The organism is Candidatus Accumulibacter necessarius (assembly GCF_036625085.1).
On the sequence record NZ_JAZKUM010000002.1, the window covers coordinates 400,068 to 456,862 of the forward strand.

At 63.1% G+C, this 56,795-nt stretch carries 54 protein-coding genes, 1 other RNA gene and 2 pseudogenes (2 of these 57 cut by a window edge); 16 read left to right on the forward strand and 41 right to left on the reverse strand.

Annotated elements, in window-relative coordinates; all coding sequences use genetic code 11:
- On the forward strand, window positions 1-288 hold the 3' portion of the coding sequence (locus tag V5B44_RS06145) for a DciA family protein (RefSeq protein WP_332358210.1). 147 nt of this gene lie to the left of the window's left edge; only the last 288 of its 435 coding nucleotides appear in the window; its start codon lies off the left edge, out of view; its stop codon occupies window positions 286-288.
- On the opposite strand, the gene V5B44_RS06150 is transcribed toward V5B44_RS06145, so the two are convergent.
- From V5B44_RS06150 to rsmI, 22 genes are all read right to left on the reverse strand, one after another.
- Window positions 275-463 (reverse strand): hypothetical protein, encoded by a 189-nt coding sequence (locus V5B44_RS06150; RefSeq protein ID WP_332358211.1) that lies wholly within the window; start codon window positions 461-463, stop codon window positions 275-277. The two genes, V5B44_RS06145 and V5B44_RS06150, sit on opposite strands and share 14 nt — an antisense overlap.
- Before the next feature lie 4 nt (window positions 464-467).
- The gene (gene lpxC, locus V5B44_RS06155; RefSeq protein WP_332358212.1) at window positions 468-1,397 is read right to left on the reverse strand and encodes a UDP-3-O-acyl-N-acetylglucosamine deacetylase; all 930 of its coding nucleotides are present in this window, start codon (window positions 1,395-1,397) and stop codon (window positions 468-470) included.
- Window positions 1,398-1,492: 95 nt separating this feature from the next.
- Window positions 1,493-2,662, reverse strand: coding sequence for a cell division protein FtsZ (ftsZ, locus tag V5B44_RS06160; RefSeq protein ID WP_332358213.1), 1,170 nt, complete (start codon window positions 2,660-2,662; stop codon window positions 1,493-1,495).
- Window positions 2,663-2,728: 66 nt separating this feature from the next.
- Window positions 2,729-3,958 (reverse strand): cell division protein FtsA, encoded by a 1,230-nt coding sequence (ftsA, locus tag V5B44_RS06165; RefSeq protein ID WP_287631061.1) that lies wholly within the window; start codon window positions 3,956-3,958, stop codon window positions 2,729-2,731.
- Window positions 3,955-4,707 (reverse strand): cell division protein FtsQ/DivIB, encoded by a 753-nt coding sequence (locus tag V5B44_RS06170; protein WP_332358214.1) that lies wholly within the window; start codon window positions 4,705-4,707, stop codon window positions 3,955-3,957. Before V5B44_RS06170 ends, ftsA begins: the two co-directional genes overlap by 4 nt.
- A 3-nt stretch (window positions 4,708-4,710) precedes the next feature.
- Complete coding sequence (locus V5B44_RS06175; RefSeq protein ID WP_332358215.1) at window positions 4,711-5,637, reverse strand: D-alanine--D-alanine ligase; 927 nt, start codon at window positions 5,635-5,637, stop codon at window positions 4,711-4,713.
- Between the two features lie 10 nt (window positions 5,638-5,647).
- Window positions 5,648-7,036, reverse strand: a complete 1,389-nt coding sequence (gene murC / locus V5B44_RS06180; protein WP_332358216.1) for a UDP-N-acetylmuramate--L-alanine ligase — start codon at window positions 7,034-7,036, stop codon at window positions 5,648-5,650.
- Window positions 7,033-8,088, reverse strand: coding sequence for an undecaprenyldiphospho-muramoylpentapeptide beta-N-acetylglucosaminyltransferase (gene murG / locus V5B44_RS06185; protein ID WP_332358217.1), 1,056 nt, complete (start codon window positions 8,086-8,088; stop codon window positions 7,033-7,035). Before murG ends, murC begins: the two co-directional genes overlap by 4 nt.
- Window positions 8,085-9,245, reverse strand: coding sequence for a putative lipid II flippase FtsW (gene ftsW, locus V5B44_RS06190; RefSeq protein ID WP_332358218.1), 1,161 nt, complete (start codon window positions 9,243-9,245; stop codon window positions 8,085-8,087). The genes murG and ftsW overlap by 4 nt, the downstream gene beginning before the upstream one ends.
- On the reverse strand, window positions 9,245-10,612 hold the full coding sequence (murD, locus tag V5B44_RS06195; RefSeq protein ID WP_332358219.1) for a UDP-N-acetylmuramoyl-L-alanine--D-glutamate ligase: 1,368 nt from the start codon (window positions 10,610-10,612) through the stop codon (window positions 9,245-9,247). The genes ftsW and murD overlap by 1 nt, the downstream gene beginning before the upstream one ends.
- A gap of 1 nt (window position 10,613) precedes the next feature.
- On the reverse strand, window positions 10,614-11,702 hold the full coding sequence (mraY, locus tag V5B44_RS06200) for a phospho-N-acetylmuramoyl-pentapeptide-transferase (protein ID WP_332358220.1): 1,089 nt from the start codon (window positions 11,700-11,702) through the stop codon (window positions 10,614-10,616).
- On the reverse strand, window positions 11,702-13,072 hold the full coding sequence (locus V5B44_RS06205; protein ID WP_332358564.1) for a UDP-N-acetylmuramoyl-tripeptide--D-alanyl-D-alanine ligase: 1,371 nt from the start codon (window positions 13,070-13,072) through the stop codon (window positions 11,702-11,704). Before V5B44_RS06205 ends, mraY begins: the two co-directional genes overlap by 1 nt.
- Before the next feature lie 5 nt (window positions 13,073-13,077).
- Window positions 13,078-14,586, reverse strand: a complete 1,509-nt coding sequence (locus tag V5B44_RS06210) for a UDP-N-acetylmuramoyl-L-alanyl-D-glutamate--2,6-diaminopimelate ligase (protein WP_332358221.1) — start codon at window positions 14,584-14,586, stop codon at window positions 13,078-13,080.
- Entirely contained in the window at window positions 14,583-16,340 is a 1,758-nt protein-coding gene (locus V5B44_RS06215) for a peptidoglycan D,D-transpeptidase FtsI family protein (protein WP_332358222.1), read from the reverse strand. Before V5B44_RS06215 ends, V5B44_RS06210 begins: the two co-directional genes overlap by 4 nt.
- Window positions 16,337-16,615, reverse strand: a complete 279-nt coding sequence (gene ftsL / locus V5B44_RS06220) for a cell division protein FtsL (protein ID WP_332358223.1) — start codon at window positions 16,613-16,615, stop codon at window positions 16,337-16,339. Before ftsL ends, V5B44_RS06215 begins: the two co-directional genes overlap by 4 nt.
- A 1-nt stretch (window position 16,616) precedes the next feature.
- Window positions 16,617-17,567, reverse strand: a complete 951-nt coding sequence (rsmH, locus tag V5B44_RS06225; protein WP_332358224.1) for a 16S rRNA (cytosine(1402)-N(4))-methyltransferase RsmH — start codon at window positions 17,565-17,567, stop codon at window positions 16,617-16,619.
- Window positions 17,564-18,013 carry a division/cell wall cluster transcriptional repressor MraZ gene (mraZ, locus tag V5B44_RS06230; RefSeq protein WP_332358225.1) on the reverse strand — a complete coding sequence of 150 codons (450 nt, stop codon included), beginning with the start codon at window positions 18,011-18,013 and terminating at the stop codon, window positions 17,564-17,566. Before mraZ ends, rsmH begins: the two co-directional genes overlap by 4 nt.
- 367 nt (window positions 18,014-18,380) lie before the next feature.
- An RNA gene (gene rnpB / locus V5B44_RS06235) (RNase P RNA component class A) lies at window positions 18,381-18,745 on the reverse strand.
- 9 nt (window positions 18,746-18,754) lie between these two features.
- Complete coding sequence (locus V5B44_RS06240; RefSeq protein WP_332358226.1) at window positions 18,755-19,435, reverse strand: DUF3025 domain-containing protein; 681 nt, start codon at window positions 19,433-19,435, stop codon at window positions 18,755-18,757.
- A gap of 98 nt (window positions 19,436-19,533) precedes the next feature.
- A complete protein-coding gene (locus V5B44_RS06245; RefSeq protein ID WP_332358227.1) occupies window positions 19,534-19,983 on the reverse strand; it encodes a hypothetical protein in 450 nt (149 codons plus the stop codon).
- A gap of 40 nt (window positions 19,984-20,023) precedes the next feature.
- Window positions 20,024-21,058: a dihydroorotase gene (pyrC, locus tag V5B44_RS06250; protein WP_332358228.1), complete on the reverse strand. Its 1,035-nt coding sequence runs from the start codon at window positions 21,056-21,058 to the stop codon at window positions 20,024-20,026.
- An 85-nt stretch (window positions 21,059-21,143) separates the two neighbouring features.
- Complete coding sequence (gene rsmI / locus V5B44_RS06255) at window positions 21,144-21,983, reverse strand: 16S rRNA (cytidine(1402)-2'-O)-methyltransferase (protein ID WP_332358229.1); 840 nt, start codon at window positions 21,981-21,983, stop codon at window positions 21,144-21,146.
- 34 nt (window positions 21,984-22,017) lie between these two features.
- Here rsmI and V5B44_RS06260 point away from each other — a divergent pair, with 34 nt between their 5' ends.
- From V5B44_RS06260 to V5B44_RS06275, 4 genes are read left to right on the forward strand one after another with little or no spacing between them, the layout of a single operon-like run.
- Window positions 22,018-22,377 (forward strand): YraN family protein, encoded by a 360-nt coding sequence (locus V5B44_RS06260; protein WP_434735418.1) that lies wholly within the window; start codon window positions 22,018-22,020, stop codon window positions 22,375-22,377.
- Window positions 22,358-22,732 (forward strand): HIRAN domain-containing protein, encoded by a 375-nt coding sequence (locus V5B44_RS06265; protein ID WP_332358230.1) that lies wholly within the window; start codon window positions 22,358-22,360, stop codon window positions 22,730-22,732. Before V5B44_RS06260 ends, V5B44_RS06265 begins: the two co-directional genes overlap by 20 nt.
- A 41-nt stretch (window positions 22,733-22,773) precedes the next feature.
- A complete protein-coding gene (locus tag V5B44_RS06270) occupies window positions 22,774-23,367 on the forward strand; it encodes a phosphoheptose isomerase (RefSeq protein ID WP_332358231.1) in 594 nt (197 codons plus the stop codon).
- Window positions 23,364-24,017, forward strand: a complete 654-nt coding sequence (locus tag V5B44_RS06275; RefSeq protein WP_332358232.1) for a BON domain-containing protein — start codon at window positions 23,364-23,366, stop codon at window positions 24,015-24,017. Before V5B44_RS06270 ends, V5B44_RS06275 begins: the two co-directional genes overlap by 4 nt.
- A 143-nt stretch (window positions 24,018-24,160) precedes the next feature.
- On the opposite strand, the gene V5B44_RS06280 is transcribed toward V5B44_RS06275, so the two are convergent.
- The 6 genes and pseudogenes from V5B44_RS06280 to V5B44_RS06305 all read right to left on the reverse strand — a co-directional run bounded on the left by V5B44_RS06280 (window position 24,161) and on the right by V5B44_RS06305 (window position 28,885).
- Complete coding sequence (locus V5B44_RS06280) at window positions 24,161-24,403, reverse strand: hypothetical protein (RefSeq protein WP_332358233.1); 243 nt, start codon at window positions 24,401-24,403, stop codon at window positions 24,161-24,163.
- 28 nt (window positions 24,404-24,431) lie between these two features.
- Window positions 24,432-24,575: a hypothetical protein gene (locus V5B44_RS06285; RefSeq protein WP_332358234.1), complete on the reverse strand. Its 144-nt coding sequence runs from the start codon at window positions 24,573-24,575 to the stop codon at window positions 24,432-24,434.
- Window positions 24,576-24,738: 163 nt separating this feature from the next.
- Window positions 24,739-26,485 (reverse strand): annotated as a pseudogene (locus V5B44_RS06290) (sodium:solute symporter family protein).
- Window positions 26,486-26,558: 73 nt separating this feature from the next.
- Window positions 26,559-26,819: a DUF4212 domain-containing protein gene (locus V5B44_RS06295; protein WP_332358235.1), complete on the reverse strand. Its 261-nt coding sequence runs from the start codon at window positions 26,817-26,819 to the stop codon at window positions 26,559-26,561.
- 235 nt (window positions 26,820-27,054) lie between these two features.
- Complete coding sequence (locus V5B44_RS06300) at window positions 27,055-28,512, reverse strand: TrkH family potassium uptake protein (protein ID WP_434735419.1); 1,458 nt, start codon at window positions 28,510-28,512, stop codon at window positions 27,055-27,057.
- Between the two features lie 16 nt (window positions 28,513-28,528).
- Window positions 28,529-28,885 carry a dihydroneopterin aldolase gene (locus tag V5B44_RS06305; RefSeq protein WP_332358237.1) on the reverse strand — a complete coding sequence of 119 codons (357 nt, stop codon included), beginning with the start codon at window positions 28,883-28,885 and terminating at the stop codon, window positions 28,529-28,531.
- 104 nt (window positions 28,886-28,989) lie between these two features.
- Here V5B44_RS06305 and plsY point away from each other — a divergent pair, with 104 nt between their 5' ends.
- Window positions 28,990-29,604, forward strand: coding sequence for a glycerol-3-phosphate 1-O-acyltransferase PlsY (gene plsY / locus V5B44_RS06310; RefSeq protein WP_332358238.1), 615 nt, complete (start codon window positions 28,990-28,992; stop codon window positions 29,602-29,604).
- 32 nt (window positions 29,605-29,636) lie between these two features.
- Here plsY and tsaD read toward each other — a convergent pair whose 3' ends face one another.
- From tsaD to V5B44_RS06325, 3 genes are read right to left on the reverse strand one after another with little or no spacing between them, the layout of a single operon-like run.
- Window positions 29,637-30,656, reverse strand: coding sequence for a tRNA (adenosine(37)-N6)-threonylcarbamoyltransferase complex transferase subunit TsaD (tsaD, locus tag V5B44_RS06315; RefSeq protein WP_332358239.1), 1,020 nt, complete (start codon window positions 30,654-30,656; stop codon window positions 29,637-29,639).
- Between the two features lie 10 nt (window positions 30,657-30,666).
- A complete protein-coding gene (locus tag V5B44_RS06320; RefSeq protein WP_332358240.1) occupies window positions 30,667-32,754 on the reverse strand; it encodes a M1 family metallopeptidase in 2,088 nt (695 codons plus the stop codon).
- Entirely contained in the window at window positions 32,754-33,992 is a 1,239-nt protein-coding gene (locus V5B44_RS06325) for a ChaN family lipoprotein (RefSeq protein ID WP_332358241.1), read from the reverse strand. Before V5B44_RS06325 ends, V5B44_RS06320 begins: the two co-directional genes overlap by 1 nt.
- Window positions 33,993-34,243: 251 nt before the next feature.
- On the opposite strand from V5B44_RS06325, the gene V5B44_RS06330 reads away from it, so the two are divergent.
- Together V5B44_RS06330 and V5B44_RS06335 are read left to right on the forward strand one after the other, a co-directional pair.
- Window positions 34,244-36,322: a molybdopterin-containing oxidoreductase family protein gene (locus tag V5B44_RS06330; protein WP_332358242.1), complete on the forward strand. Its 2,079-nt coding sequence runs from the start codon at window positions 34,244-34,246 to the stop codon at window positions 36,320-36,322.
- 90 nt (window positions 36,323-36,412) lie between these two features.
- Window positions 36,413-37,648: a phospholipase D-like domain-containing protein gene (locus V5B44_RS06335; RefSeq protein ID WP_332358243.1), complete on the forward strand. Its 1,236-nt coding sequence runs from the start codon at window positions 36,413-36,415 to the stop codon at window positions 37,646-37,648.
- A 435-nt stretch (window positions 37,649-38,083) separates the two neighbouring features.
- On the opposite strand, the gene V5B44_RS06340 is transcribed toward V5B44_RS06335, so the two are convergent.
- A complete protein-coding gene (locus V5B44_RS06340) occupies window positions 38,084-38,866 on the reverse strand; it encodes a PEP-CTERM sorting domain-containing protein (protein WP_332358244.1) in 783 nt (260 codons plus the stop codon).
- Window positions 38,867-39,331: 465 nt separating this feature from the next.
- Between V5B44_RS06340 and V5B44_RS06345 the strand changes: the two genes are divergently transcribed.
- Complete coding sequence (locus V5B44_RS06345) at window positions 39,332-40,096, forward strand: class II aldolase/adducin family protein (RefSeq protein WP_332358133.1); 765 nt, start codon at window positions 39,332-39,334, stop codon at window positions 40,094-40,096.
- A 96-nt stretch (window positions 40,097-40,192) separates the two neighbouring features.
- Here V5B44_RS06345 and V5B44_RS06350 read toward each other — a convergent pair whose 3' ends face one another.
- Window positions 40,193-40,831: a 3'-5' exonuclease gene (locus V5B44_RS06350; RefSeq protein WP_332358245.1), complete on the reverse strand. Its 639-nt coding sequence runs from the start codon at window positions 40,829-40,831 to the stop codon at window positions 40,193-40,195.
- Window positions 40,832-40,922: 91 nt separating this feature from the next.
- Between V5B44_RS06350 and V5B44_RS06355 the strand changes: the two genes are divergently transcribed.
- On the forward strand, window positions 40,923-41,993 hold the full coding sequence (locus V5B44_RS06355; protein ID WP_332358246.1) for an alkene reductase: 1,071 nt from the start codon (window positions 40,923-40,925) through the stop codon (window positions 41,991-41,993).
- 11 nt (window positions 41,994-42,004) lie between these two features.
- On the forward strand, window positions 42,005-42,325 hold the full coding sequence (locus V5B44_RS06360; protein WP_332358247.1) for a cupin domain-containing protein: 321 nt from the start codon (window positions 42,005-42,007) through the stop codon (window positions 42,323-42,325).
- 147 nt (window positions 42,326-42,472) lie between these two features.
- On the opposite strand, the gene V5B44_RS06365 is transcribed toward V5B44_RS06360, so the two are convergent.
- Both V5B44_RS06365 and V5B44_RS06370 read right to left on the reverse strand, forming a co-directional pair.
- Window positions 42,473-44,128 carry an FAD-dependent oxidoreductase gene (locus V5B44_RS06365; protein ID WP_332358248.1) on the reverse strand — a complete coding sequence of 552 codons (1,656 nt, stop codon included), beginning with the start codon at window positions 44,126-44,128 and terminating at the stop codon, window positions 42,473-42,475.
- Window positions 44,129-44,132: 4 nt separating this feature from the next.
- The gene (locus tag V5B44_RS06370; RefSeq protein ID WP_332358249.1) at window positions 44,133-45,632 is read right to left on the reverse strand and encodes a polyamine aminopropyltransferase; all 1,500 of its coding nucleotides are present in this window, start codon (window positions 45,630-45,632) and stop codon (window positions 44,133-44,135) included.
- 370 nt (window positions 45,633-46,002) lie between these two features.
- Between V5B44_RS06370 and ydiK the strand changes: the two genes are divergently transcribed.
- From ydiK to V5B44_RS06395, 5 genes are all read left to right on the forward strand, one after another.
- A complete protein-coding gene (gene ydiK, locus V5B44_RS06375) occupies window positions 46,003-47,124 on the forward strand; it encodes an AI-2E family transporter YdiK (RefSeq protein WP_332358250.1) in 1,122 nt (373 codons plus the stop codon).
- A gap of 65 nt (window positions 47,125-47,189) precedes the next feature.
- The gene (locus V5B44_RS06380; RefSeq protein WP_332358251.1) at window positions 47,190-47,789 is read left to right on the forward strand and encodes a riboflavin synthase; all 600 of its coding nucleotides are present in this window, start codon (window positions 47,190-47,192) and stop codon (window positions 47,787-47,789) included.
- 187 nt (window positions 47,790-47,976) lie between these two features.
- Window positions 47,977-48,141 carry a hypothetical protein gene (locus tag V5B44_RS06385; protein ID WP_332358252.1) on the forward strand — a complete coding sequence of 55 codons (165 nt, stop codon included), beginning with the start codon at window positions 47,977-47,979 and terminating at the stop codon, window positions 48,139-48,141.
- Window positions 48,142-48,268: 127 nt separating this feature from the next.
- The gene (locus V5B44_RS06390) at window positions 48,269-48,616 is read left to right on the forward strand and encodes a hypothetical protein (RefSeq protein WP_332358253.1); all 348 of its coding nucleotides are present in this window, start codon (window positions 48,269-48,271) and stop codon (window positions 48,614-48,616) included.
- 11 nt (window positions 48,617-48,627) lie between these two features.
- Window positions 48,628-49,152 carry a hypothetical protein gene (locus tag V5B44_RS06395; protein ID WP_332358254.1) on the forward strand — a complete coding sequence of 175 codons (525 nt, stop codon included), beginning with the start codon at window positions 48,628-48,630 and terminating at the stop codon, window positions 49,150-49,152.
- Between the two features lie 262 nt (window positions 49,153-49,414).
- Here the strand turns inward: V5B44_RS06395 and V5B44_RS06400 are convergent, their stop codons facing one another.
- The 6 genes and pseudogenes from V5B44_RS06400 to V5B44_RS06425 all read right to left on the reverse strand — a co-directional run.
- Window positions 49,415-50,395, reverse strand: a complete 981-nt coding sequence (locus tag V5B44_RS06400; protein WP_332358255.1) for a nuclease-related domain-containing protein — start codon at window positions 50,393-50,395, stop codon at window positions 49,415-49,417.
- A gap of 18 nt (window positions 50,396-50,413) precedes the next feature.
- A complete protein-coding gene (locus tag V5B44_RS06405) occupies window positions 50,414-51,223 on the reverse strand; it encodes a hypothetical protein (protein WP_332358256.1) in 810 nt (269 codons plus the stop codon).
- A gap of 9 nt (window positions 51,224-51,232) precedes the next feature.
- Complete coding sequence (locus V5B44_RS06410) at window positions 51,233-52,186, reverse strand: IS1595 family transposase (RefSeq protein WP_332358257.1); 954 nt, start codon at window positions 52,184-52,186, stop codon at window positions 51,233-51,235.
- A gap of 89 nt (window positions 52,187-52,275) precedes the next feature.
- Window positions 52,276-54,213 (reverse strand): annotated as a pseudogene (locus V5B44_RS06415) (DEAD/DEAH box helicase); the annotation flags it as partial.
- Window positions 54,213-55,193, reverse strand: coding sequence for a virulence RhuM family protein (locus tag V5B44_RS06420; protein WP_332358258.1), 981 nt, complete (start codon window positions 55,191-55,193; stop codon window positions 54,213-54,215). The pseudogene V5B44_RS06415 and the gene V5B44_RS06420, both read right to left, overlap by 1 nt.
- Window positions 55,190-56,795, reverse strand: partial view of a site-specific DNA-methyltransferase gene (locus V5B44_RS06425; protein WP_332358259.1) — the 3' portion only. Its footprint extends 53 nt past the window's final position; only the last 1,606 of its 1,659 coding nucleotides appear in the window; its start codon lies beyond the right edge, outside the window — the gene reads right to left on this strand; its stop codon occupies window positions 55,190-55,192. The genes V5B44_RS06420 and V5B44_RS06425 overlap by 4 nt, the downstream gene beginning before the upstream one ends.

Sequence of the window (56,795 nt, forward strand, 5' to 3'; positions counted from 1 at the left end):
AAGTCGCGAGTTTTGGTGATTCATGCCGACAGTGGAGCGGTGGCGACCAAGTTACGTCAGATGGCCCCGACGCTGGCGACAGAGCTGACCAAGCGTGGACTGGAGTGCAGCGGCGTTCATGTCAAGGTACACGCCCGGCATAACCATGAGCCTACCCGGGCCCCCACCCAGAAGCCCCTCAGCGCGAGGACCAGCCAGGAACTGGCCGCATTGAGCGAGTCCTTGCCGGCATCGCCATTGCGCCACGCACTGGAAAACCTGCTGACGCGTTCGGCTAAACGGGAATGACGGCCACTCGCTCGATGATCATCAGCGCGAAAACCAGCAGTGCGACGACCAGCGAATAACGAAACAGGCGCCAGGAAAACTGCAGATAGCGCGTATCCCGCGTAAACAGGAAGAGCACCACGCCGCCCGCAACAGTCAGTACCGTCAGGACGGCCAGCAAGCGCAGCAGCCACATGCGATCAGGAAGCCGGCAACGCCAGCCACCTGGAGACGGTCTGTGGTGCCAGTTGGTGGTCTTCGAAACTGACGTATTCCCAGGCTTCCGGGTTGGCCAGCAGTTTGCGGGCCAACTGGTTGTTGATCGCATGTCCCGATTTGTGAGCGGTGAATGACGCCAGCAGCGGATGGCCCAGCAGGTAAAGGTCACCAATCGCATCGAGCACCTTGTGCTTGACGAACTCATCGCTGTAACGCAGACCGTCGGCATTCAATACGCGGTATTCGTCAAGCACGACGGCGTTTTCCAGCCCGCCGCCCTGCGCCAGACCATTTTCATGCAGCCACTCCACTTCCTGCATGAAACCGAAGGTACGCGCCCGTGCCACCTCGCGCACATAGGAGTGCTCGGCAAAATCGATACTCACCTGCTGACCCGTGCGATCGATTGCCGGATGATTGAAGCCAATCGAGAACGACAGGCGGAAACCATCGTAGGGCTCCAGGCGCGCCCACTTGTCACCGGCGGGGTCAGTTTCGCGCACTTCGATACGGCGTTTGACCCGGATGAAGCGTTTGGCGACTGCTTGTTCTTCAATGCCGACCGACTGAATCAGGAAGACGAACGGCGAGGCCGAACCATCCAGAATCGGCAACTCGGCGGCATCAAGGTCGACGAAGGCGTTGTCGATCCCCAAGCCAGCAAAAGCCGACATCAGGTGTTCAATGGTGCCCACTTTGGCCCCATTGCGCTCGAGGCACGAGCACATCCGAGTGTCGCCGACCAGCAGCGCTGACGCCGGCAGGTCAAGCACGGGGTCAAGATCAACCCGTCGAAAGACGATGCCCGTGCCGGGGGCGGCAGGGCGCAAGCTGATGGATACCTTGACGCCGGAATGGAGACCGATGCCAGCGGCACGGACCACCGCCTTGAGTGTTCGCTGCTTCAACATGTGTCTGAAAAAATGGGGGAATCGGCGGATTCTAGCACAGGCTGAGCGAGCCAGGAACCCGCCAGTCCCCGCAGAGGTCTGGCGACTTGCCCGGCTCAGTCAGCCTGCTTTCTCAGAAATGCCGGAATATCATAGCGATCGACACCGCTATTGGCCAGCGCTTCGACCGTTGCACTGCGCCCCTTGCGAACGATCGCGGGCACCTGATCGAGCGTCGAGTAGTCGATGTTCGGACCATGCGCGAAGCGGCCGTCTGTTCCGGTTCCCTGGCCATGCGTGTTGCTGATGACTTCGAACTTCTCGCGTTTGGCCTGCGCCTGACCCAGGCCGGTGGCCACCACCGTCACCCGGATGTCCTCGGCCATTTCTTCGTCATAGACAGCGCCGAAGATGATGTGCGCGTCGTCGGCCGCAAAGGCGCGGACGGTGTTCATCACCTCATTAACTTCCTTCATCTTCAGCGAACGCGTCGCGGTAATGTTGACCAGCACGCCCTTGGCGCCGGAAAGGTTGACCCCCTCGAGCAGAGGAGAAGAAACCGCGCGTTCGGCGGCAATGCGCGCCCGGTCGACGCCAGCGGCATTGGCCGAGCCCATCATGGCCATGCCCATCTCGCCCATGACGGTACGCACGTCCTCGAAGTCGACGTTGACCAGCCCTGGAAAGTTGATGATCTCGGCAATGCCGCCAACCGCATTGCGGAGAACGTTGTCGGCTGCCTTGAAGGCCTCGTCCATGGAGACGTCATCGCCGAGCACGTCCATCAGGCGGTCATTGAGGATGACGATCAGCGAGTCGACATGCTTCTGCAGTTCGGCAATGCCGACGTCTGCGATCTTCAGGCGCTTGCCCTCGAAACCAAAAGGCTTGGTCACCACGGCGACGGTGAGCACACCCAACTCGCGCGCCACCTCGGCGACGATCGGTGCGGCGCCGGTACCGGTACCGCCACCCATGCCCGCGGTGATGAAAACCATGTGCGCCCCCCTCAGCGACTCGGCGATTGCGTCACGCTCCTCAATCGCCGCGCTGCGTCCGGCTTCCGGCTTGGCACCGGCACCGAGGCCGGTCTTGCCGAGTTGCAGCTTCTGAATGGCGACGCTGCGACCAAGCGCCTGGGAATCGGTGTTGGCAGTGATGAAGTCCACGCCATTGACCCCCTCGCGGATCATGTGGTCGACGGCGTTGCCACCCGCTCCGCCGATGCCGATCACCTTGATCACCGTATCCCGATTGTCGTCTGCCCTGTCGATGATTTCAAACATTGTCGTCTCCTCCGCAAAAAAAATTGAAAAGTGGTTAAGAACTGGTAATCGTTGCCTGGAAGGTCTTCAGAAGTTCTTTTCAAACCAGGACTTCATACGACCGAACACCTGCTTGACGTCTCGGGTTTCCCGAACCTTCAAGCCACGCTTGCGCTGAGTCTGTGCTTCAAGGAGCAATCCGCAAGCGGTCGCGAAACGTGGGCTCTGCACGACGTCGGCCAGCGCACCCTGGTACTTTGGCACCCCGAGGCGAACCGGCATATGAAAGATCTCCTCGCCAAGCTCGATCATCCCCGGCATCACCGAAGCGCCTCCGGTCAGCACAATGCCGGACGAGAGCACATCCTCGAAACCTGAACGGCGCAGTTCGGCCTGAATCAGTTCATACAGTTCCTCGACCCGTGGCTGAATTACATCCGCCAGCGCCCGGCGTGACAGCTTGCGCGAAGGACGGTCGTCGACCCCCGCGACATCAAGCACGTCTTCCGGGTCCGCCAGATGGGCCAGTGCGCAGCCATACTTGCGCTTGATGTCTTCTGCCTCACGGGTCGGCGTACGCAGCGCCATAGCGATGTCATTGGTCACCTGGTCACCGGCGATCGGGATGACTGAGGTGTGACGGATCGCACCCTGCGTCCACACCGCCAGATCGGTGGTACCGCCACCGATGTCGATCAGGCAGATCCCAAGGTCCTTCTCATCTTCGGAGAGGACCGCACAGCTCGAAGCGAGCGGCTGCAGCACCAGATCATTCACTTCCAGACCACACCGTCGCACACACTTGACGATGTTCTGGGCCGCCGAGACTGCTCCGGTCACGATGTGCACCTTCACCTCGAGGCGAAAACCGCTCATGCCGATCGGCTCGCGGATGCCATCCTGGTCGTCGATGATGAACTCCTGGGTGAGGATGTGCAGGATTTCCTGGTCGGCAGGGATCGGCATCGCGCGTGCCGTCTCGATCACCCTTTCGACATCCATCGTGGTCACTTCCTTGTCCTTGATGGCGACCATTCCATTCGAGTTGAAGCTCCGGATGTGGCTGCCGGCGATCCCGGTGTACACGTCGCGAACCTTGCAATCGGCCATCAGCTCCACTTCCTGCAGCACGCGCGAAATGGTGGCGACGGTCTCCTCGATGTTGACCACAACGCCCTTCTTCAAGCCTTTCGATTCCTGCGAGCCCATGCCGATGACGTTCAACCGCCCTTCCGGGGTGACTTCGGCAACCAGAGCGACAATCTTCGACGTGCCGATGTCGAGCCCGACGATCAGATCCTTGCTATCCCTGCTCATTTCTTTCCTTTGACTTCCTGAACTGCACTGGCCGGAAAGCGCAATGCGAAACCATTTGGATACCGCATGTCGACCGCCGTTGGCCGTACACCGCGTGTGTCCGACAGGGTCGGGTAGTAGTCGACGAAGCGTTGCAGACGCATCCGAATTGGCGCCTTTGGCTGTTCTCGTCCAAGTTCAATCCACATTCCATCCTCCAGTTTCACGAGCCAGGCCAGGCGCGGCGACAGCGCCAGTTGCGCCGGCAGGAGGCCGACCGGTTTCATGAGCTGAGCGAACTCCTCGTAACGCCGCAGGATCTCGCCCGAAGAACCGGTCGGCCCACTCAGCCGCGGCAGCGACTGCTCCCGCACGAGCGAGGCCGGAAACACCTCGCCGTAGGTATTGACCAACTGTCCCTGCCCATCGCCCCAATGGGCAACCGCCTGATGCTCCTCGATGCGAACCTCGATACGTGATGGCCATTTCCGCCATATTTCTGCGCGCCGCACCCAGGGCAAACCCTCCAGCGACTGCCGAACGGTCTCGATGTCGACCGTGAAGAAATTGCCACGCAACAGTTCCGAAAGAGACTCCTCCAGTTCGCTGCGTTGAACCTCCCGCAACTCGTGCGTTACCTGCACCTCGCTCAGCGGAAACAGGCGCAGACGCGGGGCACCCCAAACGACGGCAGCCGCCAGCAACGCGGCAGCGCCCGCCAGAAAGAGCAGGTCGGAAACGGCCGTCAGCAGGTGCGGTTTTTGCCACATCGCTCATCCCAGTGTGGCAAGTGCAAGCACACGGACCACCAGTTCTTCATACTCAATGCCTGCCGCGCGTGCCGCCATCGGCACCAGCGAATGATCAGTCATGCCGGGCGAGGTGTTTACCTCGAGAAAGTAGGCCTGGCCGCCGCTGGCTGCGCTGACCGGGTCCATGAGGAAATCAACCCGTCCCCAGCCGCGGCCGCCAATGATCCGGAAGGCCTCGAGGGCTTGCGCGCGAAGCTGTTTCTCGCGGCCTTCGGGGAGGCCGCAAGGGCAGAGGTACGCGGTATCGTCGCGCAGGTACTTGGCCTCGTAGTCGTAGAACTCGCCGCTGGGCTCGATCTTGATGATGGGCAGCGCCTGGTCGCCAAGAATGGCAACGGTGTACTCGCCGCCAAGAATCGCCCGCTCGGCGATGACCAGTGAGTCATGTTTCGCCGCCGCCGCATAAGCAGCGCCAAGCTCTCCTGGCCGCAGGACTTTGGTGATACCGATCGACGAGCCTTCGCAGGCTGGCTTGACAAAAAGCGGCAGCCCCAGCTCGGCTTCCACCTGTGCCAGATCGCTACTGCCGTCGAGCAGCACGTACTCCGGGACGGGCAGGCCGGCCGCGCGCCAGAGCAACTTGCTGCGCCATTTGTCCATCCCCAGTGCGGAAGCCATGACGCCGCTGCCGGTGTACGGAATGCCCATCATTTCGAGGACGCCCTGAATGGTGCCATCCTCGCCATGGCGCCCATGCAGGGCGATGAAGGCCCGATCGAAAAGGGCCAGTTCATCGAGTCGGCGCGAGGCGGGGTCGAAGGCGTGGGCATCAACGCCCTGCCGCTGCATGGCCGCCAGTACCCGCGATCCGCTGTTCAGTGACACCTCACGTTCGGCCGACCGGCCGCCGAAGAGCACCGCCACCTTGCCGAAGTTCCTGACGTCCATCGTATTCACCCTAGCCCGCCGCCAGCTTGCCGGGAACCGCACCAATCGAGCCGGCACCCATGGTCACCACCACATCGCCATCGCGCGCGGCATCCAGAATCGCTTGCGGCAGGTCGCCAACAGCCTCGACGAAGACCGGTTCGACCTTGCCGGCAACCCGCAGCGCACGCGCCAGCGCACGACCATCGGCCGCGACGATCGCCGGTTCGCCGGCGGCATAAACTTCGGCAAGCACCAGGGCGTCGACGCCACTGAGGACTTTCACGAAATCGTCGAAACAGTCCCGTGTTCGGGTAAAGCGGTGCGGCTGGAAGGCGAGGAGCAGACGGCGACCAGGAAAGGCGCCGCGCGCTGCGGACAGCGTTGCCCGCATCTCGACGGGGTGATGACCGTAGTCGTCGACCAGCGTGAAGCGGCCGCCGCCCGGTAGTGGCAGGTCGCCGTAGCGCTGAAACCGTCGACCGACACCGCGGAACTCGGCCAGCGCCTTGACGATCGCTGTGTCGGCAACACCCAGTTCGCTGGCCACCGCAATCGCCGCCAGGGCATTGAGGACATTGTGCCGTCCGGGCAGATTGAGGGTGACGGCCAGTCGGCTGATGCTTCCGTTGACCCGCACGCAATCAAAGCGCATCTGGCCTTCGACCGCGGTCACGTTCTCGGCATAGACGTTGGCTGATGAATCGAGACCGTAGCTGACGATCTGCTTGCTTACCAGGGGCATGATCTCACGGACGTTGGCGTCGTCCGCACAGAGCACCGCTACCCCATAGAAAGGCAGGCGCTGGAGGAAATCGACGAAGGCCTGCTTGAGCCGGCTGAAGTCATGGCCATAGGTCTCCATGTGGTCGGCATCAATGTTGGTAACGATCGAGATCACCGGTGACAGGAGCAGGAAGGAAGCATCGGACTCATCGGCTTCGGCGACCAGAAAGTCGCCAGAACCGAGGCGGGCGTTGGCACCGGCAGCGTTGAGGCGGCCACCGATGACGAAAGTCGGATCCATGCCGCCCTCGGCGAGAATCGAAGCGACCAGGCTGGTGGTTGTCGTCTTGCCGTGCGTTCCGGCGACGGCGATTCCCTGTTTCAGCCGCATCAATTCGGCCAGCATCTGCGCCCGCGGCACCACGGGGACCTTACGCGCGCGGGCTGCGATGACTTCGGGATTGTCCGACCTGACCGCAGAGGACACCACCACCGCATCGGCGGCGCTCACGTTCTCGGCGGCGTGCCCGACCGTCGTGCGCACGCCCAGAGCAGCGAGATGCCGGGTGGTTGCGTTGTCGGCCAGATCCGAGCCGCTGACCATGAAACCGAGGTTGGCCAGGACTTCGGCAATGCCGCTCATGCCGGAACCGCCTATACCGACGAAGTGGATGTTCTTGACTTTATGTTTCACGGGGCAAGCTCCTCGCACATCCTGGCAAGCTCGGCCGTTGCCTCCGGCTTGGCCAGTTCACGCGCTCGTTCGGACATTTCCTGCAACCGACTGCGCGAGTAGTGGCACAACTCACTGATGGATTCAGGGGTCATTCGTTCCTGCGGCAACAGCGTCGCAGCGCCGGCCAGCGACAGGAAGTTGGCATTGAGCGTCTGGTGGTCGTCCACCGCATACGGAAATGGCACCAGTACGCTGGCCACGCCGGCGGCGGCCAGTTCTGCGATGGTCAGCGCTCCGGCGCGACAGATGACCAGGTCTGCCCATTCGTAGGCACCCGCCATATCCTCGATGAAAGCTGTGCAGTGTGCCGGTACGCCCGCGGCCTCGTAGTTCTGCCGCAGTTGCACCAGGTGCTTCTCGCCGGCCTGATGCACCACCAGTGGCCGCTCCTCGGCGCTGATCTGGGCCAGACCCCGGGGAACGATTTCGTTGAGAGCAGCCGCACCCTGACTCCCACCGAGAACCAGCAGGTGCATCGGCGCTTCGCGACCGGCCAGACGCTGCGCTGGCGCCGGCAGCCTGTTTATCTCCGGGCGCAGCGGATTGCCAACCCAAACGCCGCTTGGCAAGGCATTGGGAAAACCACAGGCAACCCGCCTGGCAAGCCTGGCAAGCACCCGGTTGGCCAGGCCAGCAATCGAGTTCTGTTCGTGAATGATCAGCGGAAAGCCAAGCAGCGCAGCCATCATGCCGCCAGGGAAGCTCACGTAGCCACCCATCCCCAGAACCACGTCCGGCCTCACCCGGCGAATTTCACGCCGCGCCTGCCAGCAGGCAGCGAGCAGGTGGAAAGGCAGCAGCAGCTTGCGCAGCAGGCCCTTGCCGCGCAGCGCAGCGAAGCGAACCCAGGCCATTTCGTAGCCACGCGAGGGAACCAGCTTCGCTTCCATGCCATCCGGCGCTCCCATCCAGACGACCCGCCAGTCGCGACTCTTCAGCAGGTCGGCCACCGCCAGACCGGGGAAAACATGGCCGCCGGTTCCGCCCGCCATGACGAGTAGCGTCTTCATACTTTGGCTCCGCGCATCAACTGGCGATTCTCCCAGTCGATTCGCAGCAGGACTGCCAACGCCACGCAGTTGGCCAGAATTCCGGAACCACCGAAGCTCATCAGCGGCAGGGTCAGGCCCTTGGTGGGCAGGAGACCCATGTTCACGCCCATATTGATGAAGCCCTGTACGCCCAGCCAGACGCCAATCCCCTGTGCCACCAGCGCCGAATACAGTCGCTCGAGGCTGACTGCCTGACGGCCGATGGCGAAGGCCCTCTGGATCAACAGACCGAACAATACGATGACCAGCAGCACGCCGAAAAAGCCAAGCTCTTCGGCAATCACCGCCAGCAGGAAGTCGGTATGCGCCTCGGGCAGATAGAACAGCTTTTCGACACTCGCACCCAGGCCAACGCCGAACAGCTCACCACGACCAAAGGCGATCAGCGCGTGCGAAAGCTGGTAGCCGCGACCAAAGGCATCCGCCCACGGATCCATGAAGCCGAAGATGCGATCACGTCGGTAGGGTGAGAAGATGATCAGTGCGGCGAAGGCGGCGGCCAGCACGAGGATCAGCACGACGAACAGGCGCGCCCGCATGCCGCCGAGAAAGAGAATCCCCATGGCAATCGAGATGATCACCACGAAAGCACCAAAGTCCGGTTCCTTGAGCAGCAGGATGCCGACAGCAACCATCGCGCTGGCCAGCGGCAGGAAGGCCTTCTTCAGATCATGCATGTGTGGCATCTTGCGTGCCGTGTAGTCCGCCGCGTAGAGGACGGCAAACAGTTTCATCAACTCGGAGGGCTGCAGATTGGCGATGCCAAGAGGAAGCCAGCGGCGTGCCCCGTTAACCTCGCGGCCGATACCGGGAATCAGTACCAACGCCAACAGCACGAAGCCGGCGACGAACAGCCATGGCGACCAGCGTTGCCAGGTCGACAAGGGCACCTGAAAGGCAATGCCGGCCGCCACCAGCGCGATGATCAGGAAGACGGCATGGCGCACCAGATAGTAGGTCGATTGATTGGCTGTCACGCGACCGGCCTCAGCAATGGCCATCGAGGCTGAATAGACCATGACCATGCCGATCACCAGCAGCATCAGGGTGCTCCAGAGGAGCGCCAGATCGATTTCCGAAGGCAGGCGGCGAGGCCCGTCGAGAGTTCGCAACATCAGGCGGCCTCTCTTTCGATACTGCGAACGGCCGCGACGAATGCCTCGGCACGATGCGCGTAGTCACGATACATGTCCATGCTCGCGCAGGCCGGAGAAAGCAGGACGGCTTCACCGGTCTGCGCCTGCGCGGCGCACCAGCGGACCGCTTCCGCCATGTCAACGCACAGGCGTGTGGGCACACAGCAGCCCTCGAGAACGGCGGCAATCGCCGCCGCATCGCGTCCGATCAGCGCCACAGCGCGTGCATGTTGCTCTATTGCACTACGCAGAGGCGCGAAGTCCTGCCCCTTGCCGTCGCCACCAAGGACGATTGCCAGCCGGCGACCCAGGCCCTGAACGGCTGCCAGAGTGGCACCGACGTTGGTGCCCTTCGAGTCATCGAAGTAACTGACACCATTGATTTCGGCGACCCACTCGACGCGGTGCGCGAGTCCGTGGAAGGCGGCGAGGGCCGGCAGCACCGAGTGTGGATCGACACCCACCGCCTGACAGAGGGCCAGTGCCGCCATCGCATTGCTGGCGTTATGACGTCCGACCAGCTTCAGCTCGGCCAGCGGAATCAACGGGTCAGCGCCGCGCACGATGCAACCGCCCTCGAGCCCATAATCAGACGGGCGCGGTGGCGGGTTGAGGCCAAAGGTCACGACCACCCGGCCGGGGCGAGCGGCGGCCAGACTGCGCGCATCGTCGCGATTGAGAACCTGCACGCCCTGCCCCTGGAAGACACGCGCCTTGCTGGCTGCGTAGTCATCCATGCCGGCATAGCGGTCAAGATGATCTTCGCTGATGTTGAGGACGGTCGCCGCATCGGCCTGCAGCGTGTGCGTCGCTTCAAGCTGGAAGCTCGACAGTTCCAGAACCCAGATTGCCGGCAGGTCATTGCCGTCAATCGCGCTCATCAAGGCGTCCAGCGCTGCCGGACTGATGTTCCCGGCGACCCCGGTCCTGCGGCCGGCAGCGCGACACAGGGCACCGGTGAGGGCGGTGGTGGTGGTCTTGCCATTGCTGCCGGTAATCGCAATCACCTGCGCCGGCCGTGCGTTCTGCCGCAGGCCCCAGACAAAAAGTTCGATCTCGGAAACAACCGGGATGCCCTGCGCAAGCGCTTGCTGAACCAGCGGCGCCTGCAGCGGCACGCCGGGAGAAATGGCGACCAGTTCGACCCCGACAAAAGCTTCCGGCGCAAAAGGACCGGCGAACAGAACCGCCTCCGGGATGGCGGAACGTAGCGCGTCGGCCTGGGGTGGCGCATGCCGACTATCGGCCACACGTATGCACGCGCCCTGGCGCGCCAGCCACCTGGCCATCGCCAGCCCGCTCTCGCCAAGACCCAGGACCAGTGTCAGCTTTCCCTGCAGGTCCATGTCAGCGCAGCTTCAATGTGGACAGGCCGACCAGCACCAGCATGATGGTGATGATCCAGAATCGGACGACGACCTGGGTCTCTTTCCAGCCGCCCAGTTCGAAATGGTGATGCAGCGGCGCCATTCGGAAGATCCGCCGGCCACCCGTCAGCTTGTAGTAGATCACCTGGGCGGCCACCGACAGCGTTTCGGCGACGAAAATGCCGCCCATGATCGCCAGCACGATCTCCTGACGAACGATGATGGCCACGGTGCCGAGGGCTGCACCGAGCGCCAGGGCGCCGACATCGCCCATGAACACTTCCGCCGGATAGGCGTTGAACCACAGAAAGCCCAAGCCCGCACCGGCCATTGCACCGAGCAGGATGGCGAGTTCGCCAGCCCCCGGAATGTACGGCAGGAAGAGGTATTTGGCATAGACCGCATTGCCCGCAACGTAGGCGAAGATGGCCAGCGCGGCGGCGATCATGACCGTCGGCATGATCGCCAAGCCATCGAGGCCGTCGGTCAGGTTGACGGCGTTGCTCGTGCCAACGACGACAAGATAGCTCAGGACGACAAAGCCGATGACCCCCAACGGATAGGAGACGGTCTTGAAAAATGGAACGATCAACTCGAGCTGTGCCGGCCCGCTTGCGCTCAGGCCGAGGTATAGCGCGACCAGCAGGCCGATCGCCGATTGCCAGAAGTACTTCCAGCGTGCCGGCAAGCCCCGCGGATCGCGATTGACAACTTTCTGCCAGTCGTCGTACCAGCCAATGCTGCCGAAGCCCACGGTGACGATCAGTACTACCCAGACGTAGCGATTGCCGAGGTCGCCCCACAGCAGCGTGGTGATGATGATCGCGATCAGGATCAGTGCGCCGCCCATGGTCGGCGTCCCCGACTTGATCAGGTGCGTCTCCGGACCATCGTGCCGCACCGCCTGGCCGATCTTCTTTGCCGCCAGCCAACGAATCACGCGCGGTCCGGCGACAAAGGAAATGATCAACGCGGTCATCGCCGCAAGTACCGTCCGCAAGGTGATATAGCCGAAGACGTTGAACGCCCGCACGTCCTGTGCCAACCATTGCGCCAGAAGCAGCAGCATTATTCGCTCCCCTCGGATGGCAGGCTGATGGCCTTGGCGACCCGTTCCATGCGCATGAACCGCGACCCCTTGACGAGGACCGTGGTCTCTGGAGTGAGTTCGGCGGTCAACGCTGCGATCAGCTTGTCGATATTCGTATAGTGCTCGCCGCCGGCACCAAAGTTATGAGCAGCGAGAGCGCTGGCGTCACCCAACGCCAGCAGGCGATCGATGCCCTGGCTTTTTGCATAGCCACCGATCTCGTCATGGAACTGACCGCTCATCTCGCCGATCTCCCCCATGTCCCCAAGCACCAGCACCTTCCTGCCGATCGTTGCCGCCAGCACATCGATGCCGGCGCGAACCGAGTCCGGATTGGCGTTATAAGTGTCGTCAAGCAGCACCGAACCATGCAGGGCCGCTCGCCGCTGCAGGCGGCCCTTGAGACCACGGAAACTCGCCAGGCCAGCCTGCACTGCCGCGAGTGAAACGCCGGCCGCCAGACAGGCGGCGGCAGCAGCCAGGGCGTTGCGCGCGTTGTGTTGACCGGGCAAGGAGAGGAAAACTTCAAACTGGCCGCCCGCCGCGACGACGCTGAGGCGGCTTTCGAGGCCATGCAGATAAGCCTTGCCGCTGACGTCGGCCGGCTGTTCAAAACCGAAAGTCATCACGCCCAGCCCGCGGCTCTGCGCCCGCCACAGGTAGGCCCAGGGATCATCGGCACTGAACACGGCAATACCATGCTCATCCAGACCGGAGTAAATGCTGCCCTTTTCTCGGGCTATCGCTTCCAGCGAACCCATCCCGGCCAGATGAGCACGCTGCGCGTTGGTCACCACGGCCACACCGGGGCGGGCGATGCCCGCCAGATAGGCGATTTCGCCGGGATGGTTCATGCCCATCTCGATGATCGCTGCACGATGGCCTGCATTCAGCCTGAGCAGGGTCAGTGGCAGGCCGATGTCGTTGTTGTAGTTGCCCGCGGTTGACAACACCGCTTCACCGAAAGTGGCTTTCAGGATGCTGGCGATCATTTCCTTGGTCGTCGTCTTGCCGTTGCTGCCGGTCACGGCGATCACCGGCAGCGTGAACCGGCTGCGCCAGTCGGCGGCAAGCGCCCCCAGTGCCAGCCGCGTCTCGTCGACCAGGATCAGGGGCAGGCCAAGCGAGGACAGTCCATCCGCGGCGTCTGCCGCCACCACCGCAGCGGCCGCGCCACGCGCCTGGGCCGCCGCGACGTAGTGGTGACCATCAAAGTTCTCGCCGCGCAGGGCAAGAAACAGCTCGCCGGCTGCTAGGGTTCGGCTGTCGGTCGACACGCCGCAGAAGCCCAGATTGTCGCCGGCAAGCCTGCCAGCCATGGCGCGCGCGGCACCGAGCAGGTCCATCATCGCGCTCACGGGGCCATCTCCCGACGGGCGGCCAAGGCAGCATGTGCCTGCCTGACATCCGAAAATGGTCGCCGCACACCGGCGATCTCCTGATACGACTCGTGTCCCTTGCCGGCAAGCAGAATCACCTCCGCCGGATGTGCCGAAAGCAGGGTGCGGCGAATGGCTTCGCTGCGATCGACAATCATCTCGGCGGCCGGCGCAGCGACGCGAATGTCGTCAAGGATCGCCTGCGGATCCTCACTACGTGGGTTGTCACTGGTCAACACGACGCGATCGGCATGACTTGTCGCGACCTCTCCCATCAACGGGCGCTTGCCGCGATCACGGTCACCGCCGCAACCAAAAATGGCGGTGAGGCCGGCACCCCGCGCGCAGGCCACCGGCCGCAGCGCACTAAGGGCACTCGCCAGGGCATCCGGTGTATGTGCATAATCGATCACCACCAGTGGTTCGTTGTCGCCACCGATTTTCTCCAGGCGGCCCGGCGGCGGAGTCAAGCCGGCAAAGCGCTCGGCGACCGCCTTTGGAGTCAGGCCGGCGTCAAGGAGAACCGCCGCCACGGCAAGCAGATTGGAGACGTTGTAGCGACCAAGCAAGCCGGTCTCGATCTGGGCACGACCGCTCGGAGCGCAGAGACGGAAACGCAGCCCGTCAATCGATTCCTCGACGTTTTCGGCACGGAGGGTCCCCTGTTGATCACTGGGGATGCCCTGCTGCGTATAGCCAACCACCTTGGCTGCCGAACTGAGCACGGCGAGTTCGCGTCCGAAGGGATCGTCAAGATTGACCACCGCCAGGCGCAGGCGCGGCCAGGTAAACAGCTTCGCCTTGGCCTGTGCGTATTCCGCCATATTCCGGTGATAGTCAAGATGGTCACGAGTCAGATTGGTGAACACCGCGATGTCAATCCGAGCCCCGTCGAGGCGTCCTTCGGCGATGCCGATCGAACTCGCCTCGAGCGCACACGCCTGGGCTTCCCTGCTGGCAAAAGCCGCGAGGTAACGCATCAGTGTCGTCGCCTCGGGCGTCGTGAAGCCGGTCTCGACCAACTGACCCGGCAAACCGGCGCCCAGCGTGCCAATGATCGCGCATGGCCGGGGGTGACTCATGCCGATCCACTGCGTGACGCTGGTCTTGCCGTTGGTGCCGGTGACGGCCACCAGCGACAGACGCTCACTCGGGCGCCCGCAGACGACGTGGGCCAGCGGGCCGCACAGCTGGCGAAGACCGCTGACCGGCAGATTGGCGATCTTCCACTCGTCGCGCCAGGCGAAGGCGGCCGATCCGGCGGCGGCCGACTCCCAGAGAACGGCAGCAGCGCCATTGACAATCGCCTCTGCTATGTAGTGGCGGCCATCGGCGAGGTCACCCGGATAGGCCAGAAAGAGGTCGCCGGGAACAACCTGGCGGCTATCGTCGCTGACACCGCTCGGCCGGACGCCCAGTGCGCCGAGTTGCGCCAGAACATCACTGGTCGTGTCGTGGCGCATAGGCGTGCTCTGGGCGCTCACAGCCTGGCCTTTACTGTCGGTGTCGTGCTTTTCGGCGTCTGCGCGACCACCAGTGGAGCGTCGGGTGCGATGCCGAGAGTGCGCAGCGAACTGGCCATCACGGCGGCAAACACCGGCGCCGCGACTTCACCGCCATAATGCTTCCCGCCACGTGGTTCGTCGATCATCACGGCAACGATCAGGCGGGGGTCCGAGACCGGGGCAAAACCGACGAAGGACGAGACATACTTGTTCGCGTAACGACCGCCTTCGAGCTTGTGCGCCGTACCCGTCTTGCCGGCTACGCGATAGCCAGGAATCTGCGCCTTGGGGGCCGTGCCGCCGGGCTGAACCGCCATTTCAAGCATCACCCGCACGGCGCGTGCCGTCTGTGGGCTGAACACCGTCGCGCCGTGCGGCATCGATGAGTCGACCCGGGTCAGCGACAGCGGCACCAGATCGCCATCGCGGGCAAAGACAGAATAGGCGCGCGCCAACTGGATCAGCGAGACCGAGATGCCATGGCCATAGGCCATGGTCGCCTGCTCGATCGGTCGCCAGCTCTTCCATGGGCGCACCCGGCCAGTCACTTCGCCGGGGAAGCCCAGGCGCGGCACCTGACCAAAGCCGACATCGTCGAACATCTCCCACATCTTCTGCGAGGGAAGCATGGCGGCGACCTTCGCAGCACCCACGTTCGACGATTTCTGGATCACCTCCGCCACGGTCAGCGCACCGTGCGGATGGGCATCGGCAATCGTGGCATTGCCGATGGTCAGGCGTCCGGGCGCGCAGTTGATGATCGTGTCGAAGCGGACCTTGCCACTCTCCAGCCCGAGGGCAATGGTGAAGGGCTTGAGCGTCGAACCCGGCTCAAAGGTGTCGGTCAGCGCCCGATTGCGCAGCTGGGCGCCGGACAGGCCCTCGCGATTGTTCGGGTTGTAGGTCGGCAAGTTGGCCAGAGCCAGGATTTCGCCGGTGCGGACGTCAAGCACCACGACGCCCCCCGCCTTCGCGTTGTGTTCGCTCATGGCCTGCTTGAGATGGCTGTAGGCCAGGTACTGAATCTTCGAATCAAGCGCCAGACGAACTTCCTTGCCATCCTGCGGTGGTTTGATCGAGCCAACGTCCTCGACGATCTGGCCGCGTCGATCCCTGATCACGCTGCGGCTGCCGGGCTGACCGAGCAGTTGCCCATGAAAGGCCAGTTCAACGCCTTCAAGACCCTTGTCGTCCACGCCGGTGAAGCCGACCATGTGCGCCGTCATCTCACCGGTCGGATAAAAGCGGCGGTACTCCTTGTCCTGGCCGATGCCGGGCAACTTCAACGCCGCCACCTGCTCGGCTACCGACGGTGGAATCTGCCGGCGAAGGAAGACGAAGGTCTTGTCGGTGCTCAGCTTCTGGCTCAACTGCTTGACGTCCATCTCCAGCAGGGACGCCAGCTGGCCGGTCTGTTCAGGCGTCAGCCGGGCGGCTTGTGGAACCGCCCAGATCGACTTCATCGGCGTTGAAATCGCCAGAACATCGCCGTGTCGATCGGCAATCCGCCCGCGCGAGGCGCTGATCTCGATGTCGCGCCGGTAACGTGACTCCCCTTTTTCCTGCAGGAAGTCGTTGTTGAGAACCTGCAGGTAGAATGCACGGCCGATCAGCACACCAAAGGAACCGAGGATCAGCAGGCCCATCAGGCGCGACCGCCAGGGTGGCAGACGCAGTTGCAGCAACGGGCTTTCGGCAAACTTGTGTGCCACTTTTCCCTTGAAGCGCATCATTGGGCAGTGCCTCCCGTCGGCGCGGAGGCGATCGCGCGGCCTGCTTGCGGTGTCGTCATCTTCAGTTTCTCGCGTGCAATCTTCTCTATCCGCGGTGCGGCGCCCCAGGTCGATAGCTCGATTTGCAGTTGGCCAAACTCGACTTCAAGTTGCCGTGCGCGCTCCTGCTCAGCCTCAAGTGCCTGGAAAATCTTGCGTGCCTTGTGCTGTGAAGTCACCACGCCGAGGCTGCAGATCACCAGCGCCAGCAACAGAAAAATGTTCAGGCGAACCATCTCAGGCGGCCTTTCCAGGCAGCTTTTCTGCCACCCGCATCACCGCGCTGCGCGCCCTCGGGTTGGCGGCCACTTCCACCGCGCTCGCCCTGGCCGGCTTGCCGATCAAACGAAGCCGCGGCTGCGGCAACTCGGCCGCGCGCAAGGGCAATCTTCTCGGCGAGCGATCCGGATCCGCCTCGTCACGCATGAAGCGCTTGACGAGGCGGTCTTCCAGCGAGTGGAAACTGATCACCACCAGGCGCCCCCCATTTTTCAGCACGGTCATGGCCTGTGGCAGCACTAGCGCGAGTTGTTCGAGCTCTTGATTGATATGAATCCGTAGAGCTTGAAAGGTACGCGTCGCCGCATCCTGCCCGGGCTCACGGGTGCGCACGGTCGCGCGTACAAGCGCGGCGAGTTCCCCGGTGGTTGCAAGCGGCCGTTCGCCCCGAGCAACCACAATCTTCTTTGCAATCTGGAAAGCAAACCGTTCTTCACCATAATTCCTAATGACCTCCGTGATCTCCTGCACGCTGGCCCGCAGAAGCCACTGTGCCGCTGTCTCGCCTTGTGTCGTATCCATCCGCATGTCGAGAGGCGCGTCGTGGCGGAAACTGAAGCCCCTGCCCCCCTCATCCAGTTGCGGCGACGAGACTCCGATATCGAGCAGCACGCCGTCGACCGCCTCCTGGACGGCAACCCCTGCTCGCCTGAGCGCGTCGGCGAGATCACCGAAGCGGTGGTGCATGACAAGCAATCTCTGGTCGACGATTGTGCAGGCCACGGCCACCGCTTGCGGGTCGCAGTCGAGCGCCAGCAGGCGACCCTCTGGCCCGAGTCGTTCGAGGATGGCCCGCGTGTGCCCGCCGCGCCCGAAAGTGCCGTCAACGTAAGTGCCTGCGGGCTTGATGTTCAGGGCGTCGACCGCCTCCCGCAGGAGGACGGCCGCATGCTGCGGCGGCCCGCTCACAGCGCCAGGTCTTCGAGACCGGGAGGGAGTATGAACTGGTCGCCCAGCGCAAACACCGCCTCCTGCTGCTTCTGCCAGCCGGCATCCGACCAGATTTCGAAATGGCTGCCCTGACCAACGAGCCAGACCAGCTTTTCTAGCCTGGCAAACTGGCGCAGTTCAGGCGCGATCAACAGGCGCCCAGCCGCGTCCATCTCCTCTTCACGCGCGTTACCGACCAACAGCCGCTTGATCGCCGCGGACTGCGGGTTGAAGCTCGAGGCAGCCAACACCTTGTCGCGAATCGGTTCCCAGGCCGGCTCGGGATACAACAGCAGACAGCAATGCGGGTGAGCCGTAAGAACCAGTTGGCCGCCGGCAGCAGACGCAAGCGCCTCCCGGTGGCGCGCCGGAATCGCGAACCTGCCCTTGGTATCAAGACTTAACGCCGCCGCACCCTGAAACATCAAACGAACTCTTCCCTTGCTCTCCAGCCCTGAAAACGGCAGATTCCCCACTTTCTACCACTTGTTCCCACTTTAAGGCAAAGATTCCGCTAAAGCAAGGGGTCAAGCAGCACTTTTCTCAATAGCTACAAGGACTTATGGATGACTTGCAGAAGATGCGGAAAGAAAGAATTACCTTCAATAAAACAACGCGAAAATCCTTGGATTTAAAGTGATTTCTAAAGAGTTGAGACCAAGCCACGGCAAGAAAAGCGCTAAGGACGCGAAAATCCGGCACAGTCGCGCCAGCGCAGTCACAGCCGGAAGAGAAAAAACGCTGAAATGCGGGGCAGCGATCGCTGCCCGCTAGGCGGAAGTACGCGGAAAAGGGGGAAGCCGGCCGATAAGCCGGGTTCTGTCGTGGACAGCCATTCCTCTAGGCGCACTGTTGCCAGCACGCTCAAGCAGCCTACCCGGAAGCAGCGCGAGCCACGCCCATGCTTCCCTATTTGGCCTTGCTCCGGATGGGGTTTGCCGTGCCGTCCGTGTTACCACGGCCGCGGTGAGCTCTTACCTCGCCGTTTCACCCTTGCCTGCCCCGAATTGCGCGGGGCATCGGCGGTTTGTTTTCTGTTGCACTTTCCGTCACCTCACGGTGCCCGGTCGTTAACCGGCATCCTGCTCTGCGGAGCCCGGACTTTCCTCTCGGCGCCAGGTTTGCACCTCTTGCCCAGCGGCTGCCTGACCGACTTCCCGCATTCATTATACGCCCGGGCTGCTGCGACCCGGCCGGAATTGCCAACGGTCGTCATAGTAGGCCGCGGTTTCGCTATCCGCAGTGACGCCTGGCCAGCCCATCAGGGGCAGCGGGTGAAACGCGCGTGGATTCATATGCTCGCCAGCGGCAAGTTCAACCGCCAGGCGCTGGTCGATGGCAGACACCTGCGCTGCCAGCGGTCGGCTCAGCCAGGCCGGCGTCACTTCGTACAACACGGCCTTGGCGGTCAGACCACGGAATGGCTGCAATAACTGCTCGTAGGTCGCGTGACCAAAAACGAAACAGCGCAGTCGCCGACCCAGATCGGATCGCCGCCCCCAGAACAGCGCGGACCATTGAAAATCACGCAGCAGGGCGAGTAGATCCGGGTCGGAGGAGACGACAACGACGCCGCATTCATCGAAATGGGTCATCGCGTCGCGCGCGCGGCCACGCGGGCTGGCCGGCGGCGCCAGCGCGCCGGCATGGCGCGCGTTGAGCGCCGCCTTGGCCAGCGGAAACGTCAACCAGACCAGCGCATTGAAGAAATCGTGCCAGTTGCCGGGGCGCGTGGCGACTTCGCCACGCGTCCAGATGCGCGCTTCGTAGGCGAGGCCATCGGCAGACGGCGGCACAAAGGAGATCCGTTGGCCGGAATGCGTGCGCAGATCACGCGTCGAGTTCAAGAAGGTCAGCGACCCAGGGTCCGGCGCGAAAGGGATTTGCTCTAGCAGCGAGGACAGCGGTGCAAACAGACCGCCTGGCGACGGAAAGTCCGCCCGACTCACTGCCTGACAGTCGCTTCGCCGGCCGTGGCGTCCTCGCTCTGCGGCGCCGGCACGAAGGTCAGCGTCCCGCTGCGCATCTGGAAAACGCCCTGCAGAGGCCCCATCCCACTCTCCGGCTCGGCCTCCAGCCGCGCAAAGCCCTCACAACTGCGCGTCTCGACGACAAACATGCGCTTGCCCTGTTTGAGAATCCAGGCGTCGTTGCCCGGCGCATAGACTTCGACCCGGCTCTCGGCGCCGCCGGGTCCGATTTCGTGCCGGCGCATGCAATCGGGCATGCGCGCGGCGACGATCGAGTAATCGGCGGTCTTGTCCCAGAAGAAATTCTGCACCCGGATCAGCGTCAAGGAATGCTGGCTCGTGCCAATCTCGAAAGCCGCGCGCTGATCCGAGCACGCGATCAGCAGTGGCAACAACCACAACGGTAGCAACTTGTCCCGTAACACCGGTCATCTCCTCAGGAAATCGCGCAGTCGGCCGGCGACATCAGTCGAGCATCCGCCAGGGCAGCCACTCGCCGGCGCGCAGGGGGACCAGCACATCGCCAGCGGCATAAGCGTAGGCTTCCGGCACCCGCCAGTCCTGCTGTTCGAGCGTTACCTGGCCGCGATTGCGCGGCAGGCCATAGAAATCGGGGCCGTTGAAACTGGCAAACGCCTCCAGCCGGTCCAACCGGCCCACCGACGCAAAGGCTTCGGCGTAGAATTCGAGCGCCGCATGCGCCGTGTAGCAACCCGCACAGCCGCAGGCCATCTCCTTGGTCGGCTGCGCATGCGGCGCCGAATCGGTACCGAGAAAGAACTTCCGGCTCCCCGAAGTTGCCGCGTGCAGCAACGCCAGACGGTGCCGCTCGCGCTTGAGCACGGGCAGGCAGTAATAATGCGGACGAAGGCCGCCGGCGAAAATTGCGTTGCGGTTGTAAAGCAGGTGATGGGCAGTGATCGTCGCCGCGATGTTGGGCCCGCAAGCGGCAACGAAATCGGCTGCATCGCTGGTCGTGATGTGCTCGAATACCACCTTGAGCGTCGGGTGACGCACCAGCAGGGGCTGCAGCACGCGGTCAATGAAGACCTTCTCCCGGTCGAACACGTCGATCGCCGGATCGGTCGCCTCGCCATGCACCAGCAGGGGGACCCCCAGCTCGGCCATCGCCGCCACGGTCGCATCGCAGCGTTCGAGATCGGTCACGCCGGAGTCGGAGTTGGTCGTTGCGCCCGCCGGATAGAGCTTCACGGCCTGTACCGAGTCGCTCTCCGCGGCGCGCCGGATCTCGTCAACCGGCGTGTGATCGGTCAGGTACAGGGTCATCAGCGGTTCGAACGACAGGCCCGCCGGCAGGGCGGCGAGGATGCGCGCGCGATACTCGCCGGCCGCGGCTACAGTCGTGACCGGCGGGCGCAGGTTGGGCATCACGATGGCACGGGCAAACTGGCGCGCGCTATGTGGCAGCACGGCCGCGAGAGCCGGACCATCGCGCAGATGCAAGTGCCAGTCATCGGGACGCGTCAGGGTGATCTGCATGCTTGCACCTGCTGGAGGACAAAGCAGAATTCTAGATGATTTATTCGCCTGCAGCCCGGATCTGCCCGCCGGATGCAGTTGCGCTCTATCCCCGAAGGCGCAAGGCGTGCTGATACAGGACCTTCTTGCCGACGCCGGTGATCAGGTGAGCCAGCCGGCTGGCCTGACTGACCGGCAGACCCTCGTCGAGCAGCAGCTTCAGCACCCTTTCGCCCTCGGCGCTTTCATCGACCGGCGGCGCACCGGAAACGAGCAGCACGAACTCGCCGCGTTGTCGATTGCCGTCGGCCAGCAGCCAGTCCCGCGCTTCACCCAGCGGACAGGAATGAATGCTCTCGAAGAGCTTGGTCAGCTCGCGCGCGATGACCAACGTCCGTTCAGGCCCGAAGGCTTCGGCAAGAGCTGCGACCGTTTCGACGATACGATGCGGCGCCTCATAGAAAACCAGCGCCCAGGGCAGATGAGCGAGTTGGCGCAAAACCTCGCCGCGCGCCCCGGCCTTGCTCGGCAAAAATCCATAGAACAGGAACTGGGCTTCGCCAAGTCCGCCAGCAGACAGCGCGACCACCGCCGCACAAGGGCCAGGTAGCGGGACGACACGATAGCCGGCGGCACGCACCCTCGCCACCAGCCGCGCCCCCGGATCGGAAACGCCGGGAGTACCGGCGTCCACCACCAGGGCCACCGACTCTCCGGCGGCAAGCCGCGCGACGACCTGTTGCGCGGCATCCTCCTCGTTATGCTGGTGCGCTGCCAGCAGACGCGCATTGCAGCCGTAGTGGCGCAGCAGTGGCCCGCTGTGGCGCGTATCCTCGGCGGCCACCCACGGTACCTGGCGCAGGACCTCGATCGCCCGCTGTGTGATGTCGCCGAGATGGCCGAGCGGAGTCGGAACTAAATATAATGCGAGGGCTTCTTCTGTCATCGGGATCAGCTTGCAGGTGAGCGTCAAAGATAACATGGGCGGACACTTGGCCAATGGCCGGATCGCCGAGGAACTCGCCGCGCGCTTCCTCGAGGGCCGGGGCCTCACCGTCTTGGCACGAAATTATCGCTGCCGCGGCGGCGAGGTGGACCTCATCTGCCGCGAAAAGCAGGCGCTGGTCTTCGTGGAAGTTCGCCTGCGCCGCAACGCGAACTATGGCGGTGCGGCAGCCAGCATCACCAACGCCAAGCAGCGCCGGATCATTCTCGCCGCCCAGCATTATCTGGCTGCCCAAGCGGGCCGCGAGTCTGACTGTCGCTTCGACTGCATCCTGCTCGACGGGCTATCGGAGGCCGCCATCGAATGGCTGTGTGATGCGTTTTCTGCGCCTTAGCGCCGCCCTTGGGCTGTTCCTGTGCCTGCAGGCGGGCGCTGGCGAGACGATCAGGGTTCTCGTACAGAGCTCGCCGCTGGCCGGCAGCCAGTACTACGCGGTGAGCGAACTGTGGTCACAGATCAAGCCCGGAGACCGCCTGACGCTGGTTCGCGAAGCCGACAACCGGCACGATCCGAAGGCGGTCCGTGTCGAATGGAACGGGCACCAGCTCGGTTACGTGCCGCGCGCCGAGAACCGTGCCGTAGCCAGCGCGCTCGACGCCGGCGAACAACTCGAAGCGCGCGTCTCCAGGCTGCGCAGGGACCCCGACCCCTGGCGTCGGGTCGAGTTCGAGGTCTTCCTGATCCTCTGATGTTAGAATCCCGGATTGCCTGGAACCGAAGTACACAGCCCATGGACCTGACCACCCGTATCAGCCAGCACTTCCACGAGAGCGCCCAGATCAAGCTCGACGCCGTCGAACTGCTGGCGGCGCCAATTGCGCAGGCGATCGAGGCGATGGTTGACTGTCTCCTGAACAACGGCAAGATCCTCGCCTGTGGCAACGGCGGTTCGGCGGCCGACGCTCAGCACCTGGCAGCCGAACTCGTAAACCGCTTTGAGATCGAGCGCCACGAGCTGGCGGCAATCGCGCTGACCACCGACACCTCGATCATCTCGGCAATCGCCAACGACTACGGCTACAAGGTCGTGTTTGCCAAGCAGGTGCGCGCCCTCGGCCAGGCCGGCGACATCCTGGTCGCCATCTCGACGTCGGGCAATTCACCCAATGTCATCGAGGCGATCAATGCCGCACACGAGAACGACCTGCGCGTTGTGGCGCTGACCGGCAGGGACGGCGGAATGATGGGTGAGATGCTGCGCGATGGCGATGTACACATCTGCGTACCCGCCAACCGCACGGCACGAATTCAGGAAACACATCTGCTCGCCATCCACTGTTTTTGCGATGGCATCGATTGCCTGCTCATGGGAGTTAACGAATGAAGAAGCTCTTGACCACCAGCCTGCTGCTCGGCGCCGCCCTGTTGCCAATGTTGCAGGGCTGTCTGCCGATGGTCGCTGCCGGTGCTGCCGGTGGCGCACTGGCGACGATGGACCGGCGCAGTCTGGGTATACAAACCGAAGACGAAACCATCGAATGGAAGGCCGTGGCGCGCGTCAACGAGAAGTCCGGTGACAACTCGCACACCAACTTCACCAGCTATAACCGCAAGGTGCTGGTGACCGGAGAAGTCCCCAGCGAGGAGCTGAAGGGCACCATCGAGCGCATCGTCGCCGGCATCCCGCAGGTCGAAGGGGTCTACAATGAACTCGTCGTCGGCCCGGTCACCTCATACTCGACGCGCAGCAACGACTCCTACATTACCACGCGGGTCAAGGGCCGCTTCGTCGACTCGGGCAACTTCAACGCAGTCCATGTCAAGGTGGTGACCGAGGCCGGGGTTGTCTACCTGCTGGGTCTGGTCACTCAGCGCGAGGCCGACTCGGCGATCCAGGTGGCGCGCACCACCAGCGACGTGAAAAAGGTGGTCAACCTGCTGGAGATCATCCCCGACGCCAAGGCCCGAGAACTGGAGATGACCATGCCCAAGGCCAGCCCACAGGAGCCGAAGCCGGCAGCGAACGGCGGCTGAGGGCCGGCGGATTTTCGGCAGCCAAGCCCTCGGCAGAAGGGGGCTTTTCGTGCGGAACGGCTTTGCCGTGTTGGCTTGCCGCCGAATCTTGCTCTTGACTCCGCCAGCCGTGATTTCCCCGCTCGAACCCTCGCCAGCCCCCGTCAATCCGGCTTGGATCTATTGTTTTCGCCAAGGGCCATGGCGATGAGCATGCCGCCGAAGGTGCCATAGGCCAATCCCGCAGCTGCGCATAGCAGCAGGATCATCAGCAGTTCCTTCTCGGCGCCGTAGGCCATGGCGGCAAAAATGGCTGCGCTGACTGAACCTACCAGGCCCAGAATGACCGCTCCCGCATGCGCGCTGGCTCTTCTCTGGGCCGCCCAGCCCCCGACCGCCCACAACATGAACGAATAGACGGCAAAACCGGCCAGATCAAGGCGCGCCGAGAAACTCGTCGGTGACCCCGAGGATCGAAATGACCGTGGGGAGAATGGTGGTCGTCAGGCTCAAGCCGGCGAAGCCACCGAGAAAGACGGCAGCCGGACGGGCGCAGCCGAATGCCCATATTTTGGACAATAGATATTTGTTGAGACGTCTTTGATCATGTTCATCCTGCCCGGCATCGGTTCTGCTTTCGCAGTCATGGTACAACTCCCCTCATCGCTTCGCCAGGGTACAAAAAGAGGGCGGCTGCCGTTTCCGGCAGCCGCCCTCAGCGCCATTCAGCTCAAGTCATCGATCAATGGCTGCTGGCCGCGGGCGCTTCGAGCTTGCCGGGGTAACGCAGGCTGCCCACCAGATCCTGGATCTCGGCCGACGGCTCCTTGGTAAACTTGCTGACCACATAGGAGACGATGAAGTTGAGCGCGGCGCCGACGGTGCCGATCCCTTCCGGGGAGATCCCCAGCCACCAGCCGGCCGGGTTGTTGGCCGCCGGGTCGCCATACTTGAACCACCAGATATAGCCGGCGGTAAAGATGATACCAACGACCATTCCGGCGATGGCGCCTTCCTTGTTCATCTTCTTGTTGAAGATGCCCATCAGTATGGCCGGGAAGAACGAGGCCGCAGCCAGGCCGAAGGCAAAGGCCACCACCTGGGCGACGAACCCCGGCGGATAGATGCCGAACAGGCCGGCGATGACCACGGCCACGCCGGCACCACCGCGTGCCCACCACAGCTTCCCTTTTCCGACATATCGGGTTTGACGATACCCTTCATCAGGTCATGCGAAATCGGCCGCCGAGATGACCAGCAACAGTCCCGCCGCCGTGGAAAGGGCTGCAGCCAGGCCACCAGCGCCGATCAGACCGACGGTCCAGTTGGGCAGCTTGGCGATTTCGGGACTGGCCAGAACCATGATGTCCTGGTCGATCTTGACTTCGTTGGCACTCTTCGGATCATCCCACTTGCCGGGGCGAATCTGCATGATGCCGTCGCCATTCTTGTCCTTCCAGCCGACCAGCCCGGTCTTTTCCCAGTTCTTGAACCAGGACGGGGCATTGACATACTCGACGTTGTTCACCGTCTTGATGAAGTTGGTGCGGGCAAAAACGGCCACTGCCGGAGCCGTGGTGTACAGCAGGGCGATGAAGATCAGCGCCCAGCCAGCGGAAGAGCGTGCGTCACGCATCTTGGGCACGGTGAAGAAGCGGATCAGGATGTGCGGCAGGCCAGCGGTGCCGATCATCAGCGAAAAGGTGATGAAGAAGACGTCGATCATCGGCCGCTGGCCACTGGTGTAGGCAGGGAAACCGAGATCCTTGTGCAGGCCGTTCAAGACGTCGAGCAGGTACTTGCCCTGGGTGCTGGGATCGTTCAGCAGCGCCGCGCCTTCGGCGGTGATCGCCGAGCCGTAGCCAATCTGCGGGATTGCGGAACCGGTGAACTGCATGGAGACGAAGATCGCCGGGATCAGATAGGCGGTGATCAGAACGACGTATTGCGCGACCTGGGTATAGGTAATCCCCTTCATTCCGCCAAGCGTGGCGTAGAAGAACACCAGCGCCATGCCGATGACCACGCCATAGTCGATGGGGACATCCATGAAGCGCGAGAAGACGACGCCGACGCCGCGCATCTGGCCCGCGACGTAGGTGAAGGAGACGAAAATGGCGCAGACCAGCGCGATGACGCGAGCGGTATTGGAGTAGTAACGATCGCCGATGAACTGGGGAATCGTAAACTTGCCGTACTTGCGCAGGTAGGGACCGAACAGCATGGCCAGCAGGACGTAGCCGCCGGTCCACCCCATCAGGTAGTACGAGCCGTCGCGTCCGAGGAAGGAAATCAGGCCGGCCATGGAAATGAACGACGCCGCCGACATCCAGTCGGCACCGGTGGCCATGCCGTTCATGAATGGCGGAACCGACTTCTCGGCGACATAGAAATCGCCGGTTGTCTTTGCTCTCGATGCGTAGGCGATGTAGATATACAGGCGCGAAACTGAGGCCTGTAATGATCCAGGTCCATTGAAGAATGCTCATGGTTTGGTTACCTCATCAATTTGGGAATGGCAGTGGTTGTGCACATCGGGTCTGATATCAGAATTGCTGTACGTCATTGTTGTACGTTGATGATATCCAGCCTGTCCATCAACCAGACATACACCCAGATCAGGGCAACAAAGGTCACCAGCGAGCCCTGGTTTGCGAACCAGAAGCCGAGCGGGAAACCACCGATCGTGTAGGCGTCGAGCTGATTGACCATCAGGATGCCGCAGACGTAAGAGACAACGAACCAGATCCCCAGGAGAACCGCGATGTAAGAAAGGTTCTCTTTCCAGTATGCCTGTAACTCTTTGGTTGCATGAATTGACATGATGACTCCTCCTTGTTGTAGTAGCGGCCCTGAAATCCCTATCGCTATAGCGGAATCCGCCACGCGATTATTATTGTTGATCCTTACTGGAAGCTGACAAGAGACGCGGCTGGCGACCAAATTTGGCGTTTCCGGTTGGTCAGCCTCGGGCCCGGCCATCAATCGCGCTTATGCCCTGGCAGATCACCGGCAAAAGACGCGGGTTAGCGATGGCGCCTGCCACCCGGGTTGCTTGTTAGCGCCGCCAGAATGCGGGCGTCAGAATGACCAGCAGAGTGAAGATCTCGAGCCGCCCGAGGAGCATGGCCCAGGTACACACCCAGGTCTGGAAGTCGGTCAGCACGGCGTAGGTCGTCGCCGGCCCGACCAGGTTGAGGCCGGGCCCGGTGTTGTTGATACAGGCGACGACCGCCGAGAAGGCGGTCATGACGTCCAGGCGGGTGGCGATCAGCAGCAAGGTCATCGAGACAATCGACACGACGTAGATGAACAGGAAACCGAGGATCGAATGCAGGACGTGGTCGGGGATGACCGTCTCGCCGAAGCGCACGTTCTGCAGACCACGCGGGTGCATGGCGCGCATCAGTTCGCGGAACACCTGCTTGTAGAGAACGACGGCACGGATCATCTTGATGCCGCCGCCGGCCGAACCCGAGCAGGCGACGAAACTGCCAAGAAAGAGGATCCACAACTGGCCGAACACCGGCCACTGGGTATAGTCGGTCGTCGCAAAACCGAGCGAAGTGGCGAGCGACACCGAATGGAAGGTGACATAGCGCAGGGTCGTCAGGAAATCGTCGTAGATGCCGTCCGGCCAAAGGTAAATCGCCAGCACCAGGCAACTCAGGGCGAGAAAACCGAGGAAGTAGTGAGCCTCGACGTCAAAGCGATAGGGACGCAATGAGCGCTTCGAGAGAACGAGGAAGTGTGTGCTGAAGTTGATGCCGGCGACCAGGGCAAAGAAGATCACCACCATTTCGATGTCGAGACTGTCGAAGTGGCCGAGGCTGGCATCCTTGGTCGAGAAGCCGCCGAGACCCAGGATCGAGAAGGCATGCATCAATGCGTCCCAGGGCTCCATGCCGACGAAGTGGAGGCTAAGCGCACAGGCCGCGGTGAGAATCACGTACACCACCCACAGCCCCTTGGCGGTCTCGGTGATCCGCGGTGTGATCTTGGAGTCCTTCATCGGACCCGGCGTCTCCGCCTTGAGCATGCTGCGGCCGCCGAAACCGAGCAGCGGCAGGATCGCCACCGCCAGAACCACGACGCCGAGGCCGCCGACCCAGTGCATGAAGGTCCGCCAGAAGTTGATCGACAGCGGCAGTTGATCGAGCCCCGAGAGCACCGTCGCGCCGGTGGCCGTCAGACCGGAGACCGCTTCGAAGTAGGCATCGGTCCACGACAAGTCGGCAATGTGCAGATAGAGCGGCAGTGCGCCGAATGCCGGTAGCAGCGACCAGATCAGCGCAACCAGCAGGATACTGTCGCGCACTTGCATTTCGCGTCGCCCCTTGCGGGCCGACAGCGAGAGGGCAATGCCGCTGGCGACGGTGATCAGCACAGCCTCGTCGTAGGCGCTGTGCGCGCCGTCGGCGCTCAGCCACGAGAGGGACAGCGGCAGCAGCATCAGGACCCCGAAACCAGCGATCAGGATGCCGAGAATGTACAGGACCGAGGCATAACGGTTGATCACCTGAGGTCCCCGCTCATGCCGCTGCGCCACGCTCGATGACCACGCCGACGCGCTGCACGCCGCGCATCATGCCGAGCTTGGCGATCGAAACGCGCACCCAGGTAGCGCCGAAGTCCTCGAGCAGCAGGGTGGCAACATACTCGGCCAACCTCTCGAGGAGATTGAAATGGCGAGTAGCCAGTTCGGCCCGCAGGCGGTCCACCACCCGCGCGTAGTCGATCGTATCGCCGATGTCGTCGCTGGCACCGGCACTGGCGGTCGAAGTGCCGATCTGCAGGGAAATCTCCACCGTCTGCGGCATCGCCTTTTCGCGCGGGTAGATGCCGATCAGCGTCGAGGCGCGAAGGTCGTTGATGAAGATGATGTCCATGCGGCAGGGCGCCAGGTCAGTGTAGTATCATTGGTCGGCCTTGCGGTCCGCAGCGCGACAACAGTGCGCGCGTACTGACATTCTAACCCAGAGCACCACCCACTATGCCGCCGTTCCTGATCACGCTGCTGGTCGTCCTCGCCGCTTATCTGCTCGGTTCCGTGCCCTTCGCGTTGGTCGCCAGCCGACTCTTCGGCCTGGCCGATCCGCGCAGCTATGGCTCCGGCAACCCCGGCGCGACCAACGTCCTGCGTAGTGGCCACAAGGGCGCCGCGGTTTTGACCCTGATCGGCGATGCCGCCAAGGGATGGCTGGCCGTTTTTCTCGCCGGCCGCTATGCCGCCGAGTACGGGCTGGGCGGCTACACGGTCGGACTGGTGGCGATGGCGGTCTTCTTCGGCCACCTGTACCCGGTCTTTCTCCGGTTCAAGGGCGGCAAGGGTGTCGCCACTGCCGCCGGCGTGCTACTGGCGATCAATCCCTGGCTGGGCCTGGCAACGCTGGCCACCTGGCTGGCCATCGCCTTTGCGCTGCGCTATTCCTCGCTGGCGGCACTGGTGGCAGCCGCAGCAGCGCCGCTCTACGCCATCCTGATATGGGGCGGCGATGGCCGGGTGCTGGTCGTCGGGATCATCGCCATGGCCCTGATCGGCAAGCACTGGCAAAACCTGCAGCGACTGATGGCCGGCAGCGAACCGAAGATCGGCCGCAGGAAGTAGCCGCAGGAAGTGGCTGCCCGCGCAGCGGCCGCTCAGGCACCGGTCAACGGCCAGCGCGGCCGCACCGCGAACGCACCCGCCGGCTTGCTGGAAACCCCAGCCTGCAGACGCAGGGCACCGGCGAGCGCGATCATCGCGCCATTGTCGGTACAGAATTCGAGTTCCGGGTAGAAGACTGCGACCCTCTCCCGTGCCGCCTGTGCGTCAAGCTGGCGCCGCAACGCGCGATTGGCGCCGACGCCTCCCGCGACCACCAGCTGCTGCAGACCGCTGACCTTCACCGCCCGCAGGGCCTTGCTGACCAGCACTTCGACGATCGCGTCCTGGAAGCCGCAGGCAATGTCCGCCCGCTGCTCGTCGCTGATCGCGGTCATTTCGCGCACCTTGGTCACGACAGCCGTTTTCAGACCGCTGAAGCTGAAATCGAGGTCCCCTGAATTCAGCATCGGACGTGGCAGCTTCACCACCCCAGGGCGGCCGCTGTCGGCCAGCGCGGCCAGCGCGGCACCACCCGGGTAGCCGAGACCAAGCAATTTGGCAGTCTTGTCAAAAGCCTCGCCGGCGGCGTCGTCGAGCGTTTCACCCATCAACTCGTAGCGCCCGACGCCGGTGACGTGCATCAGCTGGCTATGGCCACCCGACACCAGCAGGGCGACGAAGGGAAAAGACGGCGGCCTGCTCGACAGCAGCGGTGACAGCAGATGGCCTTCGAGGTGATGGACCGGCACCGTCGGCACACCAAGTGCGGTGGCCAGGGCTTCGGCAAAGGCGGCGCCGACCAGCAGGGCGCCCGCCAGTCCCGGCCCCTGCGTGTAGGCGACGGCGTCAAGCTCGGCCAGCGTGCAACCGCTGTCGGCCAGCACCTGGCGGAGCAACGGCACCATTCGTCGAACATGATCCCGAGACGCGAGTTCCGGCACCACGCCACCGTAGTCCGCGTGCATGCAGACCTGCGAGTGCAGGGCGTGCGCGAGCAGCGCGCCGCCAGCATCGGTGCTGTACAGCGCGATACCCGTTTCGTCGCAGGAGGATTCGATTCCGAGAACCAGCATCCGGCGCATTCTACCCCAGCCGCCCGCGCCACCCGAGCCGCAGCGGAGAAAAGGCGGCCGGGGCGCCGGCGGGCAGCAGGGTAACCGGGATCGGCGGGTCGATGATCGGCCAGATTCCGCGTTCGATCGCCCGGCCGCCGTCGAAGACCAGCCAACTCTGGCTGCCGTAGTGGGGCAATGGGCGCAGCAGGGCACGCAATGCCTCGGCGTCGTTGGCCGAGATCACCGCCAGCGCCGGTATGCCCGGCACCGTCCATACCTGCGCCGTGCCCCGCCGGCCAGGGTCAGACGGTCGCGGCGGAATTTTCGCGGCAGCCAGTACCGCATCGATTTCGGCATGCAGACCGGCCAGCAAAACCGGGGTCGCTGCCCGGCGGACGTCGGCGAGCGCGATCTCACGAGGTGGCTCCTCGAAAAGCCGGCTGGCCAGCGCCGTCGCCGCCGCACGGACCTCGGGCAGCCCGGACACCAGCAGCAATCGCCCTTCGCGCGCGACGATCCATTGGCGCAGGATCGGTGGCAGTCGCCCGGCGTCCAGCATTCGCCAGAGGCGCAAATCGGGGTCCAGACGAACGCTCTTCGGCAGGCGGTTGACGGCCAGCGTCAGCGTTTGCCGCGCGCCGTCCACGCTGAGCGTACGGCTTTCGAGAGCATCTCCATAGTCGAGCTCGATCGGCAGACGCAAGGCATAGGCGGGGGCGCCCTGTGTCACTTCGAGGCGCAAGTGGTAACCGGCGCCAGACGCCGCCGCGCTGGCGCCGGCGATCTTCGGTTGCGGCGCTCCCGGGCGATACAACCACTGCCTGAAGAAGAAAGTCAACCCTTGCCCGGACGCCTGTTCAAAGGCCCGCTGCAGGTCGTCCCAACCGGCGACACGGAAGCGCTGCTCTTGCCAGAAAATGCTCAGCCCGCGACGGAAGGTATCTTCACCGAGCAGGTCGCGCAGCATCACGAAGAGCATCGCCGACTTGCCGTAGCCGACCACCGCCGCTGCGTCATGCATTCGCGAGCGAAACGAGGCCAGCGTCTGCCGCCTGTCGACGACCACGGCCGCGAAGTCGCGCAGCCAGGCGAGCCGCAGCGCACGCGCGGCGGCGGCTGAGACTCGCTCCTGGTAGGCGTAGTCGGCCATGAAGGTGGTCAGCCCTTCGGCCCAGTTGCCGCTCGCGTAATCGACCAGGACGCCGTTGCCCCACCAGTTGTGAAGAATCTCGTGGCCCAGCGAGGTGGCGCGGATGAAGGGCAGCTTGAGCACCTCGGCTCCGAGATAGGTCAGCGTCGGCATGCCGAAGCCGGTCGGCAGCGGGCTGGCGACCACCGAAAAGCCGCTGTACGGATAGGCGCCGATCGCCTCGGCGTAGGCCGCGAGATGAGCGCGCGTTTCGTCGAGATAGCTGTCGGCGAGACCCTTGATCCGATCAAGATCGCGCGTAAAATAAGTGCGCAGGCGCAGCGGCTCGGCGCCGGCCCGCACCATCATCTGCTCGCGAATGATCCACGGACCGGCCATCAGGTCGATGCCGTCGGCCGGGTGCGCAAACTCAAAGTCGGCGCGGTAGCAATCGCCGCGGGCAACCGGCAGCTCTTCCTTGAGCAGGCGGCCAGCAACCAGTGCCCGCTGGTCGCCGGGCACGCTCAACCGCACCCGGTAAGTGAAAAGTTCTGCGGGACGCGGATACCAGGCGCCGCTGGCGGGCAGGAAGCTGCCCTCGACCGCGGCCATCGGCGGCAACTCGCGCAGCACTTGGCGGTAATCCAGCCGGGTGTCGAGCGCCGGCAGCGTGCCTTGATACTCGACGCGCAGCGACCGGCTACCGGCTGGCAAAGGCAACTGCCAGCGACGCAGACTGCCCTGCTGCTCGCCGGCCGTGATCGGCAGCGGGCGGCCATCCGTCGAAGCTGCGGCAATAGCCAGTGATTCGTGAAGGACGAAACGGAAGGTCGGCGGCACCGGAGTGATCGTGGCGACCACCGTGAGACGGCGGCTGCCGGGATCGAGATCGACATCCAGTTCGACCAGGGGTGTAGCGGCCAAGGCCGCCGGTAGCGGCGCCACCAGCAGCAGTGCCAGTCGCCGCAGCATCGCCAGGAAGCTCATCAACCGGCGGGGAATCTGATGACCACTTCGAGCCTGCGCCCGGCGCGCTCGACCTGCAGCGGCAACCAGGTTCCGGCCGGCTGTCGGCGGATCGCCGCCATTACTGAAGACAGCTCCGTAGCCGGTTTGCCGGCGACTTCGAGAATCTGGTCGTCCACTTGCAAACCGCTCTTCTCGGCCAGGCTGCCGGCGCTGACGCTGGCAATCACGACCCGCCCGCCTTGGTTGTCGAGTGCCACACCCAGGCGCGGCGGCTCGGGTGCCGAGCCGGCCGTCACCGGCACGGCGAACACCGCATCGGCAATTCCCGGTGGCAGGTCGCTGCAGTCCGCACCAGCCGGCATCGGCAGCAGGGTGCCGATCGACGGGATACCGAGCGCGCGTAACTGATGCGGCACGCCATGGCCATAGCGCAGATGCCCGCTACCCATGATGCCGACCACCAGCGGTCTCTGGCTTTCGGCTGCCGGCGCCGCCTGACGAGCCAGCGCTTCGGCCATCGCCCGATCCCAGGCCAGCTGCGAATCGACGAAGTTGGCAAAAGCCGGATTTCGAGAACTGGCTTTCGCCGCCTTGCCACGCATCGCCGCGTGCTGGCGGTAGATTTCGAAGAGGAACTGACGATAGGCGGCGGACGCTGGCGCCGGGCGGCCAACACCTTCGCGTTCGGCCGCGGGGACGGCGTCCCACCCCTTCTCGGCAATCGCCCGCGTCAACTCGGGTTCGATATTCAGGGCGAGCATCGGGATCCGGTTGAGGCGGGCGAACTGGAACAGCGGCAGGTAGATTTCAGCTGACACGCTCCAGACCTTCTCCCATTCGGACTGGGCCAGGAAATCCTTGACGGTCAGCTCGCCGGCCACCCAACGATCGAGTACCGGCTGTACCCGCCGGGGAAACATTTCGAAACCGATCACCATCTGTGGCCGCTGCGCATGCAGACCGGCGAGCACCTGCAACTGCCAGCGGTGATGGTCGGCGTCGTCGTGCTGCTCGCCGAGCAGCACGACGTCACGTCTTGCCAGTTCGGAGAGCACCTGCTGACTGTTGGCGAGCTGTGCTCCACGGTCGCCGAAGATCGTCCAGCTTGCGGGTGCCAGGCACGGCTTGCCGGTGGCCGGCGATTGCTCGGGCGCCTTGCCGGCCGCGCCGGTTTCAGTCACCAGGATGCCGGCAGCGACGGCGGTGACCAGGAGCAGAGCGACGATCAGGCGAAAAAGGGAGGCTGTGGTCATCATGGTCGGGATCGGGAGCATTCGGGGTGAGCTGGCCCGATACGCGGGCTGGCGTGAGCTGACTATTCTGCGGCCTAATTGACAAGGACAAACGAGGCACGATGGGGTTCAACCGGCAGCGTACTTTCGCTCTGCCGACGGCGGCTCTCGGCGCCGGCGATTCGTGCCAGCGAGCGTGAAAACGCAGCACAGGATGCCGGAAAAGTCCTCAAGCTGCTATCTTGTCGCGGTTGATTCTACCGCGGGAGCGCTCAATGACCGTATCAGCCCCCAAGCCTGCCCTCACCAGGGTCGTGCGCGGTGCCTGCCCGCACGATTGCCCGGACACCTGCGCACTGGATGTGACGGTCGCCGACGGGCGCGTCGTCAAGGTCGCCGGCGCGGCCGACCACCCACCGACGGCCGGGGTGCTCTGCACCAAGGTCGCCAGCTACCCAGAGCGTATCTACCACCCGGACCGGCTGCTCCACCCCTTGCGCCGGGTCGGCCCCAAGGGGCCCGGCGCGCGCTTCGAGCGCATCTCCTGGGACGCGGCTCTGGCCTGCATCGCCGAGCGCTTCCGCCAGATTGCCGCAGCCGACGGCGCCGAGACCATCGTTCCCTACAGCTACGCCGGCAACTCGGGCCTGCTGGGCTACGGGTCGATGGACCGACGCTTCTTCCACCGTCTCGGCGCCGCCCAGCTCGACCGGACGATCTGCGCCAGCGCCGGCGCCATGGGCTACCGGGCGACGATCGGCGGCAGTGTCGGTTTCGACGCCGACAACGTCGTCGATGCGCGGCTGATCATCCTCTGGGGTAGCAACAGCGTCGTTTCCAATCTCCATTTCTGGCGCCTGGCGCAGGAGGCCAGGCGTCGCGGTGCCCACCTGATCGCCATCGACCCCTGTCGCACAACCACCGCCGAGAAGTGCGATCAGCACATCGCGCTGCTGCCGGGAACCGACAGCGCTTTGGCACTCGGCATGATGCATGTCCTGATCCGCGACGACCTGCTCGATCACGACTACATCGCCCGCCATACTCTGGGCTTCGACGCGCTCAGGCAGCGCGCCATGGCCTACCCGCCGGAACGGGTGGCGGCGATCTGCGGCATCAGCACGACGGAAATCGAAGGGCTCGCGCACGCCTACGGCACCACCCGACCGGCGGCAATCCGCACCAACTATGGCATCAACCGCACCGCCGGCGGCGGCATGGCGCTGCGCACGGTGGCCTGCCTGCCGGCCTTGACCGGCGCCTGGCGGGATGCCGCCGGCGGCGTGCTGCTGTCCACCTCGGGCAACTACCCGGTGAACAGTGCCGCCCTCGAGCGGCCCGACCTGATGCCGACGCCGACGCCGCGAACAATCAACATGAGCACCATCGGCCGCGATCTGCTGCACGCGCAACCGGCAATCAAGGCGCTGTTCGTGTACAACAGCAATCCGGTCGCGGTCGCCCCGCAAGCGCAGGAAGTCGTGCGAGGTTTCGCTCGCGACGACCTGTTCACCGTCGTCCATGACCTTTTCCAGACCGATACCGCCGACTACGCCGACATCCTGCTGCCGGCAACCAGCCACATGGAGCAGCTCGACATCCACAAGTCGTATGGCCATCTGCACCTCCAGGTCAACCAGCCGGCCATCGCGCCGCTCGGCGAGGCCCTGCCGAACACCGAGTTGTTCCGCCGGCTGGCCAGGGAAATGGGTTTCAGCGAAGCGTGTTTTGCCGACAGCGACGAAGATCTGTGCCGCCAGGCCTTCGACTGGAGCGACCCGCGCCTCGCCGGACAGTCGTGGGAGAGACTCAAGGCCGACGGCCATGCCCGCCTGAACCTGCCGCAGAACCAGGCGCCGTTCGCACACGGTGGCTTCCCGACGCCTTCCGGCAAGTGCGAGTTCTACAGCCAGATGCTGGCCGATCTGGGACTCGATCCGCTGCCAGACTTCATCGCCCCGCGCGAATGGCGGCAAAGTCCGCTGGCGGCGGAGTTTCCGCTGGCGCTGATCACGCCACCGGCGCGCAATTTCCTCAATACCAGCTTTGCCAACTCGCCGCGTTTTCTGGCGCAGGAAGAGTCGCCCGCAGTCCATCTCAACCCCGCCGACGCAACCGCGCGTGGCATTGCCGACGACCACCCGGTGCGCATCTTCAACCGACGCGGCGAATTCCACGCCCGAGCCGTGGTGACCGACCGCGTACGGCAGGGCGTCGCCATGGCCACTTCGATCTGGTGGCGCAAACTGTCGCCTGACGGGCGCAACTGCAACGAGGTCACCAGCCAGGCGCTGACCGACATGGCAGGAGGAGCAACGTTTTATGACTGCCTGGTCGAGGTGACATGCCTCTAAGCAGGGAACGAGGACTTGAGAACCTGCGCTCGCTTTACAATCAGACGGCTGGCTGGTTCAGCCACCTGAAGCGTTGACAGGATTCCCGTGATGCGTCAGAAGATCTCGCTCATCGTTCAACCAGGCGACAGTTTTTTCCCCATCGTACGCGCGATTGACCGGGCGGAGCGCTCGATCAACCTGACCGTATTCCGGATGGACGACCCGATCATCCAGCAGGCGCTGCTCGAAGCTCGCCAGCGCGGCGTCCGGATTCGCGTGCTCATATCAAGCAGTGCTCGCGGCTGGGAGGAGAAGAACCGCAAGCTCCTCAAGGACGCCAAGGAGACCGGTATTGCCACCAAGGAACCGGCGGGTGACAGCAAGCGGGCGCGATACCACTACAAGGTAATGACCGTAGACGACGAGGAGGCTCTCGTGTTCACCTTCAACCCGACTCGGGAAAACCTTCACTACACGCGCGACTTTGGCATCGCGGTCTATAACCCGGCGATCGCCACCGAGATCAACCGGCTCTTTGACGCTGACTGGAACGATCTGCCCTTCGCACCCGACCGGGAGTCACCCTTGCTGGTCAGCCCGTTCAACAGCCGGCAAAAAATGGAGATGCTGCTCGAAAACGCCAGGGAGTCGATCCAGATCGCCGACGCGAAACTGACGGACCCGGCAATCATCCGCCTGCTGGTGAAGAAGTCCCGCAGCGGCATCCCGATCCGCGTCCTTGGTGACGAGGAACACGGCAGCGAGCTACCTTCCGAGATCGATTTCCGGGCGGTGCCACGCTACAGGCTGCACGCCAAGTGCGCGATCATAGACGGTGTCACGGCGGTCATCGGTAGCATGAATCTGCGCACGGAGAGCCTCGATCGGCGCCGCGAACTCTCCATCACGGTCGACGACGCCGACGTCCTGCGCGGGTTGGCGGCCGTCTTCGAGAGTGACTGGGAGCGCAAGGCACCGGCATCCGACAGCACTGCCACGCAGGTCATGAGGGCATTTGACACGCTGTCCACAGAACCGGCCACGGTCTCGGCGGTTGGCTTCGTGCTCATCTCCCGCACCAACGCGCTGGTCCGGCATGCCGTTCGCGAAGGGCTGACCGCCATCGGGCGGGCGCAGGAGAACGACATCGTGATCACCGACGCCCTGGTGAGCAGGCACCACGCGCAGATCACGCTCGACGGGGGCACCTGCCAAATAACGGACCTTGGCAGCGGCAACGGAACATTCCTGAACGGGGAACGAATCAACGGGAGCAAGTGCCTGCGCCCAGGCGATGTCGTAAGGATTGCCGACAGCGAAGAGTTTCGCCTCCTGGAAATCTAACGCCGACGGCGATCCGGTCGGAGACCTGGGTGGCACGTCGTGCATCCGAACCACATGGCTTGCTGCCGGGTTCTGGGCGAGACGACTGGGGTGCGTGAGTCAAACACATCAGACAGAAAGCCCTTCACCTGCGCAATGGACGCCAATCGAAGTGGGGGCGACTTGTCAGCTCCTGCATTTCGGTGATCCTGCTGGGCGGTGACCGAAGCCAATCACAACAACGTTCTTTGGGTCAAGTAGACCAGCCGAGCAATGCTGAAATGTTCGAGAGGAGCCAGTCAATGGATGGCCCTTTGTCTCTTGGGTGGCGTTCCGAAAGCGATCCTGGGCAATTCGCCGTGGTGTCGCCAGGATTCCTGTCCCGACAGTCCGAACCCCTCTCACCCGCTTGCGCGAGCGAGAGGGACGGGCGTGTGGGAAAGCGACAACACTCACTCAAACAGCGTTGTGGCCCTTGCGGAGTCTGGCACCAAGCAAACCCAGACCGGCCAGGACCAGCGCCATCGAGCCCGGCTCCGGCAGATCAGTCAGGGTGGTTACTTCGCCGGCAATGATCGCCGGGTTGCCGTTGTCGAAGGTCGCCAGGACCTGAGCCGGATTGACATTGGTCACGGTAGCGCTGAACTCGACTGCACCGGGGTTATACGGGAAGGCGACGCCAGCGGTGACCGGGCTGACCAAGCCAGCCGGGGTAACAACGACGTCACCGCTGGAGCCTCCCTGCTGGAAACCTGAGACACCGGAATTCCCGTTGATCAGGCCAATGGGATTACGACCATCGTCGTTCGACGCAAACGCCGAGAAGGAACCGATATACTCGCCGATATAGCCGCCGCCCGGATTGGTCAGCACGTAGGTCAGGGCCTGATTGAACAACTGATCAGTTTGCGCTGCGCCGATGTCATCCTGAAAATCGCCGTTGAACAGTACGACATTGCCTGTCACGTAATTCTTGACATTCGCCGCCGCAGCAACCGAAAGCCCGTTGCCAAAGCTGCTACCGTCGCGGGTGAAAACGAAGCCGTCGAAATCGACGGAATTCAGAAAACCCGGGGTGGACAGCTGGGCGTCTGTCACGATGCTGACGGTGTGCGACGCGCCGTATAGCGTGGCGATATTGTTACTGCCGAAGACAGCCAGATCGGCTGCCGACGCCGGGGTAGCAAGGGCTGCCGAAGCAGCGAGTACGGCCAGGGTGACCCGTGAGATTGTTTTCATAGTAGTGTCATCATCCAAGGAATTGGGGAAAGGAACGGGGACCAGACTAGTTGGCTGATCCTGCAGGTGTTAATAAGCAACATGCCAAGGTTTGCATGTGTCTGATTTTGATGGATTCACTTGCTGTACTTCGGTCTCTGCTCTGACCTCATGTAAGAAAATCCGACACCCGGCGCACCGCGACATGGCCCTGATCCTGGACGTAACGGTGCGCTCCGGTTGCCGGTCGGTCGTACCGGCACCCAAGGCGTGCACTTGCTGCGGGAGGCCTCCTTTGCCCAGCACACCTTATGGTGGGGGGATCGTTGAAGGCGGTCAAAGTCCTGGACCCATGTCGGACGAGTGCTGGCCAGCGCGAGCCAATGGATGGCCCCGTCTTCTCTGGTGCAGCTGCCAGCAAGTCATCCTCGTGGGCGATTCAATATACTGTCCCCGCAATTGCACGTACAGTGAAAGGAGCAAGCGATGAACGAGAGTGCCTCCGAAATCCGTTCGCAGGTCGGCGATGCCGAATGGCGGCTGCGCGTAGACCTTGCGGCGTGCTATCGACTGGTCGCCATGTTCGGCTGGGACGATCTGATCTTCACCCATATCTCGGCCCGCCTTCCCGGGCCCGAGCATCACTTTCTGATCAATCCGTACGGCTTGATGTTCAGCGAGATCACCGCGTCCAGTCTGGTCAAGGTCGATCTCGACGGCAAGAAGGTGGTCGACAGCCCATACGAAATCAATCCGGCCGGGTTCATCATTCACAGCGCCGTTCATGCCGCCCGCGAGGATGCGCAATGTGTCCTGCACGTGCACAGTGTCAATGGCGTCGCGGTGTCGGCACAGCAGGATGGGGTGTTGCCTTTGTCCCAGCACTCGATCTTCGTGCTTTCGTCGCTTGCTTACCACGACTACGAAGGCGTTGCGCTGGAGGAGGACGAGAAGCCGCGGCTGGTTCGCGACCTCGGCGACAAGCGCTTTCTCATGCTGCGCAACCACGGCTTGCTGACGGTCGGGCGATCGGTGGCGGAAGCCTTCGTGGCGATGTACTTCTTCGAGACCACGTGCATGATCCAGGTACGCGCGATGGGTGGCGGGCAAGCCTTGCGGCGCATCAGCCAGCACATCCTGGACGGCGCACAGACGCAGTGGGAGCTGGTGACACGCGGTGCCGGCGGTGGTCTGGCCTGGCCGGCATTGCTGCGCAAGCTCGACCGGGCAGATCCCGGCTATCGCAACTGAGTATCCCCCGGTCAGGCCGTTGCCCATCCGGCGAGGAGCGGGCGGTGGATCGCCTGTCTGTCCGGACGCTCGCCACGGGTGTTCGCAAGGGATGACTTAGCCGGGCTGGCTTGAATGATCCGCGATCGGCAGCTCCGACTCCGGCTTGTTCAATGCGTGCAGAACCTTGATCGCAGCATAGGCATCGTTGGCTGCGTAGAGGAGTTGATTGGGCGTCAGATTCGGCATGGCCCAGTTTGACGTGGTGACGCTCCGCGACTTTCTGAGCCGCTGATTGAACATGATGGCCACCGCCGCCCGCACCCCTACTGCCTTCCGATAACCGTCAAGACGGAAGACCGCGGTCAGATCAAGCACCGATCTTGCCGTAATGCCAAGCTTCCTTTGCAGCCCCTCGCGATCGGACTTGAGCCCGAAGCCGACCTTGACCAGGTTGGGCGCCTCGAGCAACTGGCCAAGCACCTCGCGGCAGTCGACGCGATGCAACTGGAAGATGTACGCCGTTTGCAGCGTCGTGAGCTGGACGACGTGCGGGCCTTGCGAGACCTCGCCTTTCCTGAAGGTCGGCCTGGACTCCGTGTCAAAGCCAAGAAAGCGATGCTGCGCAAGATCAGCTGCAGCGGCGACGAACTCCGCCTTCGTCTCGGGCACGCAGATCCTTTCGAGCGGCAAGCCGGGGAATGGCGCCAGGAGCGCCATTTCGGTTGTCGTCGGAGCTTCGCGTGGGTCTGGCATGCTTAAACCTTTCAAGAATAACCGTGGGGGCAAACGCGGCGGTGAGGAAAGGTTAGTATTCGTCACCCCATTTCCCAGGAGACTAGAGATCATGACCACGCTTTTCAGTCCGCTCAAGTTTGGAGCCCTGACTGCGCCGAACAGGATTTTCATGGCCCCGCTGACCCGCTGCCGGGCCGATGCCGAGCACGTCCCGACGACATTGATGAGCGAATACTACGCCCAACGAGCGACAGCCGGGTTGGTCATTGCCGAAGCCACCATGGCGATGGAGAACCACTCCGCATTCTGGATGGAGCCCGGAATCCACTCCCCGGCCCAGGTCGCCGGCTGGAGGCGGACCACCGATGCGGTGCACGCCGCCGGCGGCCGAATGTTCCTGCAGATCTGGCACGGCGGACGTGCTTGCCATCCGCTGCTGAACGGTGGCGCCCAGCCGGTTGCCCCGAGCGCGATTGCGATCACCGGGGACGAGGTGCTCACACCGCAGGGCAAGCAGCCCTACGTCATCCCGCGCGAACTGAGCGACGATGAACTGCCGGGCATTGTCGCCGGCTTCAGGAAAGCGGCGGAAAATGCCCGGGCGGCCGGCTTCGATGGCGTTGAAGTCCACGGCGCCAACGGTTACCTGCTCGACGAGTTCCTGCGTGACGGCGCCAACAAGCGCTCGGGTCCCTACGGTGGATCGCTCGAAAACCGGGCTCGCCTGCTGTTCGAAGTAATCGCAGCCGTCAGTGACGTCTGCGGCGCCGACCGGGTTGGCCTGCGCCTTTCGCCGCTCAACAGCTACAACAGCATGATCGACAGCAACCCGATCGGACTCGCCACCTGGCTTGCTGGGCGGCTCAACGACTTCGACCTCGCCTACCTGCACGTGATGCGCGCCGACTTCTTCCGGCAGCAGAGCGGTGACGTGCTGACGCCTGTGCGGGCGAACTACAAGGGGACGCTGATCGGCAACATGGGCTATACCGCCAGCGAAGCGGCGCAGGCCATTCACGAAGGAAAGCTCGATGCGGTTTCTTTTGGCACCAGCTTCCTCGCCAATCCCGATCTGCCGGCGCGAATCAAGGCGAGCGCTGCGCTGAACAAGCCCAATCCGGCGACGTTCTACACGCCGGGACCGGAAGGCTACACCGATTACCCGGCGATGGCCGCCTGAGTCGTCGCGCCGTGAACAACCTCTTCGCCAACATCCCTCGCGACCTGCCCGAAGAACTCTGCGAAACCCTGGCCCGGAGCGACGCCGTCCGGATCGAACGTATCGTCTCCCGCGGCCACGCCTCGCCTGACGATTTCTGGTACGACCAGGAACAAGACGAATGGGTGCTGCTTGTCCAAGGTGCCGCCCGCCTGGCTTTCGCCGACGGCGATGAAGTCCGCCTCGGCGCGGGCGACTGGCTGCTGATCCCGGCACACCGGAAGCACCGGGTGGCGTGGACCGATCCGGAGGCGGAGACGGTCTGGCTGGCAGTGCATTATTCCCCGCAGTGACATGCTGCCTGGAACCGAGCCGCTTCCCGTCACCTTCGAGCGCGATCCCGCTGGCGAATAGCGAGTAGCCTCTTCCTTCTTCAAATGGCGACGTAGTGGAGTGGCCATCGCGACGTCCGCGGGGCCACGGGCCGCCAGGACAGCGGCCTACGCCAGCGACGAACTGAAGCGTAGCCCGAGCCGGCGCAGCGTCCTTTCCGCCGCCAGCACACCGCGGTACTGGGCCTCCTCGAAGAGTGAAAAGCCGCTGACGTCGGCGTGAGCAAAGCGCAGACGTTCGCCGTCGACGGCAAAATGCCGTCTTGCCTCGCCCCAGATCAGGCCCGGCACTGGCCGGGCCATGGCGTGACCGTTGCGGAAAACGTCGAGGCGGGTGGTCAGTTGCCTGATATCGCGGTGGGGCCGCTCCAGCTCGGCGAGGATTTGTTCCGCCCACAGCTCGCGCGGCGTGTCGCGCAGCGCTTCGCGGCCGCGTTGCGGACTCTGTTTATCGAGCGTCCGGTACCAGGTGAGCACGGTTGCCCCCGGGTGCAGGCGCATCTGCTGGTGGGTGGCCACAACATAGCCCAGGCCGGCTCCTTCGTAGAGCACGTTGTCCCAGGCGGGTGGTGCGCCGGCACGATCCTCCGGGAAACGCGACAGCGTCAGGTTGGCCACCAGCCAGGGCGCGTGGCTGAAGCTGCGGGCGGCAGCTCGCAGCGTCTCGTGACCGACGAAGACATGCGGCACGAGAAACAGCGGCGCGGCCCAGATCAGCTGCCCGGCGAGCAGGCGCAGCGTTCGCTGCTCCTGCGGCAGCCAGAGGTCGACCTCGATCGGCTGGCCCTTTGCCGCGCGCTCGCCGCCAGCGACGTGAAAGGCCATGGCCCCGGTCAGCAGGCGACTCCCGGCTCGCGTGCCGATCGAGCGCAGCATGCCTTCAGCCAGCCAGGCGTTCCCTTCCGGCGCTGTGAGCACGGTGTCGCTGCTGGCGTTCTGCGCCTCGCCGTCGCGGCAGGCAAAGTAGTGGATGCCCGCCCAGGCCGAGACCATGGCGCTGCCCGTGCCATAGTCGTCGCGGCAGGCGTGGTTCACGTACCAGTGCAGATGCGGTGAATCAAGTCCTTGCGCCAGCAGCCAGTGGCGCATGCTGATCCGGTCGAGCGCCTGCAACTCTAGAGCGGGGCTGGAGAGCGCCATTGGCAAGGCGAAGGCCCGCCGCCCAAGCCGGTCGCGCTGGCGTCTGAAGCCTTCCATCAGGTCGGCAAAGCGCTGATACTGCTGGCGCTCGCTGGCGCTGACGCCAGTCTGTGGCAGCAGGCCTTCCTGCCAGCGGCCGTCGCGATAGAGGCGTTCCTGCGGCGTCGCGCAGAGGTAGCGCTCGTCATAGACCGGCTGCACCGCGTGTGGGTCGCCCTGCAGCACGCCGAGCTCGGCAAGCAGTTCGCGCACGGCCACCGCCTCGCGGTTCGGCAACGGCAGGTAGTGCGCGCCCCAGGGATAGGCGCTGACGGCATTGCGCCCGGCGCGCGAATTGCCGCCAGCCTCGCTCTCGAGCTCGACCAGCAGGAAATCGGTGAAGCCCGATCTGGCCAGTTTCCAGCCCGCGGCCAGGCCGGCGATGCCGGCGCCAACGATGACCACCGCTGCCTTTCGTGTCTCGCCGGGCGGCGCGAAGTCTGCCGCACGCAGGCGATGGCCGAGATCGAGCGAGGTCCCGAGCAGTTCGCCCGGCGGCAGCGGTGGCGGTGCGCTGCGGCAGCCGGCGAGCGAGGCAGCGCCCGCGGCGGCAGCCACCGAGACCAGGAAATCGCGCCGGTCCATCGCGCTAGCGGATCACCTGTCGCCACTCCTGTTCGAAGTAGCGGACAAGCACCTGGTTGTTCAGGCGGTTCACCTCGGCCTCGACGCGCGCCATGTCGCCCGGAAAGACGAACAGTCCCGGCGTTGCCTCGGGGGTCAGGAAGCGCGTCTCGACTGCGTAGGACGGCGGCGGCCGGTAGGCACGGCGGCCGGCGAGCACGAAGCCCCACTCGCCAAAGGAAGGAACGAGGGCGTGGTAGGGGGTCGTCACCAGGCCGACGCTCTCGATCGTCGTGACGATGCACCAGAAGGACTGCCGAGCGTAGAGCGGCGAGGTGGACTGGATCACTGCCAAAGCGTCGCCCGCCAGGTGCTTTTCCAGCAGCCGATAGAACGCGGCACTGTAGAGCTTGCCGATCGAGAAGTTCGATGGGTCGGGGAAATCGACGACGATGAAATCGAAGAGATCGTCGTTCTCCTCGAGCCATTGCAGAGCGTCGGCATTGACCACCCTGACCTTGGCCGAGTGAAGCGCGTTGTGGTTGAGCTTGCGCAGTGGTGGCGCGCTGGCGAAGAGGCGCGTCATCGCCGGGTCGAGGTCGACCAGCGTCACTGATTCGATCTGCGGGTACTTGAGAATCTCGCGCACGGCGAGGCCGTCGCCCCCGCCGAGCACCAGCACACGCCGTGCTGCCGGCAGGGTCGACAGCCCAGGATGCACCAGCGCTTCGTGGTAGCGGTACTCGTCGCGAGAACTGAACTGCAGGTTGTTGTTCAGATGCAGGCGCAGATCATCTTTCCAGCGGGTGACGACGATCCGCTGATAGGGCGTGCTCTCGGCATGCACGATGTCGTCGGCGTAGAGCTGCGTTTCTGCCAGCGAGGTCAGCTCGCCGGCTGCGGCGAAAGCCGCGAGCAGCGCGAGCATCGACAGCCCGCCCTGCACGCGTAGCCAGCCAGCGTTGTGCAACTGCGCGCGGAACAGCCACCAGGCCCACAGCGCGACCGCGACGTTGAGCAGGCCGAACAGCAGCCCGCTGCGGATCAGGCCCAGATGCGGCACCAGCAGCACGGGAAAGAGGATGGAAACGGCGAGCGCGCCGAGGTAATCGAAGGTCAGGACCTGCGAGACGACATCCTTGAACACCAGGTCGCGTTTGAGGATACGCATGACCAGGGGAATTTCCAGTCCGACGAGAACGCCGACGCCGAACACTGCCAGGTAGAGCGCCAGCTTGAACGGAGCCGCCGACCAGGCGAAGATGAAGAACAGCGCAGCCGCCGAAAAGCCGCCCAGCACACCGACCAGCAACTCGACCTGGATGAAGCGGGCGACGAGATGCTCCTCGATGTAGCGCGACAGCCATGAGCCGATGCCCATGGCGAACAGGTAGCTGCCGATGACCGTGGAAAACTGGGTCACCGAGTCACCGAGCAGATAGCTCGCCAGCGCCCCGGCGATCAGCTCGTAAGCCAGTCCGCAGGAGGCGATGATGAAAACCGAGAAGAGCAGCGCGTGGTTCATCGACCGGTTCGCCTGGCAGCTGCGGCCCGGCGCCGCAACAAACCGCGGCGAGACCTTCGGGTTGGTGCGCGTGCAGCATGCAGCGTCGCCGGGTCGGGGCGCCGCCGGCCGTCCCCTGGCCTCGGTCGGATGATGGTTACCTGATGCATGCGCGGCATTCTATGCCCAAACGCCCGGTCGAATCCGGGGCGGCACCTGCCGCAGTGTTGCCAGCCGCCCGCGGCGAACGGACATCAGCCCATCGAATTGGGCTAACATGCATCCCGCACGACGCCGGTGGGCCAGCGCTTGCAGCCGACGGCGAGCGGCGCCGCCCGGGTGAGCCGCTACCGGCGCCACACCGAACCTGGATAGCTGGAATGACTGGACGATGATCCCCGTGGAAAAACACATCGAAATGGCCCGCCCGACGCTGGCGGTGCTGTTCCTCTGCGTGCTGATCGGCGCGTCGCTGTGGATCCTGCGCCCCTTTTTGCCGGCGTTGATCTGGGCGACGATGGTCGTAGTCGCCACCTGGCCGTTGATGTTGCGGGCGCAGCGGCTGTTCGGCAATCGTCGGCTGCCGGCAGTGATCCTGATGACCTTGCTGGTCCTCCTCGTGCTGGTCGTCCCCCTGTCGGTAGCCATTGCCACCATCGTCGGCAATGTCGATCAGATTGCCGAGTGGGGCAAGTTTCTGAGCGATCTGCGCGTGCAGTCGTTACCCGCCTGGGTCAGTGACATCCCGTTCGTCGGGTCTCGGCTGGATCAGGCGTGGCGGCAGCTTGCCGCAGCCGGCAGCAACGAGTTGGCCGCCAAGGTGGCTCCCTATGCCGGCAACTTGACCCGCTGGTTCGTCAGCGAGATCGGCAGCTTCGGCCTGGTTTTCGTCCAGTTCCTGCTCACGGTCGCACTCTCCGCCGTCCTCTACGCCGCCGGAGAAAAGGCCGCCGCCGGCGTGCGGCGTTTCGGCTATCGTCTCAGTGGCGAACGCGGCGAGAGCGCCGTCGTGCTGGCCGGCCAGGCGGCCCGCGCCGTGGCACTGGGCGTCGGCGTGACGGCGATCGTCCAGTCGCTTCTCGGTGGCGTTGGCCTGGCCATCGCCGGCGTGCCGTTTGCCCCGGTCCTGACCGCCGTGATGTTCATGTTTTGCATCGCCCAGCTCGGACCGACGCTGGTACTGGCACCGGCAGTGGTCTGGCTGTATTGGGGCGACAACACTGGCTGGGGAACGTTTCTACTGGTGTGGACAGTCTTCGTCGGCACGATGGACAACTTTTTGCGCCCGGTCCTGATCAAGCAGGGTGCCGACCTGCCGCTGCTGCTGATTCTCGCCGGTGTCATCGGCGGCATGCTGGCTTTCGGACTGGTCGGCCTCTTCGTCGGCCCGGTCATCCTGGCGGTGGGCTACACCCTGCTCGAAGCATGGATCAACGAGGATCCGCGCGAAGTCGCGAGGGGAACATCCGGCGCCGGCGAGGTCCCTGAAGTTGAGCGCCAGACACCAGCCTGACACTGCCTGCGGCGACGCAGCGGCACTGCAAACCCCGCCGAACCCCTTTTCGAGAGGTCCCTGACATGTTCTCTGGAATCATTGCCGCCGTTGGCCAGATCACCCGCATCACCCCGCGCGATGACGGCGCCGCAACCGTTCGTCTGACGATCGACGCGGGCCAGCTCGGACTCGATGACGTCGGCCTCGGCGATTCGATCGCTTGCAGTGGTGTCTGCCTGACCATTGTCGATCGACAGGACAACTGCTTTTCCGTCGATGTCTCGCCCGAGTCTCTCGCCTGTACCGTCGGCCTGGCAGCACTGGGACCGGTCAACCTCGAGAAGGCGCTGCGCCTGGCGGATCGCCTCGGCGGGCATCTGGTATCCGGTCACGTGGACGGCGTTGGCGAGGTGCTGCGTTTCGAGCCGGTCGGCGACAACCGTCTGCTCGAGGTCCGCGCGCCGGCAGCGCTCGCCCGGTACATCGCGCGCAAGGGCTCGATCACCGTCGATGGCGTCAGCTTGACGACGAATACGGTCGATGGCGCCACCTTTACCATCAACCTGATTCCCCACACGCTCGCAGCCACCACCCTCGGCGGTCTGCAGGCCGGCGGCCGGGTCAATCTCGAAATCGATCTGATCGCACGTTATTGCGAACGGCTTCTGAGCCACGAAGAATAGGCCTTTGCAATCTATGGAATTCACGCGGGTAATCTTGTCTCAACCGCGTTTTTGACAAAGTCTTTTGGTTTTGCCAGACGACGGTATACGACGGTAACGTTGTCGGTATTCTCGCTGCCGTACTTTTCTCAAGAAGGTGTACTCGAAGTAGTACTCGATCAATATCGACGTGCAGCCACCGCGCGAAATGCTCTGGTCGGTTGAAGTTGGTGACATCCTTTCACCCAGTAACTTTGTGGCGATCGCGGATGCGCTTCGGGCCGATCCCGCGATTTTTCTTCAACTCGACATGGAGAGAATCCGGCAGGAACTGGATGAGCGCGCAGCCGGCCGTAAAGCTACGCCACACTGAAGTGAGGGCGCGCCACGCTGCCTTGCTTACAGTCCATGGCATGGGGTGCCGACCCAAAAAGTGGCTTTGAGATCAGCACGCCTTCACGTGATACACTTATTTATGTGTTACACGTTAAGGGGCAAGAATGGCTACCGTAAACTTCACTGGTTCCGTTGATCGCGACCTGCTCAAGCGTGCCAAGGTGATCGCGGCCAAGACCGACACGTCGGTCAACGCCCTATTCAACGCCGAACTGCGCCACCTTGTTGAGACGTTCGAGGCAGCGGAAGCAACCGGCAACCAGAATTTCAAGGTGCTACTTGACTTTTCGCTGGGGCGCATCGGTGACGACAAGGCCATGCAGGCGCTGGGCATCGACAGCGAGGAAGACCTGTTTCTGTTGATGGCGCAGGCGCATTTGCCGATGCCACGACTACCGGACGCCGCCACACAAGGAATGGTCGATCAACTGAACGCCTTGCCGACCGCTTGAGCACAGAAGCAATGTCATCGGCCAAAGACATTGCGCTGCTGCCCGATGCCGTGCCGCTCATCACGCTGGCCTACGCCGATGCGCTCGACGTGCTGTTCAAACCGGGCTGGACGGTAATGCTGGTCGATCTGGTCCTGCACGAGGTCACGCGCAGCCAGACACCGACCAGCAGCAAGTTGGCGGCCTGGGCCGCATCGGCGCGGATTCCTGTTCTGCCCACCAAGACCTTCGAGTACTTCAGGCAATCCGCGACCGAGTCTCCGTCGCCGCGAAGCCGCAACCTCGGCGAACTGGCGATTCAGGAAACGATGAACGAATTCGCCCTCAAGGTGCCGCCGATGACCGGCGTATTCCTGTTTGAAGACCACAAGATTGCACGCGCCAGCTTCATGGTGCCGGACAACTGCCGGAAGGTCAGCGCCCGCGCCTTCCTGATTTTTCTTGAGCAGAAGGGATTGATTGACTCGGCGACGGACATTGAGCGCCGCGCTGTTCAGTCAGGGCGAGCGTTTTCGACGCTGCGATTTCCGCCGTAGGGAGCACGCAACTGAATTTTCACCAGCGCTGGCAATTGCGCCAGCCAGCCTCCGGCCTGTCCGCCATCACCCGCCAACAGAAGGAACTGTTGGAAAGCGTCGCCTTCCCCGAGCCCTCCGCCAGACCCCTGTAGTGCCAGTTCTGAACCGGTGAATTGCGCGCAAGCAATCACTGAGCCGTATTCTTGTCGAACTCGGGGGAGTGTTCGACAAAGTGCTCACCCAATGAAGCTGGGGTGACTCGACTGCATGCTTCGCTTGCTCAGGCGGGTTTGGGAATCGCCTTCTGGCACTCCATGCAATAGACGTTTCCAGCAAAGCGCGGCTTGTTGAACCAGCAGAATTTTGCAATGTTGTAGGCGACGATGGTTCCGCATGTCGCGCAGGCGAGCTTGGATTTCTTTCCGCCAACCTCGTCGGTGGGTGCCGTCGCGTTGCCGCAATTCGTCTGATTCAGCAACTGCTCGGGGGCTGGCTCTGTCCGCGCCGGCGTCTTGACGGTCTTGACGATTGTCCCCGACAACCCAAATCGCGCAGGCCAATCAAACGATACGGGTTTATGGGCCGCAGCTAGGCGGCGTGCAAAATCTTCCAAGGTGTCCTGACCAATCAAACGCACCGCCAGCAGCGGATTGTTGTTCGAGTCATACTCCTTGTCGATGCGTGTCTTCAGCTGATCGTTCTTGATAATGCTGTCGATGCCTTCGATCTTGGTTTTCGGTCGACCGATGCGCGCATTCTTGGACACCAGTACCAGGCCGTTCAAGGTCGGCGACAGGGTGATGCCGAAGCGCTTCGGCGGTGCGACTTGTCCGCACTTGAAGACCGATTCCAGCACCACCATGTGCCGCTGGTTCTGCTCGACCGGCGACGGAATGCCATATGCCTTGCCACCATGGAACGCGGCGAACTCGCCTTGCTCGTTGACCGCGATGCCCTCGGCGAACCGCTTGCTCTCGCAGACATAGATTTCAAGGAAGCGGTTTATCAGCAGGTGGTCGATCTGCGCGACGCGGCCTTCGCACTCAAGGCGCAGGTCGTGCAGTGCCATCCAGTTCTTCGAGGCACCGTAGTGGAACTCGATTTCATAGGCTGCTTCCGCCTCACCCTTGATACCCGACTGGATGTTGCGGATTTCCTGTTCGACCTTCTTGCGGGTGTCGGCACTGGCGTCCGGTCGAGCTGAGAGCAGCTTCAGGGCGTAAATGTCTTTGGTCTTGTCGTCAGTGGCTTTGATGAGCATGGGTTCACCGGATGATGGTTAAGGCGATACGACCGAATACCGGCCCGCCAGCGCGGACACCGTCGCGTTATGGGCCACCGCATCATGCGGCAGCAGCAGATACTTCCAGGGCTTCCCGCCTTGCGCCTGTGAATACGCGCTGGCGTGCCGGCACCATGTCGCCGCCGCGTCGGCTTTCGCCTTCACGTCGCTGGCTGTCATGTCCTTGGCGGCTTTGGTCTCGATGATCAGGTTGTGGTCAGCAGTCGCCGCAACGAAGTCCGGCACGTACTCGGGTTGGTTGGCGCCTGAACGGTAGTAGATGTTGAACTGTCCGGCGACTGGCCGGAACCAGCGCAGCGCCTCACGCTCCAGCACGCAGGCGAGCACACGCTCGGTATCGGAATGAAACTTCTGCACCGGGTAGGCGCACTTGCTGAACCCACCGTAGACGTACTGCGTGATCTTGCCCTTCTCGTCGGGCGCCTGATGCAGCGGCAGGATGTCGCCCTCGGCGGTAAAGGCGCAGTGTTTGAGCGGCGTGAAGCCCTGACTGATGACCACCTCCGATTCGGAAATGTCCTCGTAGTAGTGCAGCGCCATCTGCAGATGGATGTTCTCGGCGATAGTCCTGCCATAGTTGCCGAGGATGTTGTGCAGTTCATCGTCGCTTCTCAGGTAAGTCCTGAAGTGCGCGACAGCTTGCCCGGATAGCTCATGGATCAACTCGGCGTGCTCGTCGTATGACACGTCGTCGTAGTTGATCAGCTCGCGGACGATATAGTTTTCCAGTTGCGATTCCATGACCGTCGACGACTGCCCGTACAGCACCTGCTTGCCGGTTTTCAAGCCTCCTGATTAGCAATGAACGTCAGCCGCCCGAATCGAGCGCTGGGGCAGCGGCGAGCAGGCTACGGCGGCGAGCAGGAGCCGCGCGTTCAAGGTCCTGAGATCGAATCGGCGGTTGAATCGGTAGGCGAAAGCGGCGAGGTACTGAGCACCATACTTTCGGAAGGCAAGCGCGTGATAACAGCCCGAAAGGCTGGTCTTGAGATTACCCAAGACCGTGTTGACCCACTTGAACTCTGGCAGGTCCTTGGGCTTTCGCCCGGCGACAACGGTCGGCTGATGAACGCAGCCTGCGTCGATGACGGCGTTGAAGCAAGCCAGACCATCCGACAGCACCGTCGATCCCGGAGCGAGGTTGCTCTTGGCCCACTGGGCAATTGCCGTCAGGGTGAAACCGGGAACGAGCGTGAGTTTGGCACGCAAGGGGTGGCCCTCCTCACTGAACGAGACGGCTGCAACGAAGGGCACCTTGTTCTCCGAACCGCGCCCGACCTTGCCGCCGGTACGCTCGCCTCCCAGGTAGGCGTCGTCGACCTGCACCTGACCTTCGAGCACATAGCGCTCTTCTCGCTGTTCCATTGCCCGCATCAGCTTGTGGTGGATGAGCCAGGCGGTGGGGTAGCTCACGCCCAGATGTCGCTTCAGCGCCAGCGCCGACAGACCCGTCTTGGCCTGGCTGATGAGGTAGATCGCCAGGAACCACACGGTCAGCGGCAGCTTGGTGCCTTGAAACACCGTCCCGGCGATCAGCGACGTTTGATGCCGACAGGCGTTGCACTGGAAAACCTTGCAGGAACCCCCGCGCAGAACACAGTGTCCCGCTCCACCGCAGCGCGGACAGGAAAACCCGTTCGGCCACCGCGCCGCCTCCAGCGCTGCTGCGCACTGCGACTCGGTTCCGAAGCGCTTAGCAAACTCTGGCATCGACAAACCGGGTTGAAACTGAATTCGATTCATTGCCATGGCCCTGACCTCCCTGTGGTGACAGAGTTCAGGATAAGCCCAGCCGGGCTCACCAGATGCGCCCAGCTGACGATCGTTGCTAATCAGGTCAAGCCTTGGCCGACCAGGGCCATGTCCTGCGGCTGGAAGTTCATTTTCGACAGATCGAGCTGGAAAAGCTTGTAGCCGCTCTTCACCGGGCCTTTCGGTACCACCGAGATACGCGGAATATCGATGGTGTGCTCGACCAGCACCGCTACCGTCTTCTGGACAATGTTCGCCACTGGCGACGCCGCCGCAGTTGCCAGCAGGTCACCCTGCCTCGGCAGCATGCGTTCCTGAACCCGCTGGACGATTTGCTGCTGGATGGCGGTTTGCGTCAGCGCGGCGCTGCTTGGCACAAGGGACAGCCCTTGTCGCTTCTCGAGACTGATTTCGGCGATAACGTCCATGGCGATTTGCGCAATGTGCCGCTCTTCGCCGGTATGCAGAACCATCGTCGGAGCCGACGTTCCATACTGCGCGCCGTCGCCGGCAGCGCCAGGGATTGGCGTTGTGCCAGTTGCAAGGGTCCCGAGCATGGCATTGGCCGTCGGCTGCACGGAAATACTCTTCAGGCTGCTGCCTGTGCCGGTGTCCGGCGTCAGCACCAAGGTCTGCATGCGGATCGGCGAATCGCCGCGTCCCGCCTCGTCGATGACCTCCTGAAACCTGTCGTGGGCGATGATGTTCAGCCGATCCACCGCGTCCACGCCGGTCTTGCGGCCATACGGCAAACGCAGGCCGCGACCGATCGACTGCTCGATCAGCGTGCGGGCATTGGCGGCACGCAGCGGAACGATGGTGTAGAGATTGGTCACGTCCCAGCCTTCTTTCAGCATGTTGACGTGGATCACGATCTCGGTCGGCTCGTCGTAGCTTTCCACCGCCAGCAAGCGCCGGATCATTTCCTCTTCATCGGCACCGGAACGGCTCGAATCCACCTGAATGACCTTGCCCCTGTAACGGCCAGCGAAGAAGGTATCGGATTCGATGTTCGCCATCAACACGGCGGCGTGGGTCGTATCCCGCGCAATGACCAGCATGAAGGGCTTGACCAGCTTTTGCCCGGTCTGCTGCGCGTAGGTCAGAAGATGGACCTTGGTCTCCTCATGCACCCGCACGCCGTCCTGCAGCTTGATCGTTTCCAGCGCACCGGTGCTATGGGCGCTCGGGTCGAAGTTCTGTTGGGTGACAACTGCCGGTTCCTTCACGAAACCATCCGCGATGGCACGCGCCAGCGGGTAATCCATCACCACATTCCTGAACGGCGTCGTCCTGCCGCCAGTGCCCTCGACGAAAGGGGTCGCCGTCAGCTCAAGTCCGAGCAAGGGGCGCAACTCGTTCAAGGAGCGAATGCCCGCACTCGCCCGGTAACGGTGCGACTCGTCCATGATCAGGACCAGATCATCCAGCCCGGCCAGATACTCGAAATAGCTCTGCCCAAGGTATTCCGACAGGCGCTTGATCTTCGGCGACTTGCCGCCGCGCACCTCGGAATTGATCTTCGAGATGTTGAAGATATTGACCTCGATGCCGCCCAGCAGACTCCGGCTGCCACGCTGCTCGAAGTTGTCGCCGGTAATCACCTCGGGCGGCGTGCTGGCGAACTCGGCAATGCCCTTGAATACGTACTTGGGCGAGTTCGGCGAGAAGTCGCCGATCAGCTTGTCGTAGATCGTCAGGTTCGGTGCCAGCACGAAGAAATGCTTGTAGCCGTAGGCCGCATGCAGATAGCTGATGAATGCCCCCATCAGACGCGTCTTGCCGACGCCCGTTGCCAGCGCGAAGCACAGGGACGGGAAATCGCGCTCGAAGTCGGCCAGCGTTGGAAACTGACCGGTCAGCGCCTCCTGCATCGCCTTCAGTTCTGCCGGCGACCGCGCTTGCGAATCGCGTAGCGCGGGCACCTGATCGACCGCCCAATGCAGACGGCGCAGGCTTTCGGCTTGTGGCTCGCGCAGACTCAGGCGACCACTGACCGAGCGAACGATGTTTTCCAGACTCATCATTTCTTTCCCTTGGGGGCGGGCAAGGTCTTGACCATCCGGTCGAAGTCGGACTCAAACCGGGTGTCATCGAGGATGCGAAACTTGCCAAATTCTGTTTCGGCATGGCTCTTGGCGAGTTGCGCCGAAATACGGCCAGCGCCCTGCAAAATCTCGCGGTCGTTCAGGGTCAGGAATCCTTCAAGCTTGGTGATCCAGTCCTGCATGCTCATTGCGATTCGGCGGGTAGCCTGACCTTCGGCAAAGATCAGATATTGTTCCGCCAGATTATTGAGGGCGCGCAGTTCGTCTTCGGCCAGGTAGTTCTTGGCAACACTCACGTCGCTCTTGCGGATTCGCTTGCCTTCCCACGTCGTGAGGCCCATGTTCGGCTGCGTACTGTCGGCCCGCTGGGCAATCAATTCAGCGGCGGTGTGGCCGTGGATCGCGTAATGGACCTTGTTTTGCACCGTGGCAAAGAACTCCTGCGTCAGCGGTGCGGCGGGGTCGTAATCGACACTGGTTGCGTAGATGTCGGTAATTTTCTGGTAGAAGCGCCGTTCGCTGGTGCGAATGTCTTGCAGGCGGCGGCTCAGCTCGTCAAAGTAATCGAGACCCTTGCCGGGGTTTTTCAGGCGCTCGTCATCCAGCACAAAGCCCTTGACGATGAACTCCTTGAGCTGAGCGCTGGCCCATTGGCGAAAGCGCACGCCGACCTGGCTGCGCACCCGGTAGCCCACGGCCAGTACCATGTCGAGGTTGTAGTGCGCCACCTCATAGGTTTTGCCATCGGCGGCAGTTGTTCGGAAAAGCCGAACAACTGAATTCTCGATCAGTTCGCCATCCTCAAAAATGTGCTTGATGTGCTCGCTGATCGTGCCTTTGGCTTTGCCGAACAGATCGGTCAGCTGCTTCTGGCTCAACCATAGGGTTTCGTCCTCCAGCACGACGCTGAGCTTTGTCCTGCCGTCCTCGCTTTGGTAGAGAAGGAATTCGCTCACGCCGCGCCCTCCGCGGAGTCTTTCTCTCGCTGTTCCTCAAACAATCCGGCCTGCTGTGGCGTGACGGCTTGTTTGGGAGCCGCTTTTTCCTGCATCGGAAGGTTCTCGACGTTCAGGCTGTAATCGTCGTGCCCCCACTCGCAACGGGACAAGACCATCTTGGGAATCTTCTTGGCGGTGAGATTGGGGTAACGGTTTGCATCGCCGCGGAATGCCGAACAGCAGACCAGCAAGCTGCGCCCTTCGCCGACTTCATCGCTCAAGGCCTGCAACTGTTCCGGCGTCAGGCTTTGCGTGGTGACGTAGATGAAGTCGTTCTCGGTGCTCTTGCCGTGTTGCCAGTAGTGCGCGTCGCTGGGTGCGTAGATGAAGCCTTCCAGCTTGCAGATTGCCGCAGCCAGCATTTCGGCGTTGTAGTCCTTGTTGATGATCCACTGGCCCCAGCGGTCTTGCTGCAACAGGCTGGGGGCGAGGCGGTAATAGCGGAAGCCGCCACCGCCTTGCCAATTCACGGCCTTGCTGATGCCGCCCTGGTCCTCGCCGTCGATGACTTTTTTCAGGCGCGGAATGATGTGCGTGTGGCAGTGATCGCCCAGCTCGATCATGATCCAGCGGCGGCCCATCTTGTGGGCCACGGCACCGGTGGTACCGGAACCGGCGAAGGAGTCGAGGACGAGGTCACCGGGATTGGTCGCAATATGTATTACTCCGCGCAATAGCTCTTCCGGCTTTGGTGTCCCGAACGGTTCCGAATCGGGGAACAGCGCCAATATTTCCTTCTTGGACGTTTCGTTATCGCCGAATGTTGACGCGTCCCACCATGTCATTGGGACTAACCCACCTTGTTCCCCGAGAAACTGCTTGATTCGTGGGCGACCGGTGCCGTTGTTTGGGAAGTACACCCGGTTATCGGCAACATGTTGTTTGAAAACCGGTTCAGTCGCTGCCCAGCAGCGTCCTTTTGGCGGCGCTAGCACCGCGCCCGAGGGCGCGATAATGTCGTACATCTGATTCGGTCGAAAGCCTTGCGCACTAAACGGGATCGACCGCCAAGGGCCGCGTCGGTCGCCATCGGGATTAGCGAATCCGTCCTCGTTGGATGGCAGCGTATTTCTGGCGTCCTTCCATTTCAGCGCCCCCGACTTCGCATAGAGCAACAAGTGATCATGGGCCGATCCTATAGCTGCACGATTTTCGCGAGAGGTACGCTTCTGCCAAACAATGTTGGCTACAAAATTCGCCCGCCCAAATATCTCATCGCAAATGACTTTCAGATAGTGCGCTTCATTATCGTCAATGGTGATCCATAGGGACCCATCTGCCGACATCAATCGCCGAATAATCTCAAGGCGATCCCTCATCAGCGACAGCCAGATCGAATGCTCAACACCATCGTCGTAATGCGTGAAGGCGCTGCCGGTGTTGTACGGCGGATCAATGAATACGCACTTCACCTTGCCCGTGTATTCCTGCTCCAAGGCCTTCAACGCCAGCAGGTTGTCACCGAAAATGAGCTGGTTATCAAAAAAATCAGCGCTGGTGACTCGGTGCTTCGCGTGATAGCTCTTCTCCGGATCGCCCAACAAAATGCGCGGCTCCAGC

Bases quoted from the DNA above. Each gene is read 5' to 3' on its own strand.
- V5B44_RS06150 (WP_332358211.1), bottom strand. From the start codon at position 463: ATGTGGCTGCTGCGCTTGCTGGCCGTCCTGACGGTACTGACTGTTGCG.
- lpxC (WP_332358212.1), bottom strand. From the start codon at position 1,397: ATGTTGAAGCAGCGAACACTCAAGGCGGTGGTCCGTGCCGCTGGCATC.
- ftsZ (WP_332358213.1), bottom strand. From the start codon at position 2,662: ATGTTTGAAATCATCGACAGGGCAGACGACAATCGGGATACGGTGATC.
- ftsA (WP_287631061.1), bottom strand. From the start codon at position 3,958: ATGAGCAGGGATAGCAAGGATCTGATCGTCGGGCTCGACATCGGCACG.
- V5B44_RS06170 (WP_332358214.1), bottom strand. From the start codon at position 4,707: ATGTGGCAAAAACCGCACCTGCTGACGGCCGTTTCCGACCTGCTCTTT.
- V5B44_RS06175 (WP_332358215.1), bottom strand. From the start codon at position 5,637: ATGGACGTCAGGAACTTCGGCAAGGTGGCGGTGCTCTTCGGCGGCCGG.
- murG (WP_332358217.1), bottom strand. From the start codon at position 8,088: ATGAAGACGCTACTCGTCATGGCGGGCGGAACCGGCGGCCATGTTTTC.
- ftsW (WP_332358218.1), bottom strand. From the start codon at position 9,245: ATGTTGCGAACTCTCGACGGGCCTCGCCGCCTGCCTTCGGAAATCGAT.
- murD (WP_332358219.1), bottom strand. From the start codon at position 10,612: ATGGACCTGCAGGGAAAGCTGACACTGGTCCTGGGTCTTGGCGAGAGC.
- mraY (WP_332358220.1), bottom strand. From the start codon at position 11,702: ATGCTGCTGCTTCTGGCGCAATGGTTGGCACAGGACGTGCGGGCGTTC.
- V5B44_RS06205 (WP_332358564.1), bottom strand. From the start codon at position 13,072: ATGATGGACCTGCTCGGTGCCGCGCGCGCCATGGCTGGCAGGCTTGCC.
- V5B44_RS06215 (WP_332358222.1), bottom strand. From the start codon at position 16,340: ATGATGCGCTTCAAGGGAAAAGTGGCACACAAGTTTGCCGAAAGCCCG.
- ftsL (WP_332358223.1), bottom strand. From the start codon at position 16,615: ATGGTTCGCCTGAACATTTTTCTGTTGCTGGCGCTGGTGATCTGCAGC.
- mraZ (WP_332358225.1), bottom strand. From the start codon at position 18,013: ATGTTTCAGGGTGCGGCGGCGTTAAGTCTTGATACCAAGGGCAGGTTC.
- pyrC (WP_332358228.1), bottom strand. From the start codon at position 21,058: ATGCAGATCACCCTGACGCGTCCCGATGACTGGCACTTGCATCTGCGC.
- rsmI (WP_332358229.1), bottom strand. From the start codon at position 21,983: ATGACAGAAGAAGCCCTCGCATTATATTTAGTTCCGACTCCGCTCGGC.
- V5B44_RS06260 (WP_434735418.1), top strand. From the start codon at position 22,018: ATGGGCGGACACTTGGCCAATGGCCGGATCGCCGAGGAACTCGCCGCG.
- V5B44_RS06265 (WP_332358230.1), top strand. From the start codon at position 22,358: ATGCGTTTTCTGCGCCTTAGCGCCGCCCTTGGGCTGTTCCTGTGCCTG.
- V5B44_RS06270 (WP_332358231.1), top strand. From the start codon at position 22,774: ATGGACCTGACCACCCGTATCAGCCAGCACTTCCACGAGAGCGCCCAG.
- V5B44_RS06275 (WP_332358232.1), top strand. From the start codon at position 23,364: ATGAAGAAGCTCTTGACCACCAGCCTGCTGCTCGGCGCCGCCCTGTTG.
- V5B44_RS06280 (WP_332358233.1), bottom strand. From the start codon at position 24,403: ATGTTGTGGGCGGTCGGGGGCTGGGCGGCCCAGAGAAGAGCCAGCGCG.
- V5B44_RS06295 (WP_332358235.1), bottom strand. From the start codon at position 26,819: ATGTCAATTCATGCAACCAAAGAGTTACAGGCATACTGGAAAGAGAAC.
- V5B44_RS06305 (WP_332358237.1), bottom strand. From the start codon at position 28,885: ATGGACATCATCTTCATCAACGACCTTCGCGCCTCGACGCTGATCGGC.
- plsY (WP_332358238.1), top strand. From the start codon at position 28,990: ATGCCGCCGTTCCTGATCACGCTGCTGGTCGTCCTCGCCGCTTATCTG.
- tsaD (WP_332358239.1), bottom strand. From the start codon at position 30,656: ATGCTGGTTCTCGGAATCGAATCCTCCTGCGACGAAACGGGTATCGCG.
- V5B44_RS06320 (WP_332358240.1), bottom strand. From the start codon at position 32,754: ATGAGCTTCCTGGCGATGCTGCGGCGACTGGCACTGCTGCTGGTGGCG.
- V5B44_RS06325 (WP_332358241.1), bottom strand. From the start codon at position 33,992: ATGATGACCACAGCCTCCCTTTTTCGCCTGATCGTCGCTCTGCTCCTG.
- V5B44_RS06330 (WP_332358242.1), top strand. From the start codon at position 34,244: ATGACCGTATCAGCCCCCAAGCCTGCCCTCACCAGGGTCGTGCGCGGT.
- V5B44_RS06335 (WP_332358243.1), top strand. From the start codon at position 36,413: ATGCGTCAGAAGATCTCGCTCATCGTTCAACCAGGCGACAGTTTTTTC.
- V5B44_RS06340 (WP_332358244.1), bottom strand. From the start codon at position 38,866: ATGAAAACAATCTCACGGGTCACCCTGGCCGTACTCGCTGCTTCGGCA.
- V5B44_RS06345 (WP_332358133.1), top strand. From the start codon at position 39,332: ATGAACGAGAGTGCCTCCGAAATCCGTTCGCAGGTCGGCGATGCCGAA.
- V5B44_RS06350 (WP_332358245.1), bottom strand. From the start codon at position 40,831: ATGCCAGACCCACGCGAAGCTCCGACGACAACCGAAATGGCGCTCCTG.
- V5B44_RS06355 (WP_332358246.1), top strand. From the start codon at position 40,923: ATGACCACGCTTTTCAGTCCGCTCAAGTTTGGAGCCCTGACTGCGCCG.
- V5B44_RS06365 (WP_332358248.1), bottom strand. From the start codon at position 44,128: ATGGACCGGCGCGATTTCCTGGTCTCGGTGGCTGCCGCCGCGGGCGCT.
- V5B44_RS06370 (WP_332358249.1), bottom strand. From the start codon at position 45,632: ATGAACCACGCGCTGCTCTTCTCGGTTTTCATCATCGCCTCCTGCGGA.
- ydiK (WP_332358250.1), top strand. From the start codon at position 46,003: ATGATCCCCGTGGAAAAACACATCGAAATGGCCCGCCCGACGCTGGCG.
- V5B44_RS06380 (WP_332358251.1), top strand. From the start codon at position 47,190: ATGTTCTCTGGAATCATTGCCGCCGTTGGCCAGATCACCCGCATCACC.
- V5B44_RS06385 (WP_332358252.1), top strand. From the start codon at position 47,977: ATGCTCTGGTCGGTTGAAGTTGGTGACATCCTTTCACCCAGTAACTTT.
- V5B44_RS06390 (WP_332358253.1), top strand. From the start codon at position 48,269: ATGGCTACCGTAAACTTCACTGGTTCCGTTGATCGCGACCTGCTCAAG.
- V5B44_RS06395 (WP_332358254.1), top strand. From the start codon at position 48,628: ATGTCATCGGCCAAAGACATTGCGCTGCTGCCCGATGCCGTGCCGCTC.
- V5B44_RS06400 (WP_332358255.1), bottom strand. From the start codon at position 50,395: ATGCTCATCAAAGCCACTGACGACAAGACCAAAGACATTTACGCCCTG.
- V5B44_RS06410 (WP_332358257.1), bottom strand. From the start codon at position 52,186: ATGGCAATGAATCGAATTCAGTTTCAACCCGGTTTGTCGATGCCAGAG.